The organism is Dactylosporangium sp. NPDC005555 (assembly GCF_040605635.1).
Lineage (GTDB): Bacteria > Actinomycetota > Actinomycetes > Mycobacteriales > Micromonosporaceae > Dactylosporangium.
This window is the reverse complement of the sequence record NZ_JBEXDG010000007.1, coordinates 115,344-168,815: the sequence shown is the minus strand read 5'-3', so window position 1 is coordinate 168,815 and position 53,472 is coordinate 115,344. Positions and strand designations below refer to the sequence as shown.

At 73.1% G+C, this 53,472-nt stretch carries 60 protein-coding genes and 1 pseudogene (2 of these 61 running past the window's edge); 34 read left to right on the top strand and 27 right to left on the bottom strand.

Annotated elements, in window-relative coordinates; all coding sequences use genetic code 11:
• Positions 1-218: the 3' end of an ABC transporter permease gene (locus ABZS58_RS10985; protein WP_354779992.1), read on the top strand. 577 nt of this gene lie to the left of the window's left edge; 218 of the gene's 795 nt are visible here — the last part of the coding sequence; its start codon lies beyond the left edge, outside the window; it ends in the stop codon at positions 216-218.
• On the opposite strand, the gene ABZS58_RS10980 is transcribed toward ABZS58_RS10985, so the two are convergent.
• Positions 208-1,230 (bottom strand): LacI family DNA-binding transcriptional regulator, encoded by a 1,023-nt coding sequence (locus ABZS58_RS10980; protein ID WP_354779990.1) that lies wholly within the window; start codon positions 1,228-1,230, stop codon positions 208-210. The genes ABZS58_RS10985 and ABZS58_RS10980 overlap by 11 nt on opposite strands.
• A 165-nt stretch (positions 1,231-1,395) precedes the next feature.
• Here ABZS58_RS10980 and ABZS58_RS10975 point away from each other — a divergent pair, with 165 nt between their 5' ends.
• From ABZS58_RS10975 to ABZS58_RS10945, 7 genes are all read left to right on the top strand, one after another.
• The gene (locus ABZS58_RS10975; RefSeq protein WP_354779988.1) at positions 1,396-2,715 is read left to right on the top strand and encodes an extracellular solute-binding protein; all 1,320 of its coding nucleotides are present in this window, start codon (positions 1,396-1,398) and stop codon (positions 2,713-2,715) included.
• Positions 2,716-2,719: 4 nt separating this feature from the next.
• Positions 2,720-3,643 (top strand): sugar ABC transporter permease, encoded by a 924-nt coding sequence (locus ABZS58_RS10970; protein WP_354779986.1) that lies wholly within the window; start codon positions 2,720-2,722, stop codon positions 3,641-3,643.
• A complete protein-coding gene (locus ABZS58_RS10965) occupies positions 3,633-4,490 on the top strand; it encodes a carbohydrate ABC transporter permease (RefSeq protein ID WP_354779984.1) in 858 nt (285 codons plus the stop codon). Before ABZS58_RS10970 ends, ABZS58_RS10965 begins: the two co-directional genes overlap by 11 nt.
• The gene (locus tag ABZS58_RS10960) at positions 4,487-5,602 is read left to right on the top strand and encodes a Gfo/Idh/MocA family oxidoreductase (protein WP_354779982.1); all 1,116 of its coding nucleotides are present in this window, start codon (positions 4,487-4,489) and stop codon (positions 5,600-5,602) included. The genes ABZS58_RS10965 and ABZS58_RS10960 overlap by 4 nt, the downstream gene beginning before the upstream one ends.
• Entirely contained in the window at positions 5,599-6,435 is an 837-nt protein-coding gene (locus ABZS58_RS10955) for a sugar phosphate isomerase/epimerase (RefSeq protein WP_354779980.1), read from the top strand. The genes ABZS58_RS10960 and ABZS58_RS10955 overlap by 4 nt, the downstream gene beginning before the upstream one ends.
• Positions 6,436-6,714: 279 nt before the next feature.
• A complete protein-coding gene (locus ABZS58_RS10950; protein WP_354779978.1) occupies positions 6,715-7,227 on the top strand; it encodes a sigma-70 family RNA polymerase sigma factor in 513 nt (170 codons plus the stop codon).
• The gene (locus ABZS58_RS10945) at positions 7,224-8,210 is read left to right on the top strand and encodes a CU044_5270 family protein (protein ID WP_354779976.1); all 987 of its coding nucleotides are present in this window, start codon (positions 7,224-7,226) and stop codon (positions 8,208-8,210) included. Before ABZS58_RS10950 ends, ABZS58_RS10945 begins: the two co-directional genes overlap by 4 nt.
• Before the next feature lie 3 nt (positions 8,211-8,213).
• Here the strand turns inward: ABZS58_RS10945 and ABZS58_RS10940 are convergent, their stop codons facing one another.
• Both ABZS58_RS10940 and ABZS58_RS10935 read right to left on the bottom strand, forming a co-directional pair.
• Positions 8,214-8,597, bottom strand: coding sequence for a VOC family protein (locus ABZS58_RS10940; RefSeq protein WP_354779974.1), 384 nt, complete (start codon positions 8,595-8,597; stop codon positions 8,214-8,216).
• 10 nt (positions 8,598-8,607) lie between these two features.
• Positions 8,608-9,336, bottom strand: a complete 729-nt coding sequence (locus ABZS58_RS10935) for a peptidylprolyl isomerase (RefSeq protein WP_354779972.1) — start codon at positions 9,334-9,336, stop codon at positions 8,608-8,610.
• A gap of 207 nt (positions 9,337-9,543) precedes the next feature.
• Between ABZS58_RS10935 and ABZS58_RS10930 the strand changes: the two genes are divergently transcribed.
• Entirely contained in the window at positions 9,544-10,089 is a 546-nt protein-coding gene (locus ABZS58_RS10930) for a hypothetical protein (RefSeq protein WP_354779970.1), read from the top strand.
• Between the two features lie 67 nt (positions 10,090-10,156).
• On the opposite strand, the gene ABZS58_RS10925 is transcribed toward ABZS58_RS10930, so the two are convergent.
• Both ABZS58_RS10925 and ABZS58_RS10920 read right to left on the bottom strand, forming a co-directional pair.
• Positions 10,157-11,089, bottom strand: coding sequence for a fatty acid desaturase (locus ABZS58_RS10925; protein ID WP_354779968.1), 933 nt, complete (start codon positions 11,087-11,089; stop codon positions 10,157-10,159).
• Positions 11,090-11,129: 40 nt separating this feature from the next.
• Complete coding sequence (locus tag ABZS58_RS10920) at positions 11,130-12,119, bottom strand: LacI family DNA-binding transcriptional regulator (protein ID WP_354779966.1); 990 nt, start codon at positions 12,117-12,119, stop codon at positions 11,130-11,132.
• A gap of 157 nt (positions 12,120-12,276) precedes the next feature.
• On the opposite strand from ABZS58_RS10920, the gene ABZS58_RS10915 reads away from it, so the two are divergent.
• The gene (locus ABZS58_RS10915; RefSeq protein WP_354779964.1) at positions 12,277-12,975 is read left to right on the top strand and encodes a copper homeostasis protein CutC; all 699 of its coding nucleotides are present in this window, start codon (positions 12,277-12,279) and stop codon (positions 12,973-12,975) included.
• A gap of 17 nt (positions 12,976-12,992) precedes the next feature.
• On the opposite strand, the gene ABZS58_RS10910 is transcribed toward ABZS58_RS10915, so the two are convergent.
• Positions 12,993-13,874: an ROK family protein gene (locus tag ABZS58_RS10910; protein WP_354779962.1), complete on the bottom strand. Its 882-nt coding sequence runs from the start codon at positions 13,872-13,874 to the stop codon at positions 12,993-12,995.
• Between the two features lie 64 nt (positions 13,875-13,938).
• Here ABZS58_RS10910 and ABZS58_RS10905 point away from each other — a divergent pair, with 64 nt between their 5' ends.
• Positions 13,939-15,231, top strand: coding sequence for an enolase C-terminal domain-like protein (locus ABZS58_RS10905; RefSeq protein ID WP_354779960.1), 1,293 nt, complete (start codon positions 13,939-13,941; stop codon positions 15,229-15,231).
• Positions 15,228-16,115: an NAD(P)-dependent oxidoreductase gene (locus ABZS58_RS10900; RefSeq protein ID WP_354779958.1), complete on the top strand. Its 888-nt coding sequence runs from the start codon at positions 15,228-15,230 to the stop codon at positions 16,113-16,115. The genes ABZS58_RS10905 and ABZS58_RS10900 overlap by 4 nt, the downstream gene beginning before the upstream one ends.
• Positions 16,116-16,316: 201 nt before the next feature.
• On the opposite strand, the gene ABZS58_RS10895 is transcribed toward ABZS58_RS10900, so the two are convergent.
• From ABZS58_RS10895 to ABZS58_RS10880, 4 genes are all read right to left on the bottom strand, one after another.
• Positions 16,317-17,186: an alpha/beta hydrolase gene (locus ABZS58_RS10895; RefSeq protein ID WP_354779956.1), complete on the bottom strand. Its 870-nt coding sequence runs from the start codon at positions 17,184-17,186 to the stop codon at positions 16,317-16,319.
• Entirely contained in the window at positions 17,186-17,854 is a 669-nt protein-coding gene (locus ABZS58_RS10890; RefSeq protein ID WP_354779954.1) for a VOC family protein, read from the bottom strand. The genes ABZS58_RS10895 and ABZS58_RS10890 overlap by 1 nt, the downstream gene beginning before the upstream one ends.
• A gap of 59 nt (positions 17,855-17,913) precedes the next feature.
• Positions 17,914-18,105 carry a hypothetical protein gene (locus ABZS58_RS10885; protein WP_354779952.1) on the bottom strand — a complete coding sequence of 64 codons (192 nt, stop codon included), beginning with the start codon at positions 18,103-18,105 and terminating at the stop codon, positions 17,914-17,916.
• Between the two features lie 71 nt (positions 18,106-18,176).
• Positions 18,177-19,379, bottom strand: a complete 1,203-nt coding sequence (locus ABZS58_RS10880; RefSeq protein WP_354779950.1) for an MFS transporter — start codon at positions 19,377-19,379, stop codon at positions 18,177-18,179.
• Between the two features lie 102 nt (positions 19,380-19,481).
• On the opposite strand from ABZS58_RS10880, the gene ABZS58_RS10875 reads away from it, so the two are divergent.
• The 4 genes from ABZS58_RS10875 (at position 19,482) to ABZS58_RS10860 (ending at position 22,098) form a co-directional block, all read left to right on the top strand.
• A complete protein-coding gene (locus tag ABZS58_RS10875) occupies positions 19,482-20,063 on the top strand; it encodes a TetR/AcrR family transcriptional regulator (RefSeq protein WP_354779948.1) in 582 nt (193 codons plus the stop codon).
• Positions 20,060-20,416, top strand: a complete 357-nt coding sequence (locus tag ABZS58_RS10870; RefSeq protein ID WP_354779946.1) for a DUF427 domain-containing protein — start codon at positions 20,060-20,062, stop codon at positions 20,414-20,416. The genes ABZS58_RS10875 and ABZS58_RS10870 overlap by 4 nt, the downstream gene beginning before the upstream one ends.
• A gap of 85 nt (positions 20,417-20,501) precedes the next feature.
• A complete protein-coding gene (locus ABZS58_RS10865) occupies positions 20,502-21,728 on the top strand; it encodes an Ig-like domain-containing protein (protein WP_354779944.1) in 1,227 nt (408 codons plus the stop codon).
• 163 nt (positions 21,729-21,891) lie between these two features.
• Complete coding sequence (locus ABZS58_RS10860) at positions 21,892-22,098, top strand: hypothetical protein (protein WP_354779942.1); 207 nt, start codon at positions 21,892-21,894, stop codon at positions 22,096-22,098.
• A gap of 53 nt (positions 22,099-22,151) precedes the next feature.
• On the opposite strand, the gene ABZS58_RS10855 is transcribed toward ABZS58_RS10860, so the two are convergent.
• Genes ABZS58_RS10855 through ABZS58_RS10845 form a run of 3 tightly spaced genes read right to left on the bottom strand, consistent with a single transcriptional unit; the run spans position 22,152 to position 24,535 of the window.
• Positions 22,152-22,883 carry an SDR family oxidoreductase gene (locus tag ABZS58_RS10855; protein WP_354779941.1) on the bottom strand — a complete coding sequence of 244 codons (732 nt, stop codon included), beginning with the start codon at positions 22,881-22,883 and terminating at the stop codon, positions 22,152-22,154.
• A gap of 18 nt (positions 22,884-22,901) precedes the next feature.
• Positions 22,902-23,831, bottom strand: coding sequence for a glutathione S-transferase C-terminal domain-containing protein (locus ABZS58_RS10850; protein WP_354779939.1), 930 nt, complete (start codon positions 23,829-23,831; stop codon positions 22,902-22,904).
• A 5-nt stretch (positions 23,832-23,836) separates the two neighbouring features.
• Positions 23,837-24,535, bottom strand: coding sequence for an SDR family oxidoreductase (locus ABZS58_RS10845; protein WP_354779937.1), 699 nt, complete (start codon positions 24,533-24,535; stop codon positions 23,837-23,839).
• 88 nt (positions 24,536-24,623) lie between these two features.
• On the opposite strand from ABZS58_RS10845, the gene ABZS58_RS10840 reads away from it, so the two are divergent.
• From ABZS58_RS10840 to ABZS58_RS10820, 5 genes are all read left to right on the top strand, one after another.
• Positions 24,624-25,178 carry a helix-turn-helix domain-containing protein gene (locus ABZS58_RS10840; protein WP_354779935.1) on the top strand — a complete coding sequence of 185 codons (555 nt, stop codon included), beginning with the start codon at positions 24,624-24,626 and terminating at the stop codon, positions 25,176-25,178.
• Between the two features lie 48 nt (positions 25,179-25,226).
• Positions 25,227-25,565, top strand: a complete 339-nt coding sequence (locus tag ABZS58_RS10835) for a DUF1330 domain-containing protein (protein WP_354779933.1) — start codon at positions 25,227-25,229, stop codon at positions 25,563-25,565.
• Positions 25,566-25,597: 32 nt separating this feature from the next.
• A complete protein-coding gene (locus ABZS58_RS10830; RefSeq protein WP_354780155.1) occupies positions 25,598-26,392 on the top strand; it encodes an SAM-dependent methyltransferase in 795 nt (264 codons plus the stop codon).
• An 80-nt stretch (positions 26,393-26,472) separates the two neighbouring features.
• The gene (locus ABZS58_RS10825) at positions 26,473-26,976 is read left to right on the top strand and encodes a winged helix-turn-helix domain-containing protein (RefSeq protein WP_354779931.1); all 504 of its coding nucleotides are present in this window, start codon (positions 26,473-26,475) and stop codon (positions 26,974-26,976) included.
• Positions 26,943-27,542 carry a transposase gene (locus ABZS58_RS10820; protein ID WP_354779929.1) on the top strand — a complete coding sequence of 200 codons (600 nt, stop codon included), beginning with the start codon at positions 26,943-26,945 and terminating at the stop codon, positions 27,540-27,542. The genes ABZS58_RS10825 and ABZS58_RS10820 overlap by 34 nt, the downstream gene beginning before the upstream one ends.
• 43 nt (positions 27,543-27,585) lie before the next feature.
• Here ABZS58_RS10820 and ABZS58_RS10815 read toward each other — a convergent pair whose 3' ends face one another.
• Complete coding sequence (locus ABZS58_RS10815) at positions 27,586-28,653, bottom strand: serine hydrolase domain-containing protein (RefSeq protein WP_354779927.1); 1,068 nt, start codon at positions 28,651-28,653, stop codon at positions 27,586-27,588.
• A 69-nt stretch (positions 28,654-28,722) separates the two neighbouring features.
• Positions 28,723-28,899, bottom strand: coding sequence for a hypothetical protein (locus ABZS58_RS10810; RefSeq protein WP_354779925.1), 177 nt, complete (start codon positions 28,897-28,899; stop codon positions 28,723-28,725).
• Positions 28,900-29,008: 109 nt separating this feature from the next.
• On the opposite strand from ABZS58_RS10810, the gene ABZS58_RS10805 reads away from it, so the two are divergent.
• On the top strand, positions 29,009-30,214 hold the full coding sequence (locus ABZS58_RS10805) for an EcsC family protein (protein ID WP_354779923.1): 1,206 nt from the start codon (positions 29,009-29,011) through the stop codon (positions 30,212-30,214).
• 7 nt (positions 30,215-30,221) lie between these two features.
• On the opposite strand, the gene ABZS58_RS10800 is transcribed toward ABZS58_RS10805, so the two are convergent.
• The 4 genes from ABZS58_RS10800 to ABZS58_RS10785 all read right to left on the bottom strand — a co-directional run bounded on the left by ABZS58_RS10800 (position 30,222) and on the right by ABZS58_RS10785 (position 32,181).
• Complete coding sequence (locus tag ABZS58_RS10800; protein WP_354779921.1) at positions 30,222-31,070, bottom strand: class F sortase; 849 nt, start codon at positions 31,068-31,070, stop codon at positions 30,222-30,224.
• Between the two features lie 51 nt (positions 31,071-31,121).
• The gene (locus ABZS58_RS10795; protein ID WP_354779919.1) at positions 31,122-31,670 is read right to left on the bottom strand and encodes a hypothetical protein; all 549 of its coding nucleotides are present in this window, start codon (positions 31,668-31,670) and stop codon (positions 31,122-31,124) included.
• A 97-nt stretch (positions 31,671-31,767) separates the two neighbouring features.
• Positions 31,768-31,893: a hypothetical protein gene (locus ABZS58_RS10790; protein WP_354779917.1), complete on the bottom strand. Its 126-nt coding sequence runs from the start codon at positions 31,891-31,893 to the stop codon at positions 31,768-31,770.
• Between the two features lie 36 nt (positions 31,894-31,929).
• A complete protein-coding gene (locus ABZS58_RS10785) occupies positions 31,930-32,181 on the bottom strand; it encodes a DUF6343 family protein (RefSeq protein ID WP_354779915.1) in 252 nt (83 codons plus the stop codon).
• Positions 32,182-32,251: 70 nt separating this feature from the next.
• On the opposite strand from ABZS58_RS10785, the gene ABZS58_RS10780 reads away from it, so the two are divergent.
• Together ABZS58_RS10780 and ABZS58_RS10775 are read left to right on the top strand one after the other, a co-directional pair.
• The gene (locus ABZS58_RS10780) at positions 32,252-33,073 is read left to right on the top strand and encodes a TIGR02452 family protein (RefSeq protein WP_354779913.1); all 822 of its coding nucleotides are present in this window, start codon (positions 32,252-32,254) and stop codon (positions 33,071-33,073) included.
• Positions 33,074-33,183: 110 nt separating this feature from the next.
• Complete coding sequence (locus tag ABZS58_RS10775) at positions 33,184-34,224, top strand: lysylphosphatidylglycerol synthase transmembrane domain-containing protein (protein WP_354779911.1); 1,041 nt, start codon at positions 33,184-33,186, stop codon at positions 34,222-34,224.
• 162 nt (positions 34,225-34,386) lie between these two features.
• Here ABZS58_RS10775 and ABZS58_RS10770 read toward each other — a convergent pair.
• Together ABZS58_RS10770 and ABZS58_RS10765 are read right to left on the bottom strand one after the other, a co-directional pair.
• Positions 34,387-35,109: pseudogene (locus tag ABZS58_RS10770) on the bottom strand (phosphatase PAP2 family protein); the annotation flags it as partial.
• 103 nt (positions 35,110-35,212) lie between these two features.
• Positions 35,213-36,346 (bottom strand): glycosyltransferase family 4 protein, encoded by a 1,134-nt coding sequence (locus ABZS58_RS10765; protein WP_354779909.1) that lies wholly within the window; start codon positions 36,344-36,346, stop codon positions 35,213-35,215.
• A gap of 59 nt (positions 36,347-36,405) precedes the next feature.
• On the opposite strand from ABZS58_RS10765, the gene ABZS58_RS10760 reads away from it, so the two are divergent.
• From ABZS58_RS10760 to ABZS58_RS10750, 3 genes are all read left to right on the top strand, one after another.
• Positions 36,406-37,224 (top strand): PIG-L family deacetylase, encoded by an 819-nt coding sequence (locus ABZS58_RS10760; protein WP_354779907.1) that lies wholly within the window; start codon positions 36,406-36,408, stop codon positions 37,222-37,224.
• Between the two features lie 172 nt (positions 37,225-37,396).
• Entirely contained in the window at positions 37,397-38,488 is a 1,092-nt protein-coding gene (locus ABZS58_RS10755) for a GGDEF domain-containing protein (RefSeq protein ID WP_354779905.1), read from the top strand.
• Between the two features lie 175 nt (positions 38,489-38,663).
• Positions 38,664-40,253, top strand: coding sequence for a beta-1,3-glucanase family protein (locus ABZS58_RS10750; protein ID WP_354779903.1), 1,590 nt, complete (start codon positions 38,664-38,666; stop codon positions 40,251-40,253).
• 130 nt (positions 40,254-40,383) lie between these two features.
• Here the strand turns inward: ABZS58_RS10750 and ABZS58_RS10745 are convergent, their stop codons facing one another.
• Complete coding sequence (locus ABZS58_RS10745; protein WP_354779901.1) at positions 40,384-41,784, bottom strand: DUF1996 domain-containing protein; 1,401 nt, start codon at positions 41,782-41,784, stop codon at positions 40,384-40,386.
• Between the two features lie 134 nt (positions 41,785-41,918).
• Here ABZS58_RS10745 and ABZS58_RS10740 point away from each other — a divergent pair, with 134 nt between their 5' ends.
• Complete coding sequence (locus tag ABZS58_RS10740; protein ID WP_354779899.1) at positions 41,919-42,383, top strand: hypothetical protein; 465 nt, start codon at positions 41,919-41,921, stop codon at positions 42,381-42,383.
• On the opposite strand, the gene ABZS58_RS10735 is transcribed toward ABZS58_RS10740, so the two are convergent.
• On the bottom strand, positions 42,366-42,815 hold the full coding sequence (locus tag ABZS58_RS10735; protein ID WP_354779897.1) for a hypothetical protein: 450 nt from the start codon (positions 42,813-42,815) through the stop codon (positions 42,366-42,368). The genes ABZS58_RS10740 and ABZS58_RS10735 overlap by 18 nt on opposite strands.
• A 162-nt stretch (positions 42,816-42,977) precedes the next feature.
• Between ABZS58_RS10735 and ABZS58_RS10730 the strand changes: the two genes are divergently transcribed.
• Complete coding sequence (locus ABZS58_RS10730) at positions 42,978-44,387, top strand: S28 family serine protease (protein ID WP_354779895.1); 1,410 nt, start codon at positions 42,978-42,980, stop codon at positions 44,385-44,387.
• Positions 44,388-44,474: 87 nt separating this feature from the next.
• Here ABZS58_RS10730 and ABZS58_RS10725 read toward each other — a convergent pair whose 3' ends face one another.
• From ABZS58_RS10725 to ABZS58_RS10715, 3 genes are all read right to left on the bottom strand, one after another.
• Positions 44,475-45,074: a hypothetical protein gene (locus tag ABZS58_RS10725; RefSeq protein ID WP_354779893.1), complete on the bottom strand. Its 600-nt coding sequence runs from the start codon at positions 45,072-45,074 to the stop codon at positions 44,475-44,477.
• A gap of 81 nt (positions 45,075-45,155) precedes the next feature.
• The gene (locus ABZS58_RS10720; protein ID WP_354779891.1) at positions 45,156-46,373 is read right to left on the bottom strand and encodes a S41 family peptidase; all 1,218 of its coding nucleotides are present in this window, start codon (positions 46,371-46,373) and stop codon (positions 45,156-45,158) included.
• A gap of 159 nt (positions 46,374-46,532) precedes the next feature.
• Positions 46,533-47,522 (bottom strand): nucleotide disphospho-sugar-binding domain-containing protein, encoded by a 990-nt coding sequence (locus tag ABZS58_RS10715; protein ID WP_354779889.1) that lies wholly within the window; start codon positions 47,520-47,522, stop codon positions 46,533-46,535.
• Positions 47,523-47,781: 259 nt separating this feature from the next.
• Between ABZS58_RS10715 and ABZS58_RS10710 the strand changes: the two genes are divergently transcribed.
• The 3 genes from ABZS58_RS10710 to ABZS58_RS10700 are packed head-to-tail and all read left to right on the top strand — an operon-like array spanning position 47,782 to position 50,539.
• The gene (locus ABZS58_RS10710; RefSeq protein ID WP_354779887.1) at positions 47,782-48,573 is read left to right on the top strand and encodes an SDR family oxidoreductase; all 792 of its coding nucleotides are present in this window, start codon (positions 47,782-47,784) and stop codon (positions 48,571-48,573) included.
• Entirely contained in the window at positions 48,570-49,361 is a 792-nt protein-coding gene (locus tag ABZS58_RS10705; RefSeq protein WP_354779885.1) for an SDR family oxidoreductase, read from the top strand. The genes ABZS58_RS10710 and ABZS58_RS10705 overlap by 4 nt, the downstream gene beginning before the upstream one ends.
• Complete coding sequence (locus tag ABZS58_RS10700) at positions 49,361-50,539, top strand: acyl-CoA dehydrogenase family protein (protein ID WP_354779883.1); 1,179 nt, start codon at positions 49,361-49,363, stop codon at positions 50,537-50,539. The genes ABZS58_RS10705 and ABZS58_RS10700 overlap by 1 nt, the downstream gene beginning before the upstream one ends.
• Here ABZS58_RS10700 and ABZS58_RS10695 read toward each other — a convergent pair.
• Positions 50,517-51,281: an alpha/beta fold hydrolase gene (locus ABZS58_RS10695; RefSeq protein ID WP_354779881.1), complete on the bottom strand. Its 765-nt coding sequence runs from the start codon at positions 51,279-51,281 to the stop codon at positions 50,517-50,519. The two genes, ABZS58_RS10700 and ABZS58_RS10695, sit on opposite strands and share 23 nt — an antisense overlap.
• Before the next feature lie 47 nt (positions 51,282-51,328).
• Here ABZS58_RS10695 and ABZS58_RS10690 point away from each other — a divergent pair, with 47 nt between their 5' ends.
• Positions 51,329-52,501 (top strand): acyl-CoA dehydrogenase family protein, encoded by a 1,173-nt coding sequence (locus tag ABZS58_RS10690; RefSeq protein WP_354779879.1) that lies wholly within the window; start codon positions 51,329-51,331, stop codon positions 52,499-52,501.
• Between the two features lie 174 nt (positions 52,502-52,675).
• Positions 52,676-53,472, top strand: partial view of a long-chain fatty acid--CoA ligase gene (locus tag ABZS58_RS10685; RefSeq protein ID WP_354779877.1) — the 5' portion only. 688 nt of this gene lie beyond the right edge of the window; the window shows 797 of its 1,485 coding nt (coding positions 1-797); the start codon lies at positions 52,676-52,678; the stop codon falls past the right edge of the window.

Below are 53,472 nucleotides of genomic sequence, written 5' to 3'. Positions count from 1 at the left end.
TGTTCTTCGCCTCCAACGCCCTCTACCCGGTGTCGGTCATGCCCGGCTGGCTGCAGGTGCTCAACCACGTCAACCCGCTCAGCTACGAGGTCGAGGCGCTCCGCGGCCTGCTCATCGGCACCCCCGCCCGGCTGCTGCTCGACTTCGGCGTCCTCGTCGGCTCGGCCGCGGTCGCGATCACCGTCGCGTCGATGATGCTGGGACGGCTCACCCGGTAGCCCTGGGTCCGGTCGATCCGCGCACCGTCAGGTGGACGGGCAGCATCACCGACTGCCGCATCGCCGGAGCGGCCGGGTCGAGCCGGGACAGCAGCATCGACACCGCCACCCGGCCCGCCTGCTCGATCGGGGCGGTGAGCGTGGTCAACGGCGGGTGGCAGAAGTCGGCGCCGAAGATGTCGTCGCAGCCCACGACGCTGAGGTCCTCCGGCACCCGCACCTCCCGCTCCCGCAGCCGCTGCAGGATCCCGATGGCCAGGAGGTCGTTGAAGACGATGCACGCGGTCGCGCCGGTGTTGAGGACCGCGTCGGCGGCGGCGGAGCCGGAGCGGCGCCCGGACGGGAACGGCCCGACCCGGGTGAACGTGAGCCGGTGCCGGGTGGCGACGGCCCTGACCGCGTGCCAGCGGGCCTCGTTCGGCCAGGACCGTTCGGGCCCGGACACGTAGGCGATGTCCCGGTGGCCGAGGGAGATCAGGTGCTCGGCCGCCTGGCTCATCCCGGCGGGCGTGTCGATGATCGCGCTGGGCACGCCGCGGACGTTGCGGTTGATCGTGACGAGCGGGATGTCCTCGGCGAGCTTCGCCAGCGACCGGTCCGGCAGCCGGGACGCGGCGAGGATCGCGCCGTCGAGGGACCGGCGCATCTTGTGCAGCAGCTCCACCTCCAGGTCGCCGGAGTCCTCCGTGTCGATGAGCAGCTGTGCGTACCCGGCGGCCTTGAGCTGCATCTGGGTGCCGCGCAGCACGCCGAAGTAGAACGGGTTCGTCACATCGGAGACCAGCACGGCGATCGCGCCGGTCCGCCCGGAGCTCAGCGCGCGGGCCTGCGAGTTCGGCACGTAGCGCAGCTCGCGGGCGGCGGCCTCGATCCGCTCCCGGGTCGCGGCGTTGACCCTGCCCGGGTTGTTCAGGGCGCGCGACACCGTCGACGCGGCGACCCCCGTGGCCGCGGCGATGTCGTTGATGGTGACCGGCCGGTCACCGGATCCGAACTGGTGTGCACGGGGCATGCGCATGAGAAAAGCAGATGATGGCAAACGATGGCAAGCGGTTGCCGTCGCAAAGACGGCGCTGATAGCGTCCGGCTCAATCCGCCGTCAAGCAGCATCGATGCGCCCAGGCCACACCCCCGGAAGACCCGGTCCGCGCACCGCTCACGAGGAGTGGACACCCCTATGAGACGCGTTTCCTTCATCGCCGTCGCTCTGCTGTTAGCCGCCTGCGGCAACAGCGGCGACGACACCGGCAAAAGCACGGGCCTCGACGGCGCCGGCAAGACGCTCAACGTCCTGGTCCAGGCCAACACCATCTACCCCGACCAGCAGCGCGCCTGGTTCACCGAGATCAACGACAAGTTCAAGGCGTCCACCGGCGCCGAGGTGAAGTTCGAGACCTTCGCCTCGCCCAACGACGAGCTGACGAAGATCCAGACGTCGGTGCTGTCCGGTCAGGGCCCCGACATCTACTCCCTCGGCACCACGTTCACCCCGACCGCGTATTCGACCGGGGCGTTCCTGGAGCTCAAGGACGACGACTGGAAGAAGCTCGGCGGCAAGGACGCGTTCCTGCCCTCGACCCTCGGCATCTCCGGCCCGGACGCCGAGCACCAGGTCGGCATCCCCTTCACCAGCCGCCCGTTCGTCATGGCCTACAACACCGACCTGCTCAAGGCCGCCGGCATCGACAAGCCGGCGACGAGCTGGGACGACCTGCTCGGGCAGGCCAAGCAGCTGACGAAGGGCGACACCTACGGCCTCGCGGTCGCCTACGCAGACGGCTTCGACCCGTGGAAGTTCATCTGGGCGATGAGCGTCCAGGCCGGCAACCCCCTGGTCAAGGACAAGAAGGCGCAGCTGACCGACCCGAGCACGCTGAAGGCCTACCAGACCTACCTCGGCTGGCTCGCCACCGACAAGGTCGTCAACCCGGCCGCCGTCGGCTGGAAGAACGCGCAGGCGATCGCCGACTTCGGCGCCGGCAAGGCCGCGTTCCTGCCGATGGTGTCCGCGACGTCGAAGGTCACGCTCGACAAGTCCGCGGTCGCCGGCAAGTACGCCTACGCGATCATGCCGACCGTCCCGCCGGGGCAGAGCAGCACCACCGGCGTCGGCGCGACCAGCATCCTGTCCGGCGACAACCTGGTCGTGGCGAAGTACACGAAGAACAAGGACCTCGCCCTCGCGCTGGTGAAGCTGCTGACCAGCCCCGAGCAGCAGGAGTCGTACTACAAGACGTTCGGCGAGCTGCCGACGAACGCGACCGCGGCGAAGAAGCTGCAGGCCGACCCGGCGCTCGCGCCGATCATCGACTCGGCGTCCAAGGCCAGCGGCACCCCGTTCAACGGCGCCTGGAGCCAGGTCCAGCTGGCCCTCGTCAACGTCGTCGTCCAGTCGATCCCGGCGCTCAAGGACGGCAAGCTCGACGAGACGAAGCTCAAGGCGCTCATCGCCGACGGCCAGAAAGCCGCGCAGGACGCCCTGGACAAGAGTAAATAGATTCATGGCGATCGAAACCGTCGCACCGCCGGCGGCCCGGGACACCAAGCCCGGGCCGCCGGCCCGCCGCCGGAGCCGGCACCGCCCGCTGTGGATGCTGGCGCCGGGCGGCGTGCTGCTCGTCCTGGTCATCCTGGTGCCGCTCGGCGTCGCCCTCACCGTGTCGCTGCTCGACCTCGACCAGTACACGCTGCGCGAATGGACCGGCGCCCCGTTCATCGCGATCGACAACTACGTCGAGGCGGTCACCGACACGCCGCTGCCGCACGCCATCTGGGTGTCCGTCGGCTACTCGGCGCTGGTCACCCTGGCGACCCTGCCGGTCGGTCTCGCCGCGGCGCTCGCCACGCAGCAGCGCTTCAAGGGCCGGGCCCTCGTGCGCTCGGCGTTCCTGATCCCGTACGTGCTGCCGGCGTTCGTCGTCGGCACCGTGTGGCGCACGATCCTCATGCCGGCCGGCCCCGCCAACGCCGTCCTCGGCGAGCAGCACCTGTGGCTCAACGGCCCCGACAGCTACTGGACGCTCGTCGTCGTGCAGCTGTGGACGTCATGGCCGCTGCTGTACCTCCTGGCCGCGTCGGGCCTGCAGAGCATCAGCGACGAGGTGCACGAGGCGGCCGCGCTCGACGGCGCCGGGTGGTGGGCGAAGCTGCGCTACGTGGTGTTCCCGCACCTGCGCGGCGTCCTGGCCCTGGCGCTGATCATCGCGTTCCTGCACAACCTCAACAGCTTCACGCTGCCGTACGTGCTGTTCGGCGTGCCCGCCCCGCACGACGTCGAGGTGCTGCCGGTGCTGACCTACGTGGAGAGCTTCCAGAACTTCCGCTTCGGGCTGAGCGCCGCCATGGCCGTGCTGTCGCTGGTCCTGGTCGCGATCCCGCTGTCGGTGTACCTGCGCGCGGTGAGGCTGAACCAGCATGAGAACTGACGTCCAGAGGCTGCTCCCACGGGGGGTGCAGGTGGCGGTGATCGGGGTGCTGCTCGTCTTCGTGCTCACCCCGATCCTGTACATGCTGTTCGCGTCCGTCAACGACGATCTCGAGGTCGCCCGCGGCGCGTTCTGGCCCACCAGCTTCCATCCCGACAACTACGTGAAGATCTGGTCGACCGTCGACCTCGGCGCGGGCCTGATGAACAGTGTCGTCGTCGCCGGCAGCGTGGCCGTCGTGTCCGCGGTCGTCGCCGTCGCCACCGCCTACGTCCTGGTCCGCTTCCAGTTCCTCGGCCGCGGCCTCATCCTGCGCGGCCTCCTGGCGCTGCAGTCGATCCCGGGCACGCTGATGCTGCTGCCGGTGTTCGTCCTGTTCGCGAACCTGTCGGCGGTGCTCGGCGTGCAGGTCATCGGCACCCGGTGGGCGCTGTTCGTCACCTACCTCACGTTCGCGCTGCCGTTCTCGACATGGGTGATGGTGACCTACCTGCGCGGGCTGCCCGCCGAGCTCGACGAGGCCGCCCGTCTCGACGGTGCCTCCTCCTGGCGGATCCTGCGCTCGGTCATCATCCCGCTCAGCTGGCCCGGCCTCGTCGTGGCCAGCATCTTCGCGTTCCTGCTGGGGTGGAACGACGTGCTGTTCGCGTCCGTGATGACCAACCCGGACAGCCGCACGGTCGCGGTGGCCCTGCAGGTGTTCGGTGCCACCCAGGAGGGCGGCGCCATCCCGATCTACGGGCAGCTGATGGCCTCCGCGCTGATCTGCGCGCTGCCGGTGGTGGTGTTGTACCTCGTGTTCCAGCGGTTCCTGGTCGGCGGCCTGACGGCCGGGGGAGTGAAATGACAGACCTGATCAACGTGGCGATCGTCGGCAGCGGGATCATCGGCGGCAACCACGCCGACGCGATCCTGCGTCATCCGCGGCTGCGGATCGTGGCCCTGGTGGACGCGGTCGACGCCGCGAACACGGCCCTCGCTTTGAAAATCAATCCCGCTCCTTCGTGTCATCGCACCCTGGGCGACGCCCTGGCCGCGGTACCGGTGGACCTCGTGGCGATCTGCACCCCCAGCGGGCTGCACGTCGAGGCCGCCGAGCAGACCCTGCGGGCCGGCGCGCACCTCCTCGTGGAGAAGCCCCTCGACGTGTCGCTGCCCAAGGCCCGGGCGTTCGCGAAGGTCGCGCTCGAGGCCGAGTCCCGCGGGCTGGTCTGCGCCGTCGTCAGCCAGCACCGCTTCGACCCGGCGATGGTCGCCGTGCAGCGGGCGGTGCGGGAGGGCCGGCTCGGGCGGCTCACGTCCGCGGTCGTGTCCATGCCGTGGTGGCGGGACCAGGCGTACTACGACTCCGCCGACTGGCGCGGCACGTGGGAGTTCGACGGTGGCGGCGCGGTCGCCAACCAGGGCATCCACCTCGTCGACCAGATGCTGGCACTGCTCGGCCCGCCCGTCGAGGTCACCGCCCGCACCACCCGCATCGCGCACGAGCGGATCGAGGTCGAGGACCTCGCCGTCGCCACCCTCCGCTTCGCCGGCGGCGCCCTCGCCGTCCTGCACGCCAGCACCAGCGCCCACCCGGGGCTGCCGGTCCGGCTCCAGCTGCACGGCACCCGCGGCTCCGCCGTCCTGCACGACGACCAGCTGGAGTACTTCTCCTCGGCCGGTTCGCCGGAAACGGCCGCATCGCTGGTCGGGCCCTCTGACGTGTTCGGGGCCGCGAAGCCGGCGGATGGGTTCGTGCTCGGGCATCTGCGCCAGTACGAGGACCTCGTCGCGGCCATCGACGGGCGCCGCCCGCCGGGCGTCCGGGTCGCCGACGGGCTGCTCGCCCTCGCCACGGTGCGGGCCGTCTACGTCGCGGCCACCCTCGGCCGTCCCGTCCTGTTCGACCAGGTCCTCGACGGCGTCCACGACGACGTGCAGCCCGTCGTCACTACTTCCCCTGAGGAGCAGGCGTGAGGTTCTCGGTCTTCACCGCGTCGACCCCGGACTGGACCCCGGAGGAGGTCGTGCGGCAGCTCGCCGCCCAGGGCTGGGACGGCGTCGAATGGCGCATCGTCGACCAGGACCCCTCGGACGAGCCCGGCTTCTGGAAGGGCAACCGGGCCACCTGGCCGCTGACCGGGCTGGAGGCGGTCCTGCCGGAGATCGCCGCGCTCACCCGCGGCGCGGGCCTCGCGTACTCCGGCATCGGCGGCTATGCGCGCAGCTTCGAGCACGACGACGTCGCCCGGCTCCTCGCCGCGACCGCCGTCCTCGGCGCCGGGCGGGTCCGGGTCACGATGCCGCTGCTGTCGACCGGCCGCTACCCCGACCTGTTCGACGCCGCCCGCAAGGACCTCGAATGGGCCACGGGGCTCGCCGAGCGGCACGGCGTCACCATCCTGGTCGAGCTGCACCACGAGACGATCGTGTCGTCGGCGTCCGCCGCGATGCGTCTCGTCGACGGCCTCGACCCGCGGCACGTCGGCGTCATCCACGACCTCGGCAACCTCGTCATCGAGGGACACGAGGACCACCGCGCCGCGTTCGAGCTGCTCGGGCCCTACCTGCAGCACGTCCACGTCAAGAACGTCGCCTGGAAGCCGGTGGACACCGCCGCCGACGGCACCGTCACGTGGGCCCACGACTGGGCGCCGCTGCGGACCGGGCAGGCGCACGTCGGCCGCTACCTCGCCGCGCTCGCCGCGCACGGCTACGACGGGTGGGTCACCCTGGAGGACTTCTCCACCGCCGTGCCCCTGGAGGAGCGGACCGCCGACAACCTCGAATACCTGCGAAGCCTGCTGTAACCCGCCTTTCGCCTTCGGCGATAGCTCGCTGCCCCACGCTTCGCGCGGGTCCCACCGGGGGGATTCTCACCCCCGGAGCCCCCCAATGCGCCGCTCCGCGACGCACTGCCGGCTTGCGCGGCAGCCTCACACGCATGCGCGTGGCATCCCGGGGGACCCCGCCGCGCTTTTCGTGATCCGGAAGACTTTTTGCTGCTCTGGCGACTAGAAGTCTTCCGGATCATGAGATTTGCGCCAGGCTGCTGTAACCCTGGCGACGGGGCCGACATAGAACGGGGTATGGACGACGATCGTGACACCGGCTGGTTCCGGGCCGTGTACGCCCGGCACTACGCCGACGTCGTGCGCTACGGCCTGCGCCGGCTCGACGGCACCGCCGCGGCGGAGGAGCTGGCCCAGGAGGTCTTCCTGGTCGCCTGGCGCCGCCGCTGGGACGTGCCGTCGCAGGCGCTGCCGTGGCTGTACGGTGTGGCCCGCCGCCTGCTCGCGAACCACTGGCGGGCGCAGCGGGCCGCACCGCCGCCGGGCGAGCTGCGCGAGCATCCCGCCGCCGACCGGCACGACGGGGTCACCGACCTGCTCGACGTGCGGGCGGCGCTGATCAGGCTGTCCGACGACGACCAGGAGATCCTGCGGCTCGTCGCGTGGGAGCAGCTGGCCGTCGGTGAGGCCGCGCTCGTCCTCGGCTGCGGCGTCACCGCCGCGAAGGTGCGCCTGCACCGCGCCCGCCGGCGCCTCGCCGAGCTGCTCGCCGGCACGTCAACCCCGGCCCGTGTGGGAGGCACCCGATGACCGAGCGGATTCTTGACCAGCTGACCGCCACCGACCCGGCCCGTGGCGTGCCGGTCGCCCCCGGCGACGTGGAGGCGCTGCTGCGCCGCGCGTCGCACGACGTCACCAGCTACGACCTCGACGGCCCTGCCCGCGGCCGGCGCCGGGTCCTGCTCGCGGCCGCCGCGATCGTCGCCGTCGGCGCGGTCACCGGCACGACCGCCGTCCTGCTGCGCGGCTCGCCGCTACCCGCGCCCGTCCCGGCGGTGCCCGCGCCGAGCGTCGCGACGGGCTGCGTGGACCGGCTCGCCGACGGTGCCGGGGCCGCGCCGTACGACACCTCCAGGGGCGCCTACGAGTACCTGCGGACCTCGTCGATGAGCGGCGGCACGGTCCAGATGCAGAACGGGAAGTTCGCGAACGTGACCTACATGGTGGAGCGGTCCACATGGACGGCCGCCGACGGCTCCCGGCGGGTGCGGACGGTTACCCAGCAGCCGACCTACCCCGACGAGACGTCCAGGACCTTCTTCCGCGACAACCCCGGGAGGCTGCCCGAGCTCGGCACCACCATGGAGGACCAGCCCGCCGGCGAGGTCAGCCGCCAGGAGATCCCGGCCGCGGACCCGGCGGCGATGGCCGACGCGCTGTATCGGCCGCGGGAGAACGGCCCGTCGCAGGCGGTCAACGGCGTCACCGGCCTCGTCCAGGCCCGTGTGCTGGACCTGCCGCACCGGGCCGCGCTGCTGCGGTTCCTCGCCCGCACCGACGGCGTCGCCTGCGCCGGCGAGCAGACCGACCCGAGCGGGCGGACCGGCGTCGTCGTCACCGCACCGGTCGGCGCCGGACCGCAGCCGAGCCCCGGCGACAGCGGCGCCCAGTCCGTCCTCGTCGACCCCGCGACCGGCGACGTCCTCGCCGCCGGGTACACCGACGACACCGGCACCATCTGGAGCGCGGTGTTCCTGGAGCGGGGCTTCACCGACGAGCGGCCCTCAGCGTGACGGTCAGTCCCAGCGGGTGGCGTTGCCGTCGTTGAGGATGCCGGGGCGGTCCAGCACGACGCAGAACGTGATGCCCGCCGGGTCCCGCATGACCCACCAGCGGTCCTGACGCTCGACCCGGGTGGCGCCGAGCGACTCCAGGCGGGCGACCTCGGCGTCGAGGTCGTCCGTGTGGATGTCGACGTGCACGCGGGGCGCGCCGTCACCGAGCCGCTGGGTGAGCAGCAGCAGGTCGTGCCGCGGGACCACGGCGCCGTGGAAGTCCGGATATTTCGTGACCCGCTCCAGCGGGGCGCCGAGCGCGCCCCGCCAGAACGTGACGGTCGTGTCCTCGTCGTCGGCGGGCACGTCGAGGACGATCGTGTACAGCCTGCTGAAATGCGCCACGGCGCCGAATTTACAGCGCCAGCAGGATCGAGGTGCGCAGGGCGGGGGCGCCGTCGACCGGGGCCGGGTCGTCCTCGGTGGGGGCGACGCCGCCGGCCGCGACCCGGTCCAGGGTGTGCAGGCCGAGCGGGCGGACGCTACCGAAGATCGTGTAGTTGGGGCGCAGCGCCGAGTCGGCGAAGACGAGGAAGAACTGGCTGCCGTTGGTGTCCGGGCCGGCGTTGGCCATGGCGAGCACGCCGCGGGCGTAGACCTTGCGGGCGCCGGTCGGGTCGGTCGGCGCCGGCGGCAGGCCGGTCGGCAGTTCGTCCTTGTACCTGTAGCCCGGCCCGCCCTCGCCAGTGCCCGACGGGTCGCCGCACTGCAGGACCTTCAGCGTCGGGTACGTCGTCAGCCGGTGGCAGATCGTGCGGTTGTAGAACCCGTGCCGGGTCAGGTGCAGGAAGCTCTGCACCGTGCAGGGCGCCTGCGCCCGGTCCAGCGTCAGCGGGATCAGGCCCAGGTTGGTGACGAGCGTGACGGTGACCGTGCCGCGCGACGGCGTGTGCCGGGGGTCCCTGGGCAGCGGCACCGGCCGGACCGCCGGGTCGTCGGGGGTCGGCGTGTACGCGCACGGCCCGCTCGTCGGCCCGCCGGGCGGTCCTCCCGCCGCGGCGGGGGCTGGTGCGACGGCGAGGGCGGAGACGGCCACGGCGAGCATGACCATGACGGCACGGGTCCGGACCACGGTGTCCTCCATCGAAGTTCGAGAATCTTTAAAGGGTCTAACGGATGATGATGTCCCACGTCAAGGCCAATGCCCTTTTGCGCCCGGATCGGCGGCATGGCAGTCGTTGTTCATCTCCTGCATGTCCGGCGTGCGCGTACGGCCGGTCATGTTGGTCATACGGCGTCCCGAGCGTGTGTCCCAGGAAGTGGGCGTTCCTTGCGGGTGAGGGAGCAGCGGGTGCACCAATCGAGGTTCGTCTTCTTAGCGCTGGCCTCGGCAGCCACCGGTGACGGCACGGCGGCGGAGGCCACCACCTGGATGCTGGTGTCGCCGAACAACCGGCCGCTGGGCAGAGCGGCACGGACGTTCGACACCTACGGCGCGTGCCGCGACGCGGTGCTGAGCCTGCGGGACGGGTTCGCCGGCGTGCGCAGCACGGTCGCCGCCGTCGAGTCCAACGGGCAGTGGGTCTGGCGCGCCGAGGTCGACGGGACGACGGTCGGGATGTCCAGTCGTTCCTATCTGCGCGCCAGGGAATGCCATTACAACCTGGAACGCTTCCTGGAAGCCGTGCCGGCGGCGCTCGTGGTGGCCGGCACCCGCAGTGTCCGGGGCGGTCGGACGCTGGCGCTCGACGCCGGCGGCGACATGGCGGCGCTGCAGCCGCGCCCGGCACCGTGGGGCGCCCGGGTCCAGCACGCAGACCGGCCCGGGCATTCCGGGCGCGACGTGCGGGCCCGGGGCGCCCACCCGGCACCGGCGCCGGGGACCCGCACGGCGTGACCACGCCAGCCTCGCCGTCCCGGCGGCCCGCGGAGGACCGGCGGCCCGAAGGGGACCGGCGGGCTCGTCAGCGGGCCGGGGTGCACCGCTCCGGCTCGAGCAGCGCCGGCGCCGGCACCGGGCCGCGCAGCTGGCGGGCCACCGCGGTCGCCCAGCCCAGGTGCCATTCGTCGCCGTCGGCGTGGAAGGCGGCGCGCAGCTCGTGCCAGTGCAGCCCGGGGTGCCGGTGGTGCACGCTGTGCAGGTTGAACGCGAGGACGAACAGCTCCATCGGCCGGGACAGCCGCAGGTTCATCGCCTCCAAGGGCTTCTCGAGCCGCGTCCGGTAGTGGTAGGCGTTGTCGGCGAGCGACACCAGCAGCGCCCGCCCGCCGACGGCGACGGCGAGCATCCAGAGGTGCCGGCCGTAGCCGGCGGCGGAGCCGGCGTACGTGAGGACCACGGCGACCGACTCGAGGCGGAAGCGGCGCAGGTGCTCGCGCCGCGACACCCGCTCGAAGAGCAGGCCGGTGACGGAGTCGAGGGAGTCGGTGCGGCGCACCAGCCACCGCCACCCGGCGGCGGGCACGACGGCGAGCACCACCGACGCGGCCTCCACCAGGTAGAGGCCGCCGAGCAGGCGCGGGTAGTAGGTGCGCGCGGCGGCGAGCCACGTGGTGACCGCCGGGTCGTAGACCTCGGTCCGTTCGCGGCGGGTCCGGCTGTACCGGTGGTGCAGCAGATGCCCGGCCTTGAGCAACGTGAAGGGGGCGCCGTACCCGGTGGCGAGGACGCGGCCGAGCAGGTCGTTCCACGGCCGGTCGCGCAGCAGGGTGCCGTGGATGCCCTCGTGGATGAGCGACCACAGCGGCACGGTGGTGAGCACGACGGGGACGAGCAGCCAGCCCCAGCGCGGGTCGGCGGGCAGCAGCCACACCGGCAGGATCAGCAGTTGCAGCACGAGCGTGCCGGCGGCGGCGGTGGTCAGTACCCCCGAGATCAATGTCTGACGGGCAGCCATGCCCGCACCGTAGCCCCGAGGTGAAAACGGGCGGGAGAACTCAGCCTGAACTGTCGCGGACGGTCAGTGTGGCCGGGAACGTGGTGTGCCAACCGCTGCCGACCTCGCCGGCGACCAGCGCCCGGGTCGCGGCCGCGGCCATCTCCTCGACCGGCTGGCGCACCGTGGTCAGCGGCGGCGTCGTGCACGTGGCGATGAGGCTGTCGTCGAAGCCGATGACCGCGACGTCCTGCGGCACCCGGCGCCCCGCCGCGGCGAGGACCTGCAGCGCCCCGGACGCCATCAGGTCGCACGCGACGAACAGCGCGTCGAGGTCCGGGTGCGTGGCGAGCAGCTGCCGGGTCGTCGCCGCGCCCGACTCGCGGCTGAACCAGCCGGCGTCGCCGCTGATCGGGTCGAGCCCGGCGTCGCGGACCGCGGCGAGATACCCGGCGCGGCGGTCGGCGGCGTCGCTGTTGTGCGCCGGCCCGGGCACGACCGCGATCCGCTTGCGCCCGTTGCGGTGCAGCAGCCGCACGGCCTCATAGGCGCCGGTGGTGTTGTCCGGCACGATCGAGGGCACCGGCGGCTCGGTCCGGCTCATCGACACGACCCGCGGGCAGATCGCGTGGAACGCGGCGGCGAGCGCCGGCGGCACGTTGACCAGGATGGCGCCGGCGCTCACGGTGTGCGCGATCCGGTCGAGCAGCCGCGGCGCGTCGGCCTGCCCGACGACGTGGACCCGCATCTGCGCGTCGGACTGCCGCAGCCCGTCGACGATCCCGGCGACGACCCGCCCGTAGTAGGGGTTGGTGCCGAAGCAGGTCGGCTCGTCGTCGATGACGATGAGCTCGACGACGTCGCCGTGCCCCCGGGCGAGGGCGCGGGCGACCGGGTCGGGCCGGTAGCCGAGCCGCTCGACGGCCCGGTCCACCTGCTCGCGGACGTCGGCGGCGACGCGCGGGTTGCCGTTGATGACGCGCGAGACGGTGGCCCGGGACACCCCGGCGGCCTGCGCGACGTCGTCGAGGGTGGGCCGTTTGTGTTGCATCGTTTCAGTCTATTTTTCCGCCGAACGCATTGCGAATCTCGCGCACGAACAGCGCGGGGTTCTCCGACACCCGCATGCGCGCCTACCGCACCCGGCGCGGTGTTCTCCGACACTCCGCCCCGGCGGCTCCGGGCTGCCCGCGGGTCACGCTGGCACGATGAAGGACATGATCACGCCGCTGCTGGAGGTCATCGCGCTGGACGCCACCGACGCGCGGCACGCCCGCGACGGCGGGGCCGACCGCCTCGAACTCGTCAGCGACATGGCCGCCGCCGGTCTCAGTCCGGCCCCTTCGACCGTCGCCGCCGTCCGGGCCGCCACCGACCTCCCCGTCCGCGTGATGCTGCGGACCCGCGCGGACTTCACCGCCGGCGACCTCGGCCCCTTGCGCCGCACCGCGAAGGACCTGCGGGCGGCGGGCGCCACCGAGTTCGTCCTCGGCTTCCTCACCCCTGCCGCGACGGTCGACCTGCCGGCGGTCCTGGAGCTCCTGGCGGTCCTCGACGGCGCCCCCTGGACCTTCCACCGCGCGATCGACCACACCACCGACCGGCCCGCCGCCTGGGCGGCGCTCACCGGCCTGCCCGGCCTCGACGCCGTCCTCACCTCGGGCGCCCCGGCCGGCCTGCGCGACGGCCTGGCCGCGCTCCTCGCCGAGGCCCCTGCCAGGCCCGCGCTGCTCGCGGGAGGCGGCCTGCGGCACGAGCACATCGCCCTTTTGCGGGCGGCCGGTGTCACCGCCTTCCACTCGGGCACCGCGGTCCGCGAGGCCGGCGCCTGGACCGGCCCCGTGGACCCCGCCCTCGTGCACGACCTCAAGCTCACCCTGGGCCGCGCTCCCACCGGCCGACCGTGATCCGGAGGAAACAGGCCTCAGTACTGCGCGGCGGTGGGGTGGGCGGCGGCCCAGGCGGCGCCGATCAGGGCGGCGTGCTCCGTGTCGGAGACGGGGCGGGCCGGCAGGTGCAGGGCGAGGGCCGGCTCGATCAGGTCCCAGGCGCCGGTCATCGAGCCGCCGAACACCACCACCTCGGCGTCGAAGCGGGTCAGCCAGTCGGTCAGCAGCAGGCCGAGCGCGCCGAACGCGGTGTCGATGACCATCTGCGCGGCGGCGTCCAGCTCGCGGGCCCGGGTGGCCAGGCCGCGCATGCCGTCCACGTCGACGCCGGTCGCGGCGCGGTACGCGCGGATCAGCGCACGATCGGAGACGACGTCCTCCAGCTCGACCCCGTCGATGGTGCAGAAGTGCACCTCGCCGTCCGGGGGGACGGTCGGGCCGGTGGTGACCACGCTGCCGTCGGCGAGCCAGGCGGAGCCGATGCCGGTGCCGAGGGTGATGGCGACGCAGCGGGCGGCGCCCTTGGCGGCCCCGTCGACCCATTCGCCGAGGAGGAACGCGTCGGCGTCGTTGACGAAGGTGAACGCGTCGGGGGCGGCCGGGATCGCGGAGCCGAGGGCCGCGCGCAGGTCGACGCCGCGGAGGCTGTCGAACTTGCCGACGCCGGCGTGCAGGGAGACGCCGGTGCGGTAGTCGAACGGGCCGGGCATCGCCACCGCCCAGCGGTCGCCGGGGTGCGGGTCGAGCAGCTTCGCGGCGCCGGCGAGGGCGTCGACGATGCCGTCGGCGGGCAGCGCGGGGTCGAGGGGGTGGCGTTGCCGCTGGATCACCTTCCGGTCGTCCAGCAGCACACCGGCGGATGTGACGTGGCTGCCCCCGATCTCGAGGACCCAAACCGGGCGGGAGTCTGCGTGCACGGCGTAACGTTATCGCACCCATGATCGACGGATCATGAGCGACCACCGCCGAAGGGGGAAGCCCGTGGATCACGACCCGGACCGGTTGCTGGGGCCTGGTGGCGGGCTGCCCGAGTCCGTGCCGCCGTGGCCGGCCCGCGACGCGCTCAGGATCACCGCGGTCCGGCCGATCGTGACGGCGCCGGAGGGCCTGCCGCTCGTCGTCGTCAAGGTCGAGACGTCCGAGCCGGGCCTGTATGGGCTGGGCTGCGCAACCTTCACCCAGCGCTACGCGGCGGTGGCGGCGGCCGTGACGGAGCACGTCGGGCCCCTCGCGGTCGGCCGGCACCCGGCGGACATCGAGGACATCACCCGGCTGGTGCACTTCTCGTCGTACTGGCGCAACGGGCCGGTCCTCAACAACGCCCTGTCGGGGCTGGACCAGGCGCTGTGGGACATCGCCGGGAAGCGGGCCGGGCTGCCGGTGCACGAGCTGCTCGGCGGGCGCGTCCGGGGCGGCGTCGAGGTCTACACGCACGCGTCCGGCGCCGGCACCGGTGCGGTCCTCGACGAGGCGGAGCGGCTCATCGCCGAGGGGTACCGCTGCATCCGCCTGCAACGCGCGGAGCCGGGCCTCGGCAGCTACGGCGCCGCCGGCACCGGCGGGCACTACCCGGACTCGCCGAACCCGGACGGCTGGGACCCGGAGCGCTACCTGCGCGGCACCCCGTCGCTGTTCGAGGCGGCCCGCGACCGGCTCGGCACCGTCGTCAACCTCATGCACGACGTGCACAGCCGCCTCACCCCGAAGCAGGCGGTCGTCCTCGCCCGCGCCCTGGAGCCCTATGGGCTGTCGTTCCTGGAGGACCCGATCCCGTCGGAGCTCTACGACCGGCTGCCGGAGATCCGCGCCGCCTCGCCGGTGCCGCTCGCGGTCGGCGAGCAGGTCAGCTCGGTCGCCGACGCGGCCCGGCTGATCAGGGACGGCGGCGTCGACCTCATCCGGCTGCACACGTCGGCGGTCGGCGGGCTCACCCCGACCCGGAAGCTGGCCGCCCTGGCGGAGCTGTGCGGGGTGCGGACCGCGTTCCACTCCCCGGCGGACGTGTCGCCGGTCGGCGTCGCCGCGAACCTGGCCGTCGACATCTCCAGCCACGCGTTCGGGTTCCAGGAGTCGCACGAGTACAACGAGGCCACCCACGACGTGTTCCCCGGCTGCCCCGACGTGGTCAAGGGCTACATGTACCCGTCGGACCGGCCCGGCTGGGGCGTCGACGTCGACGAGGTCGAGGCGGCGAAGTACCCGCCGACGAAGTTCCTCTTCGACCGCTGGGCGGCCGTCGTCCGCCGCCCGGACGGCGCGCTGGAGGCACCGTGAGGATCGTCGTCACCGGCGCCGGCGGCAACATCGGCCGTGCCACGGTCGCCCGCCTGCGGACCGAGGGCGTCGACGTCGTCGCCCTCTCCCTGGAGCCGGTCGCCTTCCCTGACGTCGCCGGCGGCGTCGGTACCGGCGGCGACGCGGCCTCGAGCACCGGCGGCGTCGAGGTCGTCGTCGGGTCGGCCGGCGACCCGGGCGTCGTGGCGGAGGCGTTCCGCGGCGGCGCCGACGCCGTCATCCACCTGGCGGCGATCCCCGCGCCGACCCTCGGCAGCGCCCTGGACGTGTTCGCCGGCAACACCCGGGCGACGTTCGTGGTGCTCGACGAGGCCGCCCGCCGCGGCGTGCGCAGAGCCGTCCTGGCCAGCAGCTACGCGCTGCTCGGCATGCCGTTCTCGCCGCACGACCTGCACCCGCCGCACTACCCGGTCGACGAGGCGACCCCGCCGCAGATCGAGGACCCGTACGCGCTGTCGAAGCTCGTCGACGAGCTCACCGGCGAGATGGTCCACCGCCGCGACGGCATGGACGTCGTCGCGCTGCGCTTCCCGTTCACCGGCGACACGGCGAGGCTCACCGCGGCCGCCGCCGACCTGCGCGCCGACCCGGGCAAGGGCGCCCGGAACTCGTGGGCCTACCTGCACGTCGACGACGCGGCCGAGGCCGCCTGGCTGGCCGCGTCGGTGCCGCTGACCGGCTTCCACCGGTGCTTCGTCGCCGCGCCGGAGACCTTCTGCGACGAGCCGACCGAGCAGCTCATCGCCACCCACCACCCGGGCGTGCCGGTCAGGACGCCGATCCCGGGCCGCCGCGTCCCGATCGACACGAGCGCCGCCGAGCGGCTCCTCGGGTTCGTCCCGAAGCGTCACATCACCGGGTAGGGCGTCGTCTTCGCCGACGTGACCAGGGCGTGGAAGAACGCGGTCGTCACGAGGGCCCGCTGCGCGTACCGCCGCATCACGACGCCGGCCGCGGGCGGGCCCAGGAACGGCGCCTCCCCGCGCAGGACGAGCGCGGCGATCCCCGTGTGTCGCTGAGCGGCGTCAGCCGGGAGGACACCCGCTCGTGGCGGTCCAGGCGGGTCACCGCAGCAGCCCGGCGGCGTCGCCGAGCCAGCGGGCGTCGGCCGCCGCGCAGGCGGGGGAGTGGTGCGCCGACTGCGGGAAGTTGTGCACGTGTCCCCGCTCCGTCCGGTGGACGACGAGGGCCCCGGCCGCCGTGAGCCGCGCCGCGTACCGGTCGCCGCCGTCGCGCAGCGGGTCGTGTTCCGCGGTGACGACCAGCGCGGGCGGCATCCCGGTGAGGTCGGCGGTCAGCGGGTCGGGTGCGGTGTGCGGCGCCCACCAGCCGATCCACTCGCGGAGCTCGGCGACCTCCAGGGTGTATCCGGTGCCCTTCTCCGCGACGCTGCCGCCTGCCTCCTCGTCCAGGGCGAGCTCGGCGACGGGGCAGACGAGCAGCTGCGCGTCGACCCTGTCCCGGCGCGCGAGGGCCGCCAGGATCGCGAGGAACCCACCGGCCGAGTCCCCGGCGACCGCGAGGGGCCCCGGCGGTTGCGCGTCGAGGACGGTGAGGACGTCGTCGAGCGCGGCCGGGAACGGGTGCTCCGGGGCCCGCCGGTAGTCCACGGCGACGACGGTCCGTCCGGTGGCGGCGGCGATCCGCCGGGCGAAGGCGTCATGGGTGCCGAGGTCGCCCAGGACGAAGCCGCCGCCGTGCGCGAAGACGATCGTGCCCGGGCCGGCGCGGCCGTACCGGCGGATCCGGACACCGCCGATGGTGCCGTCCTCGACCGGCACGGCCGGACCGGGTGGGCGCAGGGCGGCGCGCTCGGCGCCACCCCGGCGCAGCTCGGCGACACTCACCGGCGGGCCGGCCGGCACCCGCGGGCCACGCGACGACCCGACCATCGCCGCGATGACCTCGTCGGCGAAGCGGTCGCTGCCGGGCATCAGTCGCGGCCCTGCCAGGTGGTGACGCAGACCTCGTTGCCCTCGACGTCGGCGAGGATCCAGTAGGCGGGCGCGGCCGCCGCCGACAGCAGGACGCCGCCGGCGGCGAGCGCGTCGGCGATCCGCTGCGCCGCGGCGTCGTGCGGGACGCTGATGTCGAGGTGGATCCGGTTGCGTTCGACGCGCGCCGTGTCCATCTGCTGGAACCAGACGGCGGGCCCGAGCCGGTGCGGGTCGGTGATCGCGCCGCTCGGGTCGCCGGCCTCGGCGGGGTCGTCGCCGTAGCCGAGGACCGCTTTCCAGAACGGCCGGACGGCCGGGATGTTCACGGCGTCGACGGCGAGCTCGATGAGCTGCACCGGCCGGCCCGCGGCGGGGACGGTGGCGAGGCCGATCTCCCGCAGCGACCCGGTCAGCGCCCGGGCGAGCTCGATGTCCCGCTCCGACACCCGCCCTTCGGCGATGCTCTGCAGGCTGAGCAGGACCTGGCCGGCGCGCAGGTCCAGCGACAGATGCCGGTCGGCGTCGTCGCCGGCGACCGCCGTGCACCTGGCCGCGACCTCGGCGGCCTGCCCGACCGATCCGACCGGGACCGTGGTCATGAGGGTGGTCAGGATGTACCGCCATCCGACGTCGACGACGGCGTCGCTGATCTCCTGCCGGTTCATCCGGCCAAATCTAGCGGCTGTTCCCCGAGGAACACGGACCATATGCCGTCCGAACCGCTCTACAGGAGGATGTCGACGCCCTTGCCGTCGGAGAGGCCGCTCGCCACGGCGCTGCTGTGCTTGCTGCCCATGAGCGCGCCGAGCGTGTCGGCCTGGGCGTTGACCTGGGCTTTCGCGGTCGCCGGGTCGAGGGTGCCGCCGGCCCGCGGCATGCTGAAGGTGATCGGGGAGGCGATCTGCGCGACGTTCATGCTGTGCTCCTCTGCGCTCCGGTCTGGTCGTGCCCACATCGGCTCCGCGCCCGCGGACCTGAAGGGTTTCGTCACCCGGCCCGGGTCAGTCGAAACTGGGTGAGCAGGCCGGCCGCGGCGGCGGCGAGGATCGCGGTGCCGTAGAGCAGGACCGTGGTGAGCAGGCCGAGCGGGGCGACGAGCTGGCCGGCGACGATCGCGGGGACGCCGAAGGACAGGTAGGCGACGAGGAACACGGCCGCGAACAGCCCCGCCCGCTGGTGCGTCTCGGCGAGCGGCCCGACGGCGCGCAGCGCCCCGGAGAACGTGGCACCGAACCCGGCGCCCCCGATGATCCCGCCGGCCCACACGAGGGGCAGCACGACGGTGACGATGCCGGTGACGACGACCGCGGCGCCCAGCAGGACCGCGGCACCGCCGAGCAGGATCGTGCGGCGCGGGTGGAGGCGGCCCAGGACGTATCCGGCGACGGCGGCCGACGCGGGCGGCAGGAACGCGGTCGCCCCGTTGAGCAGGCCGCTGTCGATGTGGAAGATGTCCCGGACGATCGTCGGGGCGAGGCCCATGAACAGCCCGGCGAACATCCAGCTGGCCAGGTGCACGGGGATCGCGGCGGCGAACTCGCGGCGGGCCGCCCGCGGCACGGTCACCCGGGGCCTGAGCGAGTCGAGCGCGCCGGGCCGCCTGGTCACGGTCTCGCCGGAGAACGCGGCGGTGAGCGTACCGACGACCATGATCACGGTGAGAGCGCCGAAGACGATGAGGTTCGCCGAGTGGGTGAACTGCACGGCGAAGCCGGTCAGCAGCGCGCCCAGCCCGAGACCGCCGGCCGGTGCGGCGCCCGCGACGATCGTGCCGAGCCGCTTGCGGTGCGGTGGCGCCAGCTCGACGAGCGCGGCGGTGAACGCGCTGCTCGCGGCGCCCGTGGCGACGCCCTGCACGACCCGGGCGGCGATCACCCAGCCGATGTCCGGGGCGAACACGAACATGAGCATCGCGGCGACCTCGAGGCTGAGCGCGCCGACCAGGACCGGCCGCCGGCCCACGTGGTCGGACAGTGAGCCGACGACGAGCAGCGACGCCAGCAGGCCGAGGGCGTAGGCGGCGAACGCGACGGTCAGCACCCACGGCGCGAAGCCCCACTGGTGCTCGAACAGCACGAGCAGTGGCGTCGGCGCCCCGGCCGCCAGGTACAGCGACGCGAACGCGAGGCCGGCGCCGGCGAACGCGACCCCGGCGGGCAGTGTGACCGGTCGGGCCAGTGCGGTGGTCATGCCGTCCCCCTAAAGCAAATCTCATTGCGTTAGGCTGAAGCTACGCCGCTTGATGGCGCCTTGGCGCGCTTAAAGCAAAGATCGTTGCGTTAGGAGCGTCACATGTCGACCGGGAAGCGCACCGGCGGGCGCAGCGCCGTCGTCCTCGCGCAGGTCAGGCACGCGGTCGAGGATCTGGTCAAGGAGCGCGGCGCCGAGCGGGTCACCATCCCGCTGATCGCCGAGCGCGCCGGGGTCAACCCGACGTCGATCTACCGGCGCTGGGGCGACCTGCCGACGATGCTCAACGACATCGCCACCTACCGGCTCGACCCCGACCGGCCGCTGCCCGACACCGGCGAGCCGCGCGCCGACCTCGTCGCCTGGGCGGGCGAGATCGTCGAGCACTACGCCAAGCCGGTCAACGCCGCCCTGCTGCGCGGCGGCGCCGCCGCCGCCGGCGAGACCGAGTCCGACTGCCTGCGCAACCGCCGCGCCGAGGCCGTCGTCCTCGCCTCCCGGTCCGGCGCGCCCTTCGCCGCCGACGACCTCATCGACCTCGTGATCTCGCCCATCATCTACCGGGTGATCTTCCTGCCGTGGACGCTGACGCCCGACCTCGCGGCACGCTGCGTCGACCGGCTGCTGACCCAGCGCACGTCCGGCGGCCAGGCCGCCGGGGGCGAGGTAGCGTCGGAGGCATGAAGATTCCAGGACCGGACCACCCGATCACCGTCACGCCGACCGGCCGCCGCGTCACGGTCCGCGTCGACGGTGCCGTCGTCGCCGACACCACGGACGCGCTGACGCTGCAGGAGTCCACCTATCCGCCGGCGTATTACCTGCCCCTCGCCGACGTGGACCAGTCGGTGCTGCGGCGCACGGAGCACTCGACGCACTGCCCGTACAAGGGCGACGCCTCCTACTACAGCGTCGTCACCGCCGACCGTGAGCTCACGAACGTCATCTGGACCTACGAGACGCCCTACCCGGCCGTGGAGCCGATCGCCGAGCGGGTCGCCTTCTACACCGACCGGGTCGACCTGACAGTGGAGTGACGCGTTCGTCCCGGCCGCGTGCAACGCGAGGGGTTTCGCGAAACGTCTTCGTGTGGGTAGCGTTCGCGAGCGGGGAGGACGAGACATGCTGAGTCGACGCAAGATGCTGGTCACGGGTGCCGGAGTCGCCACCGCCGCGGTCCTGGCCGGCTGTGACGACGGCGCGAAGAAGACGGGCTCGGCCGCCACGGGGACCGACGGCAAGGGCGGCGGCGCCGCCCCGCAGCCGGCGAAGCTCACCATCACGCCGGCCGCCGACAGCAAGGACGTCGCGCCGACCAGCCCGGTCACCGTCGCCATCGAGAACGGCACGCTCGACACCGTCACGGTCGCCGCCGCCGGCAAGGCCCTCGCCGGCACCCTGGCCGACGACAAGCACAACTGGCGGTCCACCGGTGCCCTGGCGTATGGGCAGACCTACACCGTGACGGTCACCGGTGCCGACGCCGCCGGGGCCGCGGTCAGCCAGACCGCCACGTTCACCACGCTGAAGCCGGCCGCCACCGTCGGGATCACCTTCCAGGCCAACCCGATGCTCGCGTTGAAGAACGGCAACACGTATGGCGTCGGCCAGCCTGTCATCGTCTTCTTCAACAAGGCCGTCACCAACAAGGACGCCGTCGCCGAGGCCATGAAGGTCACCACCACACCCGCGGTCGAGGGCAGGTGGCACTGGGTCAGCGCGCAGAGCGCCCACTGGCGCCCCGAGAAGTACTGGGCCCCCGGCACGTCCGTGAAGGTCGAAGCCAACCTGCTCGGCGTCGACACCGGCAACGGCGTCTACGGCGGCACCAACGCCTCCGCCGGCTTCACGATCGGCAAGTCCCGCATCGCCATCGCCGACTCCAACACCAAGCAGATGGAGTGCTACGTCGACGGCCAGATGGTCCGCAAGATCCCCTGCAGCATGGGCCGCGGCGGCAAGGGCGCCATCGGCTCCAAGGGCGAGAAGATCGACTACCTGACCGCCAGCGGCGTCCACGTCCTCATGACGAAGGAACCCCTCGTCACGATGAGCTCCGCCTCCTACGGCGTCACCAACAAGAACGACCCGAACTACTACGAGGAGAAGATCCGCCTCGCGTGCCGGATCTCGCTCTCGGGTGAGTACGTCCACCTCGCCGACTGGAACATCCCCAAGCACGGCAAGGAGAACACCTCGCACGGCTGCATCAACGTCGCCCCCGACCACGCCAAGTGGTTCTACGAGAACTTCGACGTCGGCGACGTCGTGGAGGTCCGCAACACCGCGAAGAACCTCACCCTCACCGACGGCATCGGCGACTGGAACGTCCCCTACGCCCAGTGGTGACCCACGCCTGACCGCTTCGCCACCCGCGGGCCGGCCCTTCGTCCTCCGCCCGTGGGCTCCGTGGAGCGCTGCCACTCCCCGGCCCCTGCGCAGCTCCGCCGTCACATATCTGATTTTTCGGATATGTGCGGCAAGTCGACCATCTCGCCCCGAGAATCATGCGGTGCGGGGGATGCGGGTGCTGGTCACCGATGACGGGCGGTGGCGCCTGGAGGTGCGGTCCCGGGGCGTCGACGTCTACGACCGTGGCGCCGAGAGCTCCCGCAAGGTCCGCGTCGGCGCGCTCGTCCTGCGCCAGACCGACCTCGACCGTGCCGTGCGCTACCTCCTCGACCAGGGCGCCGACGTCGACACCCTCCACGAGCGCTGACCGCCGCGCAACGGGACCGCCGCCCCTGCGCCGCCGGCCTGCGCCGCCGAGGGTCAGCGGCCGCCGGCGACCCGCAGTGTCGTTCCGGTGGCGTACGAGGCGGCGTCGCTCAGCAGCCAGGCGATGGCCTCCGCGATCTCGGACGGTTCGCCGGCGCGGCCGAGCGGGATGCCGGGCCCGGCCTTCTCGGCGCGGTCCGGGTCGCCGGACACGGCGTGCATCTCGGTGCGGATGATGCCGGGGGCGACCCCGTTGACGCGGATGCCCGCCGGGCCGAGCTCCTTCGCCAGCCCGAGCGTCAGCGTGTCGAGGGCGGCCTTGCTCGCGGCGTAGTGGATGTACTCACCGGGGCTGCCCAGCGTCGCCGCGCCCGACGAGACGTTGACGATCGCGCCGCCGCGGGGCAGGACCCGGGCGGCCTCGCGGGCGCACAGGAACGCGCCGACGATGTTGACGTCGACGACCCGGCGCAGGTCCTCGGTGCGCAGGTCGGCGAGGGTGCCCATCGGGGAGGTGACGGCGGCGTTGTTGACCAGGCCGGTGACCGGGCCGAGCTCGGCGGCGGCGGTCGCGAACAGCCGCACCACGTCCTGCTCGACGGACGTGTCCACCTGCACCGCGACGGCGGCCCCGCCCGCCGCCACCACGGCGGAGACCACCGATGCGGCGGAGGAGGCGGACCGCTGGTAGCCGACCGCGACCCGGTGCCCGTCCGCCGCGAGCCGCACGGCGCACGCCGCCCCGATGCCCCTGCTGCCACCCGTGACGATCGTGACCTGACCCATGGACGCGAGCCTAGACGGTCACGACCCGAGCGAGGCCCGGTCGTGCGGCAGCGTCCAGCCCGACAGTGCGGGGCCGAGCGGGACCACGCCCGACGGGTTGATGTCGCGGTGGACCTCGTAGTAGTGCCGCTTGATGTGGTCGAAGTCGACCGTGTCGCCGAATCCCGGGGTCTGGAACAGGTCGCGGGCGTAGTCCCACAGCACGGGCAGCTCGGTGAGCTTCTGCCGGTTGCACTTGAAGTGGCCGTGGTACACGGCGTCGAACCGCACGAGGGTGGTGAACAGGCGGATGTCCGCCTCGGTGATCCGGCCGCCGACGAGGTACCGCCGGGTCGACAGCCGCTGCGACAACCAGTCCAGCCGGGCGAACAGCCGCTCGTAGGCCGCCTCGTACGCCTCCTGGGAGCCGGCGAACCCGGCCCGGTAGACGCCGTTGTTGACGTCCTTGAAGACGACCTCGTTGACCTCGTCGATCTCGTCGCGGAGCTCGAGGGGGTACAGCTGCGGCGAACCGGGCCTGTGGAACCGCGCCCACTCCGTGGAGAGGTCGAGGGTGATCTGGGCGTAGTCGTTGGTGACGACCTGGCCGGTGGTGACGTCGACGACGCACGGCACCGTGATGCCGCGCTCGTAGCCGGGGAAGCGGGCGAAGTACGCGTCCTGGATGCGTTCGATGCCGAGCACCGGGTCGACGCCGCCGGGGTCGAGGTCGAAGGTCCAGCTGCGCTGGTCGTGGGTGGGGCCGCAGACGCCCATCGACAGCACGTCCTGCAGCCCGAGCAGCTCCCGCACGATGATGGCGCGGCTCGCCCACGGGCAGGCCCGGCTCACCACCAGTCGGTAGCGGCCGGGCTCGACCGGGTAGCCGTCCCGGCCGTCGGCGGTGATGCGGGAGGTGATGTAGTTCTGGTCCCGCTTGAACTCGCCGGTCGACCGGTAGGCACCCATGTGTCCTATCCTGCCACCGCCGCGTACCGCTCCGCCGGGTCGCGGATCAGCGACTGCTTCGCCCCGCGGGAGGTGTCGTCGGCGAGGACCTCGTCGCGGTCCTGCTCGACCGCGTCGAACACCTGCGCGGCGACCGACCCGGGGCTGACCTTCGGGGCGTCGACGGCGGCGGCCATGTCGGTGTCGACGTAGCCGACGTGCAGGCCGGTGACGCCGATGCCCTGCGGCGCGAGCTCCAGGCGCAGCGCGTCGCTGGCCGACCACAGGGCCGCCTTCGTCGCGCTGTACGACTGGCCGAGCGCGACCCACGACAGCGCCGAGTGCACGTTCACGATCCGCCCGCCGCCGTTGGCGAGCAGCTGCGGCACGAACGCCCGGGTGACGTGCAGCGGGCCGTAGAAGTTCGTCTCGAACTCGCGGCGCACGTCGGCCAGGTCGCCGGTCAGGAAGCTGGCGCCGACGTAGATGCCGGCGTTGTTGATCAGGACGGTGACGTCGCCGGTGCCGGCGGCGGCCAGCCGGACCGACCCGGGATCGGTCACGTCCAGGGCGACCGCCTCGGCGCCGGGCGTGGTGACGGTGCGCGGGTCCCGGGCGGCGGCGTAGACCTTCCGGGCGCCGCGTGCCAGAGCCTCGGCCACGAGGGCCTTGCCGATGCCACGGTTGCCGCCGGTGACCAGTACCACCGCATCCTCGATCTTCATGTCTGCCTCCGCTGTCGCGTCGCCGCCGGAAACCGATTGGTTTCCGGTCGTCACGGCAACCATAAACCGATCGGTTTACACTTGGGGTGTGACCTCTCCAACACGGGACCGCCTCTTGCGCGCCGCCGCCGACCTGTTCTACGCGGAGGGCGTCGGCGCGGTCGGCGTCGAGCGCCTGTGCCAGACCGCGGGCGTGTCGAAGCGCTCGATGTATCAGCTGTTCGCGACCAAGGACGACCTGGTCGCCGAGGCGCTGCGGGTGCACGGGCCGGCCACCGTCGCGCACTATTTCGCGCCCGGGGACGCGGACCTCACCCCGCGCGAGCGGATCCTGCACGTCTTCGCCGTCCTCGAGGAGCAGGCCACCGCACCCGGCTTCCACGGTTGCCCGTTCGCCAACACGACGATCGAGCTGCACGACGCGGCGCACCGGGCGAGCCGCGTCGCGCTGGAGTTCAAGACGCAGCTGGAGGTGTACTTCCAGCGGCAGGCCGCCCTGCTCGGGGCCCGCGACCCGGAGCAGCTCGGCACCCAGCTGCTCATGCTGTTCGACGGCGCCTCGGTCCGCGCCGTGATGCGTGGCGGCGGGCTCGGCGGCATCGGCAGCCGCACCGCCGCGATGCTGCTGGACGCGCTCGCATGACGTCGCAGGTCATCGACACACCTACCCGCCACGGGTGACGATCACGGCATGACGGCTTACGCGCTCGCCCACCTGCACACGCCCACCATCAACGAGGACGTCCTGGTCTACCTGGAGCGGATCCAGGCGACCCTCGACCCGTTCGGCGGCACGTTCCTCGCCCACGGCCCCGACGTCGAGGTCCGCGAGGGCGACTGGCCCGGCTCGCTCGTGATCATCGCGTTCCCGGACCTGGGCGCGGCCCGGGACTGGTACGACTCGCCCGCCTACCAGGAGATCCTGCACCTGCGCACCGACCACATCGCCGGCTCCGCGATCCTCTTCGACGGCGTCCGCCCCGGCCACGACCCGGCGAGGATGGCCGCCGCGATCCGCGCTGTCACCTGAGCGCACGGCCGGATACAGTTTGCCGCGTGCCCATGGATCGGATCGACACCAGCGTGGCCCACCCGGCCCGGCGGTACAACTACTGGCTGGGTGGCAAGGACAACTTCGCCGCCGACAGGGCCTCCGGCGACGCCATCGCCGCGGCCTGGCCGAGCGCGCCGATCGCCGCCCGGGAGAACCGGCGCTTCCTCGGCCGCGCCGTGCGCTTCCTGGCCGGCGAGGCGGGCATCCGCCAGTTCCTGGACATCGGCACCGGCCTGCCCACCGCGGGCAACACCCACGAGGTCGCGCAGGCCATCGCCCCGTCGGCCCGGGTCGTCTACGTCGACAACGACCCGATGGTCATGGTCCACGCCAGGGCGCTGCTGACCAGCGCGCCCGAGGGCGCGACCGCCTACCTGGAGGCGGACCTGCGCGACCCGGCCCGCATCCTCGCCCACCCCGACCTGCGCGCCACCCTCGACTTCACCGCTCCGATCGGCCTCATGCTCGTCGCGGTGCTGCACTTCATCCACGGCGAGGGCGCCGGCACGCCGATCGTGCGGGAGCTCCTCGATGCCCTGCCCCCGGGCAGCTACCTCGTGGCCAGCAACGCGACGAAGGACTTCCTGCCGCCGCAGATCGCCGCGGTGTACGACCGGATGCTCGCCGCCGGACAGACCGACATCTGGCCCCGCACCCGGGACGAGTTCGGCGCCCTGTTCGACGGGCTGACCCTCGTCGACCCGGGTGTCGTCGCCGTCGACGCGTGGCGCCCCGACGCCGACCGCGACCCGGACCTCACTCCAGCCGACATCTCCGTCTACGGCGCCGTCGGGCAGCTCTAAAGACCATTCGGGGTCAGGGTTTGGGTTGCTCCTTCTTTGTGGGTGATCGCTTTGGCCTGTGGCGGCGGTGTGCTGGGGGTATGCGGTACGGCGATGGCGGTGGTCTGAACTCGGCTGCGCGGGAGCGGCGGGAGTTGGTGCGTCGTCGGGCCGGGGAGCTGTTCGCGGAGGGCGTCACGGCGTTGGGCGTGGCTGCTGCGTTGGAGGTCTCGGCGAACAGTGCGTACCGGTGGCGGCGGGCGTGGGCGGCCGGTGGGGTCGAGGCACTGGCGTCGAAGGGCCCGCCGGGGCCGGACCCGGTGCTGTCCGAGGCGCAGCTGGTCCGGTTGCGGCAACAGCTGGAGCTGGGGCCGGCCGCTGCCGGGTACGGCGAGGATCAGCGGTGGACGCTGCAGCGGATCGCGGCGTTGATCGCCACGATGTTCCACCAGCGGGTCAGCATCGCCACGGTGTGGCAGGTGATGCGCCGCCTGGGCTACACCGCCCAGCTGCCGGTGCATCGTGCTGTGGAGCGTGACGAGCAGGCCATCACGCATTGGCGGCGGCGCCGGTGGCCGGCGCTAAAAGGGTCGCGCGGCGGCTGAGCGCCTGGATCTGTTTCGCCGACGAGTGCGGTCAGACGTTGCGGGCGAGGAAGGCCACGACCTGGGCACCGCGCGGGGGCACGCCGGTGGTGTCGGTGACCGCCGCCGGCAACGTCCGGGTCTCGGTGGCGGGTCTGGTCTGCTACCGGCCCGGTGACCGCTCGCGGCTGATCTACCGCACAATGCTGCACCGGGGCCGCAAAGGAGAACCGAAAGGCTTCCGGGAGAACGACCTCGCCCGGATGCTCGACGCCGCTCACCAGCAGCTTCACGGACCGATCATCCTGATCTGGGACGGCCTCAACACCCACAGGTCCGCCCGGATGCGCACGCTGATCGCCGCCCGGCCATGGCTGCGCGCCTACCGGCTGCCGGGCTACGCCTCCGAGCTCAACCCGACCGAGAAGGTCTGGTCGGCACTGAAACGCAGCTTGGGCAACCTCGCCACCCGGACCGCCACCGCCCTGGAACACGCCGTCAAGAACCGCCTCAAACGCATGCAATACCGCCACGGCCTCTTCGACAGCTACCTCACCGCCACCGGCCTATCCCCACCCAAACCCTGACCCCGAAAGGTCTCTAGCTCGCGCGGCCCTGGCTTACGCGGCCCTAGCTTGCGCGTTGGGCCGTGATCGCGGCCTCGAGGGTGTCATACATGGCGTCGCCGCGGTCGTGGTCGCCGAGGCGGCGGGTGACGTAGGCGAGGCTGTAGCCGAACGACTCGTCGCTGCCGGCGGACGACCCGCCGATGCCGCCCATGCCCAACCAGGCGTCCTCGCGGCGCCAGCCGAGGGTCCAGGTCGCGTCCTGCTCCAGGAGCCGGTCGAAACCGACCGCCTGCGGACCGAGCGCCTCGGCGAGCAGCGGCGCGGGCAGCATGCCGGGCAGCCCCTCGTAGAACGCGGCGAGCCCCCGTGCCGTCGCGTGGCAGTTGACGGCGGGAAGCTCCCCGCCGCGCCACAGCGGGCCGTTGACGACCTCGGTGGCGAGGAGCTCCGCCGGGCCGAGGGCGCGGGACCACAGGTCGCCGTGGCCGCTCAGCTGCCGCTCGGGCCAGTCGGGCGTGGCGTGCTCGACCTCGGCGCACCGCGCGGCGTCCACAGCGGACAGTCCGAAGTGGACGTCGACGCCGAGCGTGCGCACGACCTCGCCGACCGTCTCGCCGGTGGCGCCGCGCAGGATCTCGCCGAGGATGGTCCCGTACGTGAGCGCGTGCTCCCCGAACGCCGTCCCCGGCTCCCACTCCAGCGGCGTGGCCGCGATGGCGGCCGCGAACCGGTCGCCGTCCAGGATCTCGGCGACGTCGGAAACCCGGGCGGCGGGCAGGCCGGCCTGGTGGGACAGGGCGTGCCGGACCGTGGCGGCCGGGTGAGGGAACGCCTTCCAGTACGTGGCGACCGGGGCGTCGAGGTCGATCCTGCCGTCGGCGACCCGGCGCAGCACCGCCATCGCCGCGACCGGTTTCCCCGTGGAGAACACGGTCGACAGCGTGTCCGCCTCCCACGGCCGGGTGCGGGCCGCGTCGGCCCAGCCGCCCCACAGGTCGACGACGAGGGTGCCGCCCACGTGGGCGGCGACCGACGCGCCCGTCTCCGCCCCCGAGCCGAACAGCTCCTCGAACGCCGTCCGGACCGTCTCGAACCCTGGTGCGACGCTGCCGCGCACGATGTCTGCCACGCGCCGCACCTTACCGCCGCGCCGCCGGCGGGTCCGGTCATTTACCCGCGGTCGCCGCGGCCATGAAGGTCACCAGCACGCCCGCGGTCGAACGCGTCGCAGGTGCGGCCCGCTCGCCTCCGGGACCTTGAACGTGACGCCCGGGCTGTGGCTGGGGACGGTGACGGGGCCGTTGCCGTGCCAGCCGAAGAGGTGCTCCACGCCGTCGTGCGGGCCGGCGACGAACCCGTCGAGGGACATCGTCATGTCTGCGATCACCTTGGTCAGGTCGTGGCTCATACCCACAGGTACCGACACGGGAGCGGCTCGGTAGCGGATCTGTTCCCGGGTTGTGCGGATCTCCTACAGTCTTCGTGTGACCGACGTGCCGCCGCAGAGCCCCGACGCCACCGACTCCGGCCCGCCGCGGTCTCCCGGCCAGGCCCCGCCGCCGGTGTGGGCCTCCACCGCCGGCGGCGCGTCAGATGCCCCGGCTGCTCCGGCCGCTCCGGCTGCTCCGGCCGCGCCGGGTGCTTCCGGTGCCGACGATGGCCTGCCGCGGGCGCCGATGGTCGACCCCGGGCCGCCGTGGACGCCGTCGGGCCAGCCGCAGGCAGCCGGCGCGGGGCAGCCGTCATGGGTCACCGCCGGTCAACCCCAGGCCGCCGCCGACGCCGGTCAGCCGGAGTGGGTCACCGCCGGTCAACCCCAGGCCGCCGCCGACGCCGGTCAGCCGGAGTGGATCACCGCCGGCCAGCCGCAGGCCGCCGCCGACGCCGGTCAGCCGCAGTGGATCACCGCCGGGCAGCCGCAGGGCGACGCCGGTCAGCAGGCATGGATTCCCGGCGATCCGGGGCCGGCGCCGCAGCCGTCCCAGCCGTCGCCCGACGGGGTCGACGACGGGCCGCCGCCCGGGCTGTGGCAGAAGATGCGCGCCGACCCCGAGTACGCGCCTGAGCACCTCGCGCTCGAGGCCGTCACCAGGATCGGGCCGAAGATGCTCGTCGAGCTGCGGAAGCTCCGCGCCCAGAACCCGGCCGCGCCGCCGGAGGCGATCGCGAGCATGGTCGTCTACCGGTACACCAACCACGCCAGGCTCTCCGGGGCGGTGTCCGGCGCCGCCGGGCTCGCCGGGGCGGTCCTCGACGTCGGTGTGCTCGCCTGGACCCAGGCGAAGATGGTGCTGCTCGTCGCCGCCGCGTTCGGTCACGACCCCGCCGATCCCGAGCGGGCCACGGAGCTGCTGGTGCTGCAGGGCGTCCACAAGTACACGCAGACGGCCCGGGCCGCGCTGCAGGTCGCCCGCGGGCGGCAGGGCATCGGCACGCTGCTGCCGGACAAGCGCCGACCGATCAACCAGATGCTGCTGACCCTGGGCCTGAAGCTCGCCCAGATGGCCGGGGTCAAGGCCGCGAAGCGGCTGTTCGCGAAGATGGTCCCGGGTGCGGCGATCATCCTCGGCAGCTTCGCCAACGCGGGGGCGACGAAGTCGCTCGGCAAGAAGGCCGTCGAGCTGTACGGCCGCCCGGCGCTGCCGATGCAACGCCCGCCGCTGCAGCTGCCACCGGCGCCGAAGCGCTAGCCGCGGTTCACGCGGTCCGGCGCAGGGTCGCGAAGACGATGACGTTGCCGCGGTACGCGCGCCGCATCCGGTCGAAGGTGCCGCCGCACGTGATGAGCCGCAGCACCGGGCGGTCCGCCGCGCCGTAGACCTCGGCCGAGGGGAACCGCTCCTTCGGGTACTCCTCGACCCGGTCGACGCCGAACACCGCGGTCGTGCCGTCGGCCCGGCGGACGCTGACCTCGTCGCCGGGGCGCAGGTCCCGCAGCTGGTAGAACACCGCGGGCCCGTCCCTGGCCGTGTCGACGTGCCCGAGGATCACCGCCGGCCCGACCTCTCCGGGCGTGGCGAGATGCTTGTACCAGCCCGCGGGCGCGTCGCCCCGCAACGGCGGCACCGCGATCGTCCCGTCAGGGTTGAGGCCCAGCTCCATCAGCGAGGTGCTGACCCCGATCACCGGGATGTCCAGGTGTACGGGCACCGAAGCCCCCATCCCGCCACCGGCCGCGCCGACGCCGGCAGCGGGGCCGCCGGTGGGACCGCCCGTGGTGGCGGTCACGGCGCCGTCACCACCGGCGACCGGACCGGTGGCGGCCTGGCCGGTGGTGGCAGAGCCGGTGGTGGCCGGTCGGGTCGCGGCCGGGCCGGTGGTGGCGCCCGGCGGGCCGGGGGCGCGGCCGGTCGGCGCGGGCGGTCCGGGCGGTCCGAGCGGCACCTCGTCGGCGGCGGCCTGCTGCCCGGGCCGGCGCTGCGGCTCCCGCGCCGGTGCGGCACCGATGACCACGAGCGTGAGCCCCGCGACGGCGCAGACGGCGGTGAGCACGTCGATGATCCGCCGTCGCCGCCGCGGCTCCATCGCCGAGATCCGCTGCCGCATCCGCGAGGCTGCCCGGGCCACCCCGGGCGCGGCGGGTGGTCCGGGCCGCATCTACCGCGGGCCGGACGACGGGCGCAGCCGGAACACCATGAGAGCCGCGGCGGCGAGCAGCAGGACGATGCCGGCGCCCGCCAGAAGCGGATACCGCATGCCGAGACCACCGCCGCCGCCCGTGCCCGGCGCGCCGCTCGGGGTCGTCGCCGGCCGTGCGGTCGCCGTGGCGGTGCCGCCCGCCGCACCCGCGGAGCTGCCCGGCCCGGTGGAGGTCGTGGCGCCGCCACCCGCCGCGCCGGCCGATGAGCCGCCACCGGCGGTGGCGCCTCCGGCGGCCGCGCCGCCCGTGCCGGTCGCGGCGCCGGTGGGGGGCGGGGTCCTGGCCGCGTTGCCCGAGGCGGTCGGGCCGGCCGAGGCGGAGCGGGAGGCGGGCGCGGCGGTGCTCGAGGGGCCCGTGGCGGCGCCGTCGCGGTCGTCGCGGGTCGCCACGCAGTACGACAGCAGCAGCACGAGCAGGACCAGCAACGCGACAGCCGCCACCGTGGCGATCGCCCGCCGTTCGGCGAGTGTGCGCCTGGCGTGAGCTCTTCTCGCGGGTTGGGACATCGAGCCTCCCCTGTCGAAGACGGGATGAGGGTACCCAACCGCCAGCGTCGCATAACCGCCGGTCGATAGCACCTGTCGCCCGGACGTGGGCGAGGCGTCAGACGGTCACCCGGCCGCGCGAGGGCCGCCGCACGGCACACGTGCGGCGGTCCCACAGCACCAGCAGTCCGATCCCGGCCCGCAGCGACACGGCCCCGACCAGCACCCAAGCGATCCACGGCATGCTCCGTTGATGCCCACGCCGTCGATGCGCCAACCGCTACTCGAACAGCGAGTGGTGCCCGCCCCGGGCGTGGCGGCGGCGCTGCACGACGACGAGGTCGACCACGGCGACGGCGGCGAGGAACACGAACGCCCACGCGGGCAGCGGCAGGCCGGCGCGGAAGAACAGCACCGCGAAGACGACCGACGACACCAGGCCGAACGTGGCCAGGACCAGGCGCAGGTTGAGGGGGCTGTACGGGTGCCCGACGGTCCCTCGCCGCCGGGGCGGCTGCGCGTCCAGAGGCATACCGTTCACCTACCCGGCCCGGCCGGTACCGTAACCGCGTGCCGAACCGGGATCGAAACAGGAGCACGGTGTGAGCGGGCGGCTCCGGGAGATCGCCCGGCAGACCGTCGCGATCGCCACCGTCGGCGAGTATCGCAACCAGGCCGGTGACCTCGTCCGCATCGGCCCCGCGGTGACCGCCGCCGTCGCCGGGACCAGGCTGTTCCTGCCGGACGACACCGTGCCCCCGCCGGTGGGCCCGCCCGCGGCGCCCCGCGTCGAGGTCACCGCCGAGTCGACCCTCGAAGCGGCCCGGCGCCTGGCGGCGGAGGGCGACGTCGCGTGCCTGGTGTTCGCGTCGGCGAAGAACCCCGGCGGCGGCTTCCTCGGCGGCGCCGAGGCGCAGGAGGAGAGCCTCGCCCGCGCCTCGGCCCTCTACCCGTGCCTGCGGGCGGCGCCGGACTTCTACGCGTTCCACCGTGAGCAGCACGATCTGCGGTACAGCGACCGGATCGTCTACTCGCCGGGTGTACCGGTGTTCCGCGACGACAAGGGCAGGCTGCTCGACGCGGCGCACCACGCCACGTTCCTGACGGCCGCCGCCCCGAACCTCGGCATGATCCTGCGCAACCAGCCGGACGACGCCGTCGGCGTCCCCGCGGTGCTGCACCGGCGGGCCCGCCGCGTCCTCGCGGTCGCCGCCGCGCACGGGCACCGCACCCTGGTCCTCGGCGGGTGGGGCTGCGGGGTGTTCCGCAACGTGCCGGCCGACGTGGCCCGCGCGTTCGCCGTGGCGCTCGCCGAGGTCGGCGCGTTCGATCAGGTGACCTTCGCGGTGTACGACCGGGCGAAGGGCACCCCGGTCCGCGGGGCGTTCACCGAGGCGTTCGGGAGTGCTCCCGGCCGCCTGTAGAATCAGCGCCCGGATTGGGCGCAATGCAGGAATTGAGTGGATCGATGCTGATATCCGCTCCGGCCCCCGTCAGGTATGTTCCGACGGGCGCACGAGTGGTAGGAGCGGAAATGAGCGTGAACGAGGCCACCCGCGAGGAGGCCGGGCCCACGGTGGACAGGACCGCCGTCCTGGGCTCCTCGCTGCCCCGGATGTTCCTCGCGATCGCCGTCGCGGTCACGGTTGTCGTGCTGGCCGTGACGCACTGGTCGGCGGTCAGCGCGGGCGCCGCCGGGCTGGCCAGGGCCGACAGTGCCTGGCTGGTCGTCGCCGCGCTCGGCACCGCGTCGATCTGGATCGCCGGGACCATCACGCAGATCGGCTCGATGTCGCTGCGCCCGCCGGTCGGCAGGCTCCTGGCGGTCCAGGTGGCGGCGTCGTTCGCCAACCACGTCCTGCCCGCCGGTTCGGGCGGGATGGGGATCAACATCCGGTTCCTGCGCAAGCACGGTCTCGGGCCGGGCGCCGCGGTCGGCTCCGTCGGGCTGAACACGCTCGTCGGCATGGTCACGCACACGCTGCTGCTCGTCGTGGCCGTCGCCGTCAGCCCGTCGCTGGCCCGCGGCATCCAGGTGCCGGGGTCGTGGCGCGAGTCGGCGGCGCGGGCCGCGGAGCCGGCGGGCTGGGTCCTGCTCGCGGTCTGTGCCCTGCTGCTGACCGCGGGCCTGGTCGCCGCCGCGCGTCCCGCGTGGCGCCGCAGGATGGCGGGCCGGGTCGTCGCGGCGGGCCGGCGGGTCGGTGAGGAGCTGCGCCGGCTGTGGGGGGTGCTGCGCGACCCGTACCGGGCGGCGGCGCTGTGGCTCGGGTCGTTCTCCACGCCGCTGCTGCACGCCGTCATCCTCTACGCGGTCCTGCACAGCCTGGGCGTGGCGGTGACGGTCGGGACCGCCGTCGTGCTCTACCTCGTCGTGTCGACGCTGTCGGCGTTCGTGCCGTCACCCGGTGGCATCGGCGCGCTCGACGTCGCCATGCTGGCCGGACTCACCGCGATCGGCGTCTCGTCCGCTGTCGCGCTCGGTGCGGTGGTGGGGTATCGGCTGATCACCGTGTGGGTGCCGCTCCTGCCCAGCGCGTTCGTCCTGGCGGTCCTCCTGCGCCGCCGCATCATCTGACCCGCGCCGCCACGCCACGACGCGCTCGTGCGGCGGTGCCGCGCCGCCCGGCCCGCGCCGCCACGGCACGGTGCGGTCCCGCGGCGGCGCCATGTCGTCGGCGGCCCGCCGCCACGGCAGGGTGGTGAAGCGGGCCGGCAGTGGTGGCAGGGCCGGGGCGAGCGCGACCGCGGCGAGGCCGACCACGACCCCGGCGACGACGTCGAGGACCCAGTGGTTGGCGGTGACGACCACGACGACCGCGGTGATCGAGGGGTACACGTAGCACAGCGCCCGCCCGCGCCGCCCCGCCAGGAGCGCCGCGGCGACGCACGCGGTCCACACCGCCCAGGCGAGGTGCAGCGACGGCATCGCCGCGTACTGGTCGGCGGGCACCTGGCCGCCGTGGTCGAGGCTGAACCCGGCGGCGGCGATCGTGTCGACGTAGCCGCCGCCCGGCATCAGCCTCGGCGGCATCACCGGCAGCAGGTAGAAGACGGTCATCCCGGTCACGTTGGTGATGACCAGGGCGTTGCGCATCGGCCGGTAGAGCTCCGGCCCGGCGATGTAGCACCAGACCAGGACCGCCAGGGACACGCCGATGTGGGCGAACTGGTACCAGTACACCGCGGCCAGGGCCAACGGCGGATGGTCGGTCAGCCACCGGTTGGCGGCCAGCTCCCAGTCCAGGTGCAGCAGCCGCTCGATCGACAGCACCTCGGCCCCGTGCCGGTGCGCGGGCGCCTCCCGCACCGCGGCCAGGGAGCGGATCAGGTCGTACACCTTGACGAGCAGCACCACGATCAGCAGCTCGCCGAGCACGTTGGGCCGGCGGCGCTTGGTGGCGGGGATCGTGGCGGGACGGTCCGTGAGCGTGCCGGAGCGCAGCGGAGGAACGCTCACCATGGGCGCAGGTTCTGGCTCAGGCCGACGCTGGAGCGCAGCGGAGGCGGCGGCGGCGGCGTGCCGGAGCGCAGCGGAGGTGGCGGCGGCGTGAGCGGGCGCAGGGTCACGCGCGGGCGCCGATCGGTGCCCGGTGTGCCGCGGCGAGCTCATACAGCCCGGTGGTCTTCGCCAGGACGTCCGGCCACGCGACCGGCGGCGCCGTGGCCAGGTTGTGCGCGGCGATGCGGCCGCGCCGGTCCGGATCTGTGGCGAGCGCGGCGATCGCGTCGGCCATCGCGGCGTCGCTGTCGACCAAGACACCCTCCCTGCCATCGGTGATGAGCTGACCGATCCCGCCCTCGGCCCGCGCGACCACGGGAAGCCCAGCGCACCGCGCCTCCAGCGCCGCGATCCCGAAGGACTCCAGGATGGCCGGCGCGACGAACAGGTCACCCTGCGCGAACAGCGACCTGATCTGTGACCGGGACAGCCTACCGGGCAGGCTCACCCATCCGGTCATCCCGTGTCTGCGCAGGTAGCGCTCCATCGCCGGGCGGCGCGGGCCGTCGCCGGCGATGACCACCCGCAGGCCGGCCGCCGCCGGCAGCGACAGCCGGGCCCGGCGCAGCATCCGCAGCAGCTGCAGCGGCCGCTTGCGGGCGGCGAGGCGCATGACGGCGACGACGAGCACGCCGCGGGGGTCGGTGGGGTGCGGGTCGACCCGCCACCGGTCGGCGTCGATGCCGTTGGGCAGCACGTGCACCTCGGCGGGCCAGACGAGCCGGCGCAGGGGCGCGGCCGCGACGTCGCTGACCGCCGTCCACACGGCCGGCCAGGCGGACCAGCCGGAGACGGTGTCCAGCGCGCGGAACGCGTGCTCCAGGTGCGACAGCAGCGAGTGGATCGTCACCACGGTCGGGACCCGGTCGGCGAGCGACGCGGCGGCGTAGGCGAGCGGCGAGGCCGGCCCGGCGTGCACGTGCAGCACGTCGTACCGGCCGGACAGCAGCAGCGACCTGCCCGCCCGCAGGACGGTGGGGCGCACCTCGGCGGGCAGCCAGAGCCGCTCCGACAGCCGGTGCACCCGCGGCTCACCGTCCGGGGAGGGGCGGGTGGCGCCGGTGGGGCCGTCGGGGGTGGTGGTGACGATCTCGACGTCGTGACCGGCCGCCTGCTGCCGGACGGCCAGGTCGTGCACGTGCATCTCGATCCCGCCGAGGCGGGGGAGGTAGAAGTCGGTGATGTGCGCGATTCTCATGAACTTCGGCTCCGAGGTGGTGACGGCCGGTGCCCGGGGTGAGGTGGGAGCATTGGCCGGTGCCGTACACGATGGTGTCGTTTCATGCGCATCCGGACGACGAGGCGTTGCTGACCGCGGGGACCCTGGCCCGGGCGGCCGCCGAGGGGCACCGTGTCGTCCTGGTCGTCGCCACCGCCGGTGGGGCCGGGCTGGCGTCCTCGGCGGTGCTGGCGGAGGGACCCCTGGCCCGGCGGCGCTTGGCCGAGCTGGACGCCTCCGCGGCGGCTCTCGGCTGCGCCCGGGTCGAGTGCCTCGGCTACGAGGACTCGGGGATGGCGGACGCCCGCTCGGGGGCCGACGGCTCGTTCGCCGACGCGGACGTGCGGGAGGCGGCGCAGCGGCTCGCCGCGCTGCTGGAGCAGGAGCGCGCCGACGTGCTCACCGTCTACGACCCGGCCGGCGGCTACGGCCACCCCGACCACGTGCAGGTGCACCGGGTCGGGACCCTCGCGGCGGAGCTCGCGGGGACGCCGGTCGTGCTGGAGGCCACCGTCGACCGGCGGCTGCTGCAGCGGGCGCTGCGGGCCGTGCACTGGCTGCCGGGCGTCCCGGCGGACTTCCACCCGGCCCGGTTCGCCGGAGCGTTCGCCGACCCGGAGCGCATCACCCACCGTGTCGACGTGCGCCGCTTCGCCGGTGCCAAGCGGGCGGCGATGGCCGCGCACGCGAGTCAGGCCGGCGCCGACACGGGACGGCGGACGCTGGCGATCCTGCAGAAGCTGCCACGGCCGTTGTTCCGGGTGCTGATGGGGCGCGAATGGTTCGTCCAGCACGGCCGGACACCGGCCCGTCCCCTGGTCGACGACGTGTTCGCCGGTCTGCGGGACGACCGGTGAGCCGTTTCCCCGAGCAGGCAAATGCGCCCCCGATCGTCGATCGCGCCGTATGGTGCGTGGACACGGGCCGCTGATGCCGCAACCAACGATCAGCGAACCGCTGGGGAATTGTAGGTGGTCTTCCGGCGGTTCAGGGGGCAGGCACACCCCCTGATCGTCACGTTGTGCTCAGATGCGCGGCCCGGATGCCGATCGGTGCGGGGTGGGGTCGCTGCGCCGGTCGATGATCCTCGCCCGGGACAGGGTGGCCGCGACGCGCGCCGTCGCGTACTTCCTCATGGTCGGGGGTGCGGTCGTCGGGACCTGCGCGGTGCTGATCCCGGGGTTCGCCGGGAGCACCGCGGGCATCGTCTCGACCCTGGTGACCGCGGTCGCGATGATCGGCGCCGGGGTGTGCTGCCGGCTGGTGCCGGACCGGGTGCCGGAGCCGTTCTGGGTGGTCGTGCCGGTGCTCGGCGTGCTGATCGTCGGCGGGCTGAACCTCGCCACCGAGGACGTGAGCGTCAGCGCGCACCTCTACTACCTGTGGCCGCTGCTCTACGCTGCGACGTTCCTGCGGCAGGACGTCGCCTACGCGCTGCTGGTGGCGGCGAGCCTGACCGACGCGGCGACGACGTTCACGCTGCAGCCGGTCAGGGTCGGGCTGCCCGACATCGCGGCGCTGGTGGCCGCGTACTGCCTGCTCACCGTCGTGGTGACGAAGCTGCGCGGCCGGGCCGACGCCCTGGTGGCGATGCTGGAGCAGCAGGCGCTGAGCGACCCGCTGACCGGGCTGCCCAACCGGCGGGCGTTCGACCGGGACCTCACCGCCGCGCTCGACGCCGCCCGGCTGACCGGGACGGAGTACTGCCTGCTCATCATCGACGTCGACCATTTCAAGACGATCAACGACACGTGGGGCCACGCGACCGGCGACGCCGTCCTGGTCCAGGTGGCGTCGGCGCTGCGGGACACCGGGCCGGGGTGGGCGAGGGCGGCCCGGCTCGGTGGGGACGAGTTCGCCGTGCTCGTGCGGGGTGACGTGGCGGAAGCGCAACGGATCGCGGTGGCGGCGCGGGCCGCCGTGGCCGGCATCACGGACCTGCCCGACGGGCTGCCGACGCTGAGCATCGGCCTGGCGTCGACCCGGTCGGCGGTCACGGAGCCGGACGCGCTGCTCGCCGCGGCCGACCGCGCCCTGTACGACGCGAAGGTCCGCGGCCGGGACAGGGTCTCCACCGTCGAGACCGCCCCGCGCCGCCGGGCCGGAGTCCCGAACAGGTAGCCACCCGTCCAGTTCCGTCCTATTGACACGCCCCGATCCCGACCCGATGCTGTGAGAGCGCTCTCAGCAAAGAGTCTTTACAGAGCGCGCGGCGGACCACACAACGTCGCGACAGTCCTGCCCGGCCGCCACCGGGGAGCACGCCGGGCTGTCCAGCGGAACTGAGGAGCCACCTTTGCGCACCATGTCCAGGCTGCTACGCGCGGCCGCAACCCTCCTGCTGGCCCTGCCGGCCGCGCTCGTCGGCGGCACCGCCGCGCAGGCGATCGGGCCGAGCCTGCTGCCCATGACCGTCACCAACTCCACCGGTCGCGGCGACGCCGTGTACCTCTACGTGCTCGGCGTCAACCTGGCCACCGGCCGGCTCGGCTACGTCAACGGCGCCGGCACGTTCAACAACTGGCCGGCCGGCGGGCAGCCGCCCACCCCGGCGCCCGACGTGTCGATCGCCGGCCCCGGCAACGGCGGCACGAAGACCATCCAGATCCCGCGCGGGCTGTCCGGCCGGGTCTACTTCTCCCTCGGTGCCCGGATCAACTTCTTCCTCACCCCGGACGGCCTGGTCCAGCCCGCGCCGTGGGCGGGTGGGGACTCCAACCGCGACATCCTGTTCGACTGGAGCGAGTTCACCTACAACGACGCCGGCCTGTGGCTCAACAGCTCGCAGGTCGACATGTTCGCCGTCCCGCACGCCGTGACCGTCACCGGCGCCGCCGGCGCCACGAAGCGGACCGGCGACCTCGTCGCCAACGGCCGCGACGCGGTGATCAACGGCATCAAGGCGCAGCCGGGCTGGGGCGGCTCGGTGTACACCCGCGGCGACGGCACCGTCCTGCGCGTCCTCGCGCCGGGCAAGGCCGCCGAGGCGGGCGGGTTGAGCGCGACATACCTCGACTCGTACATCAACAGCGCCTGGGGCGCGTACGCGAGCAAGACCCTCACGGTCGTGCCGTTCGGCGACCAGCCGAACACGAAGTACTTCGGCCGCACGTCCGGCACGACCATGAACTTCACCAACAGCGCCGGGCAGCAGGTCGCGTCGTTCCAGCGGCCCGCCAGCGCCGACGTGTGGGGCTGCGCCGGCCGGCTCGCCGCACCCAACGACCAGGTCGTCGGGCCCATCTCCCGTACCCTGTGCGCCGCCCTCAACCGTGGCACGCTCGGCACGATCGACACCCAGCCGAGCACCAACGCGGCGGACTTCTACAAGAACAACCCGACCAACCAGTACGCCAAGATCATTCACGCGAACATGGCCGACGGCAAGGCGTACGCCTTCCCCTTCGACGACGTGGGCGCCTTCGAGTCGCTCGTGCACGACGGCGACCCCCGCGCCGCCGGGATCGTGCTGACCCCGTTCAGTGGCGGGAGCAACCCGCCGCCGACCGGCAACCGCATCATCAGCAACATGAACAGCAAGTGCGTCGACGTGCCGTCGTCGAACTTCACCGACGGCAACCAACTGCAGATGTGGAACTGCAACGGCACCGGCGCGCAGAACTGGACCTTCAGCGGCGACGCGATCCAGGCCGGCGGCAAGTGCATGGACGTCGCGGCCGGTTCCCTCGCCAACGACGCGAAGATCCAGATCTGGACGTGCAACGGCAGCGGGGCGCAGCGCTTCACGCTCAACGGCGCCGGTGACATCGTGAACCTGCAGTCGGGCAAGTGCCTGGACATCCAGTCGTTCAACGCCAACGACGGGGCCAAGCTCATCCAGTGGACCTGCACCGGCAGCAGCAACCAGAAGTGGCGTCGCGGCTGACGCTCCCGGAACGTGCCTGAGGCGGTCGTTTCGCGGCCGCCTCAGGTGTGCGTGGGGCCCGGGGCCCACCCCCGGGGGTCGGCGCGGTCCCGGCCCGCCAGCCGAGACCACGCCGTCTACCGGTGGAACGTCAGAACGTGCCGGCCGTGTTGCACTTGGCCTTCTGCACGATGCAGTCCTTCACCCGCTGGCCGAGGGCCACGTTGTCCCAGGCGAAGAAGTTGTCGCCGTGCATCGACGACGCCATGCCGGACGCGAGGGTGTAGCCCGCCGCGCTGCCGTGCGTGTTGTAGTCGATGACGAACGAGATGTTGGGGATCGCGACCGGGAACGCCCCGCCGCACTTGCCGTTGACCAGGTTGGTCGACACGTGCGACTTGTGGTCTGGGCTGTCCAGGTTCACACCGTCCCAGCAGTCCTGGAAGGTCAGCTGGAAGGTGAGGTTGGCGGTCTGCGCGCAGACCGGCCAGTTGCCGTCGGCGCTGCGGCCGATCTCCCCACCCGGGCCCGCGCACCAGAACTGACCGGGTGCGCCGGACGGTGTCGCCACCTGCCGCTTGGCGTCCCCGGCGATCATCCGGAAGCCCTGCGGGAACGGCACCGTCGCGGTCGGGTCCTGCAGGCGCGAGCCGTAGTACACGGTCACGCCCTGCGGCTCGATCGCCACGCCGTTCTGGTAGAGCGTCGGGATCCAGTAGGCCGAGTGGTCCAGCGCGGGTCCGCAGCTCGACGCCGTATTGGCCAGCAGCGACTCGGTGGTGGTGTTGGCGTTGGTACCGCGGTTGCCCAGGAAGCTGTGCATGTGCGACGCGCCCGGCAGCCCCGGGAAGACGATCGGGTCGTCCTTGAACGAGTGGCTGTAGGTGCACGCCGCGTTGAACTCCGAGACCCGCACGGCGTTGGCCGGCGCCGGGTGCATGGGCAGCGCGTTGAACTGCGCGAGCTGCGCGGCCCACTTCGCCTGGTCCATCTTCACCCAGCCGGTGCCGGACGGCGCGCTGGTCGTCGGGGTCGGCTGGGCACCGCCGGTGCCGAACACCTGGAACTCCCACAGCGACGCGCCGTACTGCGTCGCACGCGCCGTGGTGTTCAACTTCACGTACCGCCCGGAGGCGGCCACGTTGAAGGTCTGCGTCCCACCGGTGCCGTTGACGGTGGTGTTGATCGTCGTCCACGAGGTGCCGTCGGCCGACGTCTGGATGGTGAAGTTCTTCGCGTAGGCGGTCTCCCAGATGATCACCACTTTGTTGATCGCGGCGGTCGAGCCCAGGTCGACCTGCAGCCATTGCGGGTCGCTGAACGCGCTCGACCACCTGGTGCCGAGGTTGCCGTCGACCGCGGCGGTCGCCGGGGTGCCGGCGTTCTCGGTCGACGACGCCGTGACCGGCCTGCCCTGCGACAGCGGGGTCTCGGCGGCGTCGGCGGTCTGCAGTGCCTGGGCGGTGAGGAACGTGCCGACCAACGCGGTGAGCGCGGCGCCGAGCACCAGGGTGCGCAGCCGCGTTCTGCCCGCGAGGGCGTAGTTGGACATGACGGGTCCTCCGGTTCTGCGGGTACGGCCGGGGGCGGGGTCCGACCGGCACCGGCCCGTGGCAGCGGGCCGGTGATCTTGCCAGAGAGCGCTCTCTGTCGTTTCACACTGGACCCCGAACTCGATTCGTGTCAATGGATCCGGACAAATGGGAGAGCGCTCTCCAAGAATCCGTTTTCCCGCAGGCCGCACCGTGTGCACGCCTCCGCCCGTGTACGACCGGCCCGCGGCACCCGTGGCGAGGGAGCGCTCTCCGCGACGTTGCCCGGCTCGGCGACCCTCGCGGTGAGCGGCAGTCGCAGCTGGACAGCGTCGCCGCGTTCGACCTGTCCGCGCTGCCTGAGGGCGAACAGGTCCGCACGCTGCTCAGCGAGGCACTGCGGCACTCCCTGGCCGCCGACCGCGGCTTCGTGCTGTGGGGGCAGGCCGTGCAGGACGGCGGCTGCGACGGCGGCGGCCGCGCCGACTACCAGGCCGACTACCGGGAGGCGCAGCGCCGGTCGCGGCTGGCGAGCGACGCCAAGGCCCGCTTCCTGGCCGTCTGGAACCCGGTCGCCACCCGCAACGGCCTGCGCGACCGCTCATCCACCGAGATCTGACCGGCTCCGGCCGGGGATCGTGCCGCGCTCCACGACGTCCCACCGCACGTAGCGGTAGCCGGGCCCGAACGGCACGTGGTCGAGGAAGTCCTGCTCGCCGCCGTACCGCTGCACCGCCGCGGGCCGGATCCTGTCCGGGTACTCGTACCCGGGGTACATGACCCAGTGCTCGACATAGACCGACGCCCCGGGTCTGCGGGCCACGAAGATCTCGCCGACCTTCGTGCCGTCGGCGTGGAAGATCTCGTGCAGCGGATAGCGGCCCTGCGCCGCGAGGGGTGCGGCGCAGACCCGCGTCCCGGCCGCGTTCACGGAGCAGGTCACCTCCATCTGCGCCGCCGCCGGCGACCCGGTGAGGAGCCCGGCGACGGCCACGATCCCGGTCAGCAGCGCCACGCGCCGCCTTACGTTTCCTGCGTGTCTGATGGTCATGCCGCCATCATCGGAGCCGCCGCACCGCCGCCGGATCCGTAGAACTACGGGCGCGCGCGGGACCGGAACCCGACAGGGCGAGGGCCATGACGAGGGCAGGGGAGGGCCCGGCCGTCGGTAGCGTACATCGACGTATCCGAAATCGTCGATAGGAGACACGGTATGACGCGCTTCAGGCGTGCACTGATGTCGATGACGCTCCTGGCCGGTCTGGCCGGCGCCGCCGGCGTCGGCGCCCCCGCCGCGGCGGCGGCCGGGGCGGACATCCGCGACCAGCTCGAGGCGGCCCCGGGCGTGACCGTCCTCGAGGAGCAGCCGGTCGCGGCGCCCTACCGGTTCTTCGTCCTGAGCATTACGCAACCGGTCGACCACCTGCGGCCCGGGGCCGGCACCTTCCAGCAGCGGTTCACGATCCTGCACCGGGGCACCGACCGGCCGACGGTGCTGCACACCACCGGCTACAACGTGCCCACGTACGCGTTCCGCTCGGAGCCGACCCGGCTCGTGGACGGCAACCAGCTCTCCGTCGAGCAGCGCTTCTTCACCCCGTCGCGGCCCGACCCGGCGGACTGGTCGAAGCTCACGATCTGGCAGGCCGCCACCGACCACCACCGCATCGTCGCGGCGCTGAAACCGATCTACGCGAAGAAGTGGCTGTCGACCGGCGCGAGCAAGGGCGGCATGACCTCGATCTACCACCGCCGCTTCTACCCGTCCGACGTCGACGGCACGATCGCCTACGTCGCCCCGCAGGACGTCGTCAACAGCGAGGACTCCGCGTACGACCGCTTCTTCACGAAGGTCGGCACCGCGCAGTGCCGGGCCGCCCTCGACGCGATCCAGGTCGAGGCGCTGCGCCGCCGCGGCGAGCTCGTCGCCCGCTACGAGGCGTGGGCCGCGGCGAACGCCCGCACGTTCACGACCATCGGCAGCGCCGACCGCGCCTTCGAGTTCATGGTCAACGGCACGACATGGGCGTTCTGGCAGTACAGCCTGGCGAGCGACTGCGCCGGCGTGCCACCGACGACCGCGTCCAGCGACGACCTCTGGGCCTGGCTCGACGAGATCTACGGCGTCGACTCCAACACCGACCAGGGTGTCGGCCCCTACATCCCGTACTACTTCCAGGCCTCCTACCAGCTCGGCTACCCGGACGTCTCGCTGCCGCACCTCGCCGGCCTGCAGCACTACCGCGGCCAGGACCGCGCGCAGTCCTACATCCCCCGCGACCTCGTCCCGCACTTCCAGCCGCTCGCGATGGGCGACGTCGACGTGTGGGTGAAGCTCTTCGGCCGCCGCCTCCTCTTCGTGTACGGCCAGAACGACCCCTGGGGCGCCGAACCCTTCCGCCTCGGCCCTGGCACGAGGGACTCCCTGTCGTACACGGCACCCGGCGCCAACCACGGCGCCAACATCGCCAAGCTCACCTCGGCGGAGGCCGCGACCGCGACGTCCGCCGTCCAGCGCTGGGCGGACGTCACCGCCGCCGCGTCCCTCACCACGGCCCCGTCCTACATCCCGTCCCTCGACGACCGCGACCCTGCCCTGGACCGCCGCTTCGCCCTCCGGTAGCCCCACGAGCCCGTCCCGCTGTGCGCGGGACGGGCCGAGGCCCCGCTCCCTGGGGCAGCCGGGGAGCGGGGCGCACGTGGGCGGGTCTCAGGACGCGGAGGGGGTGGGTGCGGCGGTCGTCGGGGCCGGGGCGCTGGGCGAGGGGACCGGTCCTGGGCCGCGGTTGCCGTCCTGGCCGGGGCGGACCCGGCGAGGGTCACCGTCGCGGCCGGGGGCTGCAGGTCCGCCGTTGCGGCCAGGGCGTTCGTCGCGGGTGATCCGGCCACGGTCGTCGCCGCGGTGGCCGTCGCCGACCACCGCGGCCCCGACGGCGACCACGCCCGCGCCGAGGCAGCAGCCCAGCACCAGGCCGGCGGCGCCGACGAGCAGCGGGACCCGGACCCGGGACTCCCGCAGGCGGCCACCGGCCGCCCGGATCCCGCCCGCCGGCGGCGGCGGTGCGGCGTGCGCCGCCGGGATCGTTGCGGCCGGGCCCGCCGACGGCGGAGGCGGCGCGGCCCACACCGGCTCACCGGGGCTGCCGTGCGCCGGGTCGCCCTGCGCCGGGCCACTGTGCGCCGGATCGTCCTGTGCCGGGCCGCTGTGCGCCGCGGTGTCGTGGGCCGGGGTACGCACCGTCGGGTCGTCCCGGGTCGGGTCGGCGGCGGGCCGGTCCGGATCGTCGGGCAATGGCTTCGTGTCGCTCATCAGAGGTCCTCCAGTGCGGGGCGATGTCGTGGCCGACGCCGCCAGCATCTGCCCCGCACCTAAGAGGGCCGGTCCGCGTGACTAAGAGTTCGATGAGAAATCTGCGAGGGCCTCCCGGGCCTCGGCGAGCACGGCGTGTGACGTCGGGGTGGTCAGGACGTGTTCGAGGGCCGAGCGGTGCGCGACCCGCAGCGCGTCACCGGCTGGGACGGTGACGTCGGGGGTGACGCCGGTGCCTTCCCAGTTGGTGCCGGTGACCGGGTTGATCGAGCGGGCGATCGGCACCGCGACCTCCAGGGCCGGCGAGACGGGGAAACGGTCGGTCGGGTGGGCGCCGCCGCGGGTCACCTCGCCGACGAGGGTGGCCCGGCGCAGCGCCTGGAGGTTGTAGGCGAACTCCTCGCCGGCGGAGAACGTGAAGTCGCTGGTCAGCACGTACACCGGACGGTCCAGGTAACGCGGGCCCGGCACATACGCGAGGGTCCAGAACTGCCGGGTCGTGCCGGTGCGGCCGTCGTAGATGTCGTTGAGGTGGGTGTCGGAGTCGGGGAACAGGTAGCTGTGCCACAGCTGGACGCCGTCGGGGTCGCCGCCCTTGTTCCGGCGCAGGTCGAAGATGAGGGCGCCGGTGTGGGCGACGAGCAGCATCGCCGCGGTGACGGCGGGGCCGCCGGTGCCGGGAGACGCCACGCCGCGCAGGTCGATGTAGCCGACGTTGCCGTCGAGACGCCGGACGGCGGCGATGTGGTGGTTGCCGAGCCGCTGCGCCTCCAGCCAGGCGGCCTCGGCCTCCTCGGGTGTGGTCGCGGTGCGGTGGTCGGGGGAGCGGACGAGCAACCGCAGGTGCCTGTCGCCACTGACCTCGTGGAACACGGCGGTGACCCGCGCCGCGAAACCCTCGACGTCGAAGCCGCCGAGGTCGCCGATGCCGTCGGTGTTGCCGGGGCTGTCGGCGTTGCCGGCGTTGCCGGGGCCGTCGGGGCTGTCGGCGTTGCTGGCGTTGTAGAAGCCGCCGGGGTTGCCGGTGTTGTAGAAGCGGTCGAGGTTGTCGGGGCGGTCGGGGCTGTCGGCGTTGCCGGGGTCGTCGGCGTTGCTGGCGTTGCCGGGGTTGCCGAGGCCGTCAGGGGTGCCGAAGCCGCCGAAGCCGTCGGGGGTGCGGGCGTCGTCCGGGTTGCCGAGGTCGTCGAACTCGCCGGCGGCGGTCCGGCGCTCGATCGCCGTCGCGACCTCGGCGGCGACGGCCGGGAAGATGTAGTGCTTGCGGACGAGGTCGAGAATGTCGTGCAGCAGCTGATGCATGGGTGGTCCCTTTCGCACTCAGATCACTGGTCCGAACAGGCCCAGGTGTGAGCGACGCCGCGAACGGTCAGCGGCGCGAGGTGACACCCGGGCGGTCATGGATGCGGGCCACGGCGTCACCTCCCCTGAAAGAAAACCAGAGCGAGTATCGCACAGAGGTCAGACAAAATCTGGAAGCCGACCGGCGACCTCGGTGGGCGACGGCATCCGGGCGATCTCCTCGGCGAGCACCCGCGCCGCGTCGCGATGGCCGCCCCGCCCGGACAGCAGTGTGAGGACCTCGTCGGTCACCGCGGCGGCGGTCACCTCGCCCGGCGCCAGCCGCAGCCCCGCGCCGCAGGCGGTGACAGCGTCCGCGTTGGCGTGCTGGTCGGCACCCTGTGGCAGCAGCAGCTGCGGTACGCCCGAAGCGAGCGCACCCAGCGTCGTGCCGCTGCCGCCGTGGTGCACCACGACATCCGCGTGCGGCAGGACCGTGGCCTGGTCCACCCACGCCTGCACGGTGACGCCGGCGGGCATCGAGCCGAGTTCCTGCGGGGGCACCCGGCCCGCGGCGACGACCACGGTGAGGCCGAGCCGGGTCAGCCCCTGGACCGCGGTGGCGAGCAGCTCCGCGGTGCCGAACGCGGTCCCCAGGGTCAGATACGCCAGGGTGCCCGGAGGGCGGGCGAAGGCCGGTGCGGGCTGGGCGTACATCTGCGGCCGCAACACGATCCGGTCGGCTGTCGCGAGGAAGTCCTTGTCCTGCAACGAGGGCGGGCAGATGTCGAGGTGCGGGCGGCCGGGCGCCTCGTCGACGCGAGTCGGGATCCGCAGGCCGATGCCGTCTGGGAACAGCCGGCCGAAGCCGTGCCACAGTCCGGGGATGCCGGCACGGTACGCCGCGGCGGCCGCCCCGGGCACGCCCCAGCCGTGCACGACGAGGTCGGGGCGCAGCCGGTCGAGCTCGGGCGCGAGGTCCTCGGCGTAGATCTCGTAGAAGGCGTCGGCGGGCCGGAACGGGCGCAGCCCGTGCGCGTCCAGCGCGGGGTGCACGGCCTCGCCGGCGGCGAAGTGCACCTCGTGCCCGGCGTCGCGGCAGGCGATCGCCAAGGGGACGAGGGGATAGATGTGGCCGGCGGAGCCGAGGCCGGCGAAGAGCACGCGCACCAGCCCACCTTGCCAGTTGACGGCCGCGCCGAAAAACATACACTCCAAGTGCATATACTCCGCCGGATTGTAAGGAGTGGCATGAGTGGTCTGGAGCGCAGCGGAAGAGCCGCGAATCGGCATGGCAGTTTTGGCTCAGGCCGACGGTGGAGCGAAGCGGAGCCGGCGGCATGAGTGGTCTGGAGCGCAGCGGAAGAGCCGCGAATCGGCATGGCAGTTTTGGCTCAGGCAGACGGTGGAGCGAAGCGGAGCCGGCGGCATGAGTGGTCTGGAGCGCAGCGGAAGAGCCGCGAACCAGGAAGGCAGGCTGGCCGGTCGCGTCGCCGTGGTGACCGGGGCGAGCCGGGGCATCGGCTTCGGCATCGCCCGGCGGTTCGTCGAGGAGGGCGCGAAGGTGTGCGTCACCGCCCGCAAGCCCGACGCCCTGGACGAGGCGGTCGCCGCCCTCGGCGGGCCGGTCAACGCCGTCGCCGTCGCCGGTCGCGCCGACGACCCGGAGCACCGTGCCGACGCCGTCCGCCGGGTCGCGGACCTGTTCGGCCCGCCGGACATCCTGGTCAACAACACCGGCATCAACCCCGTGTACGGCTCGCTGCTGGAGCTCGACCTCGACGCCGCCCGCAAGATCTTCGAGGTGAACGTGCTCAGCGCCCTCGGCTGGGTGCAGGAGATCTTCCGCGGACCGCCGGACCGGGGCGGCGCGGTCGTCAACGTGTCGTCGGTGTCGGCGATCCACCCGCCGGCCGGCATCGCCTTCTACGGCGTCACCAAGGCCGCCCTCAACCACCTCACGTCGTGCCTGGCCGTCGAGCTCGCGCCGGCCGTCCGGGTCAACGCGGTCGCCCCGGCCGTCGTGAAGACCCGCTTCGCCGCCGCCCTGTACGAGGGCCGCGAGGAGGATGTGGCCGCGCTCTATCCGATGCGCCGGCTCGGCGTCCCGCAGGACGTGGCGGGCGCCGCCGCGTTCCTCGCCTCCGACGAGGCGAGCTGGATCACCGGCCAGACCCTCGTCGTCGACGGCGGCGTCACGCTCGCCCGGAGGGCCGGATGATGCCCGGAGGACTGGAGCTCAACGGCGCCGCCGTCGTCATCACCGGCGGCGGCTCCGGGATCGGCGCGGCCCTCGCCCGCCGGTTCGCCGCGCTCGGCGCCCAGGTGGTCGTCAACGACCTCGACACCGCCGCCGCCCGCCGTGTCGCCTACGAGATCGACGGCCTCGCGTTCTCCGGTGACGTCGCCGACGCCGACGAGGTCGACCGGCTCGTCGACTTCGCCTGGGACAAGCTCGGCGCCCTGGACCTGTTCTGCGCCAACGCCGGTGTCGCGCCCGGGGGTGACGCGACCGCCCCCGACACCGCGTGGCAGCAGGCGTGGCAGGTCAACGTCATGGCGCACGTCTACGCGTCCCGGGCCCTCCTGCCGCGCTGGCTCGCCAAAGGTCAGGGCCGGCTGCTCGCCACCGTCTCCGCCGCCGGCATGCTCACGCTGCTGGGCAAGGCGCCGTACGCGGTGACCAAGCACGCCGCATTCGCCTACGCGGAGTGGCTGCGCTGCACGTACGCCCACCGCGGCATCGTCGTGCAGGCGCTGTGCCCGCAAGGGGTCCAGACACCGATGCTCGCCCGCGGCGAAGGACCCAGCCGGGGCCTGCTCGACCGCACCGCCCTCACCCCCGAGCGGGTCGCGGACCACGTCGTGGAAGGGCTCGCCGGCGACCGGTTCCTGATCCTGCCGCATCCCGAGGTCGCCACGTACTACTCCCGCCGCGCCGAGGACCCCGACCGGTGGCTCAACGGCATGAATCGGCTCCAGCGGAAGATCGACCAGGGACGGCTGTGATGGACTTCCGATTCGACGCGGTGACCGAGGCGTACCGCGAACGCCTCCTCGCCTTCATGTCCGGGCACGTGTACCCCGCGGAGCAGGCGCCGGACCTTGACGTGCTGCGGCAGACGGCCCGGGACCTGGGACTGTGGAACCTGTTCCTGACCGGCGGGCACGGCCCGGGGCTGACGAACCTGCAGTACGCGCCCCTCGCCGAGATCATGGGACGCAGCCCGTCCCTCGCGCCCGCCGCCCTCAACTGCGCCGCCCCCGACACCGGCAACATGGAGCTCCTGGCCGCGTTCGGTACACCGGAACAACGCGACCGATGGCTGCGGCCCCTGCTGGAGGCGAGGATCCGCAGCGCGTTCGCGATGACCGAGCCCGACGTCGCGTCGTCCGACGCCACCAACATCGCCACCCGCATCGAGCGCGACGGCGACCAGTACGTCATCAGCGGCCGCAAATGGTTCGCCACCGGCGCCATGAGCCCGCACTGCGAGATCCTCGTCGTGATGGGTCGGACCGACCCCGGCGCGCCCCGGCACCGGCAGCAGAGCATGATCCTCGTGCCGCGCGACACCCCGGGCGTCACCGTCCTGCGCGGCCTGCACACCTTCGGCTACGACGACAGCGACCACGGCGGCCACGCCGAGATCGAGTTCGCCGGCGCGCGTGTCCCCGCCGGCAACCTCATCGGCGGGGAGGGCGACGGGTTCGCGATCGCCCAGGCCCGGCTCGGCCCGGGCCGCATCCACCACTGCATGCGGCTCATCGGCATGGCCGAACGCGCGCTGGAGCTCATGTGCCGGCGGGTCACCGACCGGGTGGCGTTCGGCCGTCCCCTCGCCGAGCAGGGCGTCGTCCAGGACTGGATCGCCGAGTCCCGGGTGCGGATCGAGCAGGCGCGGCTGCTCGTCCTCAAAACCGCGTGGCTGATGGACACCGCCGGCAACCAGGGCGCCCACACCGAGATCCAGGCGATCAAGATCGCGGTGCCGTCCACAGTGGAATGGATCGTCGACAAGGCGATCCAGGCGCACGGGGCCGCCGGCGTCAGCCAGGACACGCCTCTGGCCGGGCTGTGGTCGAGGGCCCGCACGATCCGCATCGCCGACGGCCCCGACGAGGTGCACCGGCGGTCCCTCGCCCGGCGTGAGCTGCGCCGGTTCACCCCCGCAGGAACTCGATGAGCGCCGGCGCGTACGCGGGGGAGCGCAGCGCGGTCAGGTGGTCGCCGCTCACCACCCGCCACCTCGCCCCAGGGATGGCGGCGGCGAGCACCTCCGGCCGGGCCGCCAGGACGTCGTCCTGCCCCACCAGGACGAGCGTCGGCGCGGTGATCCGGTCCAGCGCGATCGGCGAGCGGTGCGCCGCGTGCACCTGCGCGGCCAGGGCGGCCCGGTCCGCGCCGACCGCGTCGGCGAGCAGCCGGAACGCCGCAGCCGGCGACGCCTCGATCGCCGCCGGCGACGACGTGAGCAGCACCGCGGCGAGCTCCGCCGGCGGCATGACCCGGGTGTCGAGCCCGCCGAGCTCGGCGACCCCGGCGCCGACCCCCGACAGCACGAGGCGGCGCACCCGCGGGTCGCCGGCGGCGAAGATGGCGGACACCACCGCGCCCATCGAGTACCCGACCAGGTCCACAGTGGACAGGTCGAGCTTGTCGAGCAGGCGGCCGAGGTCGCGGGCCATCGCCAGCTCGCCGTACCGCGCCGCGTCGTGCGGCTTGTCCGAGGCGCCGTGCCCGCGCGCGTCCGGGGCGACGACCCGCCGGCCCGCCGCGACGAGCGCGTCGACGACACCGGGGGCGACGAAGTTGGTGGTGGCGTCGACGACGAACCCGTGGTGCAGCACGACCGGCGGCAGGTGGGACGGCTCGCCCCAGACCTGGTAGGCGATCCCGGCACCGTCGAACGAAGTGAACTGGTCCATGTCGGCGAAGATTAGTGCACTCGAAGTGCAAATAGGAGAGGATCGAGATGGATTTCTCGCTCAGTGACGAGGAGAAGGCGATCCGGGACACCGCCCGGACCTTCATCCACAAGGAGGTCGAGCCCCTCGAGCAGGAGGTGCTGCGCCGCGAGCGCGAGCACCGGCCCGGCCTGGACCGCAGCGAGCTGCGCGAGCTCCAGCTCAAGGCGAGACAGTTCGGCTTCTGGGGCCTGTCCACCCCAGGGGAGTACGGCGGCATGGACCTCCCCGCGGTCCTGCAGTCCCTCGTGTGGACCGAGGTCGGCCGCTCGTTCGTGCCGTTCCGCTTCGGCGGCGAGGCCGACAACATCCTCTACTTCGCCGACGACGAGCAGCGCCGCGAGTACCTCGTGCCCACCGTCGAGGGCGAGCGGATCTCCTGCTTCGCGATCACCGAACCGGGCGCCGGCTCCGACGCCGCGAACATCTCCTTCGGCGCCCGCCGCGACGGCGACGACTGGATCCTGAGCGGCGAGAAGACGTTCATCACCAACGGCAACGACGCCGACTTCACGATCGTCATCGCCGTCACCGACCGGGACAAGGACGTCCGCAAGGGCGGCGCGACCGCGTTCCTCGTCGACCGGGCGATGGGCTGGCGCTCGGAGCCCATCGCGACCATGGGCGAGGGCGGCCCCGCGTCGCTGATCTTCGACGACGTCCGCGTGCCCGCCCGCAACGTCCTCGGCGAGATCGGCCAGGGCTTCGACCTCGCGATGCGCTGGATCGGCAAGGGCCGCTACATCATCCCGTCGCACGCGCTCGGCATCGCGGAACGCGCGCTGCGCATGGCGATCGAGCACGCCAACACCCGCCACACCTTCGGCCGCCCGATCGGGCAGAACCAGGCCATCCAGTGGATGATCGCGGACTCCGAGGTCGAGCTGGAGGCCGCCCGCTGGCTCGTGCTGCGCGCGGCGTGGACCGTCGACCAGGGACTCGACCCGCGCCACACGTCGTCGATGGCCAAGTTGTACGGCGCGAACATGGTCAACGCGATCGTCGACCGGGTCATGCAGATCCACGGCGGCATGGGGTACACGCGCGAACTGCCGATCGAGCGCTGGTACCGCTCCGTGCGCCTCCTGCGCATCTTCGAGGGCACCGACGAGATGCAACGCATGATCATCGCGCGGGACCTGCTGCGCGGCTACACCCAGATCGGCGGGCACCTGGCATGACCGGACCGGAGCGTAGCGGAGGGCCGGGCATCATCGGCTCAGTTGTCGGGTCGGGGCGACGCCGGAGCGCAGCGGAGGTGGCGGCGTGACCGGACTGGAGCGTAGCGGAGGGTCGGGCATCATCGGCTCAGTTGTCGGGTCAGGGCGACGCCGGAGCGCAGCGGAGGTGGCGGCGTGACCGCGACCCTGTCCGTCGCGGCCATCCTCGCCGAGTCCTCGCGCCGGTACGCCCGGCGGACCGCGGTCGTGGACGGCGCTTCGCGGATCAGCTACGCCGACCTGTGGCACGAGGCGCTCGTCGTCGCCGGTGCCCTGCGCGAGCTCGGGGTGCGCCCCGGCGACCGGGTCGCGCTGCAGTGCCCGAACACGGCCGACTTCCCGCGCGCCTACTACGGCATCCTGGCCCTCGGCGCCGTCGTCGTGCCGGTCCACCTGCTGCTGACGGCCTCGGAGGTGGCGTACACGCTGCGCGACAGCGGCGCCCGGCTGATGATCTGCCACCCCGCGGTGGCCTCGGACGCCGCCGCTCTCGCCGGCATCCCGGTCGTCGCCCCGGGGGACCTGGCTTCGGGGGAGCCGCTGCGCTCGTACGAGTCGCGGGACCCGTCCGACCCGGCGGTCGTGCTGTACACCAGCGGCACCACGGGACAGCCCAAGGGCGCGGTCCTGACGCACCTGAACCTCGTCATGAACGCGACCGTCAACGTGTTCGACGCCAACGACGCCCGCCCCACCGACGTGGTGCTCGGCTGCCTGCCCCTGTTCCACACGTTCGGGCAGACCGTCGGCATGAACGGCACCTTCCGCCTCGGCGCGACCCTCGTCATGCTGGCCCGCTTCACCGGCGCGTCGGCGCTCGAGCTGATGGTCCGCGAGAAGGTCGACGTGTTCCACGGTGTGCCCACCATGTACCTCGCCCTGCTGGAGGCCGCCGCCGGTGCCGGGGAGCTGCCCCGGCTGCGGCTGTGCGT

Coding starts and splice junctions, on each gene's coding strand:
- ABZS58_RS10980 (WP_354779990.1), bottom strand. CDS start 1,230: ATGCCCCGTGCACACCAGTTCGGATCCGGTGACCGGCCGGTCACCATC.
- ABZS58_RS10975 (WP_354779988.1), top strand. CDS start 1,396: ATGAGACGCGTTTCCTTCATCGCCGTCGCTCTGCTGTTAGCCGCCTGC.
- ABZS58_RS10970 (WP_354779986.1), top strand. CDS start 2,720: ATGGCGATCGAAACCGTCGCACCGCCGGCGGCCCGGGACACCAAGCCC.
- ABZS58_RS10965 (WP_354779984.1), top strand. CDS start 3,633: ATGAGAACTGACGTCCAGAGGCTGCTCCCACGGGGGGTGCAGGTGGCG.
- ABZS58_RS10960 (WP_354779982.1), top strand. CDS start 4,487: ATGACAGACCTGATCAACGTGGCGATCGTCGGCAGCGGGATCATCGGC.
- ABZS58_RS10950 (WP_354779978.1), top strand. CDS start 6,715: ATGGACGACGATCGTGACACCGGCTGGTTCCGGGCCGTGTACGCCCGG.
- ABZS58_RS10945 (WP_354779976.1), top strand. CDS start 7,224: ATGACCGAGCGGATTCTTGACCAGCTGACCGCCACCGACCCGGCCCGT.
- ABZS58_RS10935 (WP_354779972.1), bottom strand. CDS start 9,336: ATGGAGGACACCGTGGTCCGGACCCGTGCCGTCATGGTCATGCTCGCC.
- ABZS58_RS10925 (WP_354779968.1), bottom strand. CDS start 11,089: ATGGCTGCCCGTCAGACATTGATCTCGGGGGTACTGACCACCGCCGCC.
- ABZS58_RS10920 (WP_354779966.1), bottom strand. CDS start 12,119: ATGCAACACAAACGGCCCACCCTCGACGACGTCGCGCAGGCCGCCGGG.
- ABZS58_RS10915 (WP_354779964.1), top strand. CDS start 12,277: ATGAAGGACATGATCACGCCGCTGCTGGAGGTCATCGCGCTGGACGCC.
- ABZS58_RS10895 (WP_354779956.1), bottom strand. CDS start 17,186: ATGCCCGGCAGCGACCGCTTCGCCGACGAGGTCATCGCGGCGATGGTC.
- ABZS58_RS10890 (WP_354779954.1), bottom strand. CDS start 17,854: ATGAACCGGCAGGAGATCAGCGACGCCGTCGTCGACGTCGGATGGCGG.
- ABZS58_RS10885 (WP_354779952.1), bottom strand. CDS start 18,105: ATGAACGTCGCGCAGATCGCCTCCCCGATCACCTTCAGCATGCCGCGG.
- ABZS58_RS10880 (WP_354779950.1), bottom strand. CDS start 19,379: ATGACCACCGCACTGGCCCGACCGGTCACACTGCCCGCCGGGGTCGCG.
- ABZS58_RS10875 (WP_354779948.1), top strand. CDS start 19,482: ATGTCGACCGGGAAGCGCACCGGCGGGCGCAGCGCCGTCGTCCTCGCG.
- ABZS58_RS10870 (WP_354779946.1), top strand. CDS start 20,060: ATGAAGATTCCAGGACCGGACCACCCGATCACCGTCACGCCGACCGGC.
- ABZS58_RS10865 (WP_354779944.1), top strand. CDS start 20,502: ATGCTGAGTCGACGCAAGATGCTGGTCACGGGTGCCGGAGTCGCCACC.
- ABZS58_RS10855 (WP_354779941.1), bottom strand. CDS start 22,883: ATGGGTCAGGTCACGATCGTCACGGGTGGCAGCAGGGGCATCGGGGCG.
- ABZS58_RS10850 (WP_354779939.1), bottom strand. CDS start 23,831: ATGGGTGCCTACCGGTCGACCGGCGAGTTCAAGCGGGACCAGAACTAC.
- ABZS58_RS10845 (WP_354779937.1), bottom strand. CDS start 24,535: ATGAAGATCGAGGATGCGGTGGTACTGGTCACCGGCGGCAACCGTGGC.
- ABZS58_RS10835 (WP_354779933.1), top strand. CDS start 25,227: ATGACGGCTTACGCGCTCGCCCACCTGCACACGCCCACCATCAACGAG.
- ABZS58_RS10830 (WP_354780155.1), top strand. CDS start 25,598: ATGGATCGGATCGACACCAGCGTGGCCCACCCGGCCCGGCGGTACAAC.
- ABZS58_RS10825 (WP_354779931.1), top strand. CDS start 26,473: ATGCGGTACGGCGATGGCGGTGGTCTGAACTCGGCTGCGCGGGAGCGG.
- ABZS58_RS10810 (WP_354779925.1), bottom strand. CDS start 28,899: ATGACGATGTCCCTCGACGGGTTCGTCGCCGGCCCGCACGACGGCGTG.
- ABZS58_RS10800 (WP_354779921.1), bottom strand. CDS start 31,070: ATGCGGCAGCGGATCTCGGCGATGGAGCCGCGGCGGCGACGGCGGATC.
- ABZS58_RS10795 (WP_354779919.1), bottom strand. CDS start 31,670: ATGTCCCAACCCGCGAGAAGAGCTCACGCCAGGCGCACACTCGCCGAA.
- ABZS58_RS10790 (WP_354779917.1), bottom strand. CDS start 31,893: ATGCCGTGGATCGCTTGGGTGCTGGTCGGGGCCGTGTCGCTGCGGGCC.
- ABZS58_RS10785 (WP_354779915.1), bottom strand. CDS start 32,181: ATGCCTCTGGACGCGCAGCCGCCCCGGCGGCGAGGGACCGTCGGGCAC.
- ABZS58_RS10775 (WP_354779911.1), top strand. CDS start 33,184: ATGAGCGTGAACGAGGCCACCCGCGAGGAGGCCGGGCCCACGGTGGAC.
- ABZS58_RS10765 (WP_354779909.1), bottom strand. CDS start 36,346: ATGAGAATCGCGCACATCACCGACTTCTACCTCCCCCGCCTCGGCGGG.
- ABZS58_RS10755 (WP_354779905.1), top strand. CDS start 37,397: ATGCGCGGCCCGGATGCCGATCGGTGCGGGGTGGGGTCGCTGCGCCGG.
- ABZS58_RS10745 (WP_354779901.1), bottom strand. CDS start 41,784: ATGTCCAACTACGCCCTCGCGGGCAGAACGCGGCTGCGCACCCTGGTG.
- ABZS58_RS10740 (WP_354779899.1), top strand. CDS start 41,919: ATGGATCCGGACAAATGGGAGAGCGCTCTCCAAGAATCCGTTTTCCCG.
- ABZS58_RS10735 (WP_354779897.1), bottom strand. CDS start 42,815: ATGACCATCAGACACGCAGGAAACGTAAGGCGGCGCGTGGCGCTGCTG.
- ABZS58_RS10730 (WP_354779895.1), top strand. CDS start 42,978: ATGACGCGCTTCAGGCGTGCACTGATGTCGATGACGCTCCTGGCCGGT.
- ABZS58_RS10725 (WP_354779893.1), bottom strand. CDS start 45,074: ATGAGCGACACGAAGCCATTGCCCGACGATCCGGACCGGCCCGCCGCC.
- ABZS58_RS10720 (WP_354779891.1), bottom strand. CDS start 46,373: ATGCATCAGCTGCTGCACGACATTCTCGACCTCGTCCGCAAGCACTAC.
- ABZS58_RS10710 (WP_354779887.1), top strand. CDS start 47,782: ATGAGTGGTCTGGAGCGCAGCGGAAGAGCCGCGAACCAGGAAGGCAGG.
- ABZS58_RS10705 (WP_354779885.1), top strand. CDS start 48,570: ATGATGCCCGGAGGACTGGAGCTCAACGGCGCCGCCGTCGTCATCACC.
- ABZS58_RS10700 (WP_354779883.1), top strand. CDS start 49,361: ATGGACTTCCGATTCGACGCGGTGACCGAGGCGTACCGCGAACGCCTC.
- ABZS58_RS10695 (WP_354779881.1), bottom strand. CDS start 51,281: ATGGACCAGTTCACTTCGTTCGACGGTGCCGGGATCGCCTACCAGGTC.
- ABZS58_RS10690 (WP_354779879.1), top strand. CDS start 51,329: ATGGATTTCTCGCTCAGTGACGAGGAGAAGGCGATCCGGGACACCGCC.